The organism is Bacillus sp. JH7, assembly GCF_001563515.1.
In the GTDB taxonomy this organism is placed as follows: Bacteria; Bacillota; Bacilli; order Bacillales; family Bacillaceae_G; genus Bacillus_A; species Bacillus_A cereus.
The window spans coordinates 115,343-173,013 of the sequence record NZ_LPUS01000030.1 but is presented as its reverse complement, the minus strand read 5'-3'; the positions used below and the strand labels follow the sequence as shown (position 1 = coordinate 173,013).

The following is a 57,671-nucleotide window of genomic DNA, read 5'->3' as shown; positions in this document are numbered from 1 at the left end:
TTATGATGAGATTTCTAACGTCACAAGCGGAACAAGTGCAATTAATAGAATCGGCAAATATCTAATAGTTAAAATGTATGGATTATTAAATTTAAAAGACTATAAAAATGCAAAAGTACTTATTTACTTCCCTGAGTCACATAAAGATTTTGGTTTAGTATCTTACGCTTATCATGCAGAAATAGATGCTTTCGATTTCGGACTTGATATTAGTAATGTAACAAAATATCAAGCATTTATAGAACTTGCTAAAAATCATGCATAGTTCACGAAACTGTTAGAAGAAATAGTAAGAAAAAAAGACAAAAGTATTATAACTTTTGTCTTTTTATTTTAAGGTTATCCATTCGTAACTTTCCCATTCTTTAGGCTTCTTATCATACTTTAAACGGCCAGTCGTACAGAATGAAGCAATTATCCATTGAATAAAGTTCATCTTGGCATATGGATCTATACAATCTTCTAACTTCTTTAGCTGATAGCCTGTACTATTTTTCTGCCAAATTGTATATAAACGAAAATGAGTTGTCGTAACAAGTCTAGCTTTTGTTGTAACTTGCCATTTAGAAATTTTCGTTAAATCCTCTTTTACTTTTTTCTCATACTCTTGTTTTATCACTTTATAAGTCTTATCTTTATTAATTAATCCATTAGAGATTGTAAAAGGCATTTGATGCACCTCATAAACTGTTCCTTCTTCATCTCCTAAAATATTTGATTCTACTAGAAACATATTTCTTAGTTTTAACTGTTCTGTTAATTCTTTCCCACTCCGATAAAATGGCTTCTTTATCTTCTGCAACAAGATAACCTGCACAATTAATCCTATCAGTAAAGGATATGCTAATACAAACAATATATTAATAAACATGTTTAAAATAATAACGCCTATTAGCGCAAAAATTGTAAAATAAATATAGGTTTCTCTTTGATGAATGATTCTACTGTTCAAGCCAAGATACCTCCATTTTGATAGATAGTGAACGCAATATAAACCATCGCCCCTAGTAAAATAGAACAAGCCCCAGGAAAGCTCTGTATTAGCTTTATTTCTTTCTTAGGCAGTTTCACACCAAATATAGACGCAGCATGCTCCAATTGGTCTTTAATCGCTCCTACAAACCCTAAAATTTTAATTAATCGATAAATACTAGCAATCCAAAAGAATAGTAAATGGAAAGCTGTTAATGTAATTGCGGTAAGCATAGCCGATTCTTCTACTACATTGCTAACATATAAGGCTACCACCACCAGCATTTTCGTATCACCGGGTGAAGAAAATTTAAATGTCTCTAACAATAAGCCACATACTAAGGCCATAGTTAGTACAATTACAATCTCTTTTCCCGTTCGTATTCCTGCAAAATACGTAATACCTAAACCTACTATTAAAAAAATGAAATGCCATACATTTTTTGTTTTTCTATACTTTAAGTCAGTAAATACATTAAGTACCATATAACTTAGAAATAATCCCATGATATACAGGCTCATTTTCTTTACTCCCCTCTTAATTTCATATAAAAATACTATGTAAAAAAGGGAACCACTTTTAGAATAGCCCCCTCGTTTATTTTTATATTTATTTTTTATTCCAAGAATCTATATCTGCATTGCTTGATGCTTTTGTGAATCGAGCTAGAATTGTATCATAACCACCTTGGATTGCTTTCCATACAAATGGCCCAATTACTAGCACAATAATTACCGCTAAGGCGATTAACATTCCGTTTTCTGATGACAACTGTGAATCCTCATTTTTTAACCAATTCTTCATTTTTGCTAACATTGAATTTTATCTCCTTTATATATCAATTTTTAGAATTTACTAAAATAAGAACTTAACTATTTAAATCTTTTATTACTTATTCCAAGAATTTACGTCTGCATTACTTGATGCTTTTGTGAATCGTGCCAGAATCGTATCATAACCACCTTGGATTGCTTTCCATACAAACGGTCCAATTACTAATACGATAATGACCGCCAAGGCAATTAACATACCGTTTTCTGATGATAGTTGTGAATCCTCATTTTTTAACCAATTTTTCATTTTTGCTAACATGATTGAATCTCCCTTATCCATTTATTTGAGCTATACATAATAAACATCATGAACCTAAAACTTTTATTTCTTGTTCCAAGTATTCACATCTGCATTGCTTGATGCTTTTGTGAATCGAGCTAGAATTGTATCATAGCCACCTTGGATTGCTTTCCATACAAATGGTCCAATTACTAGCACAATAATTACCGCCAAGGCGATTAACATACCATTTTCTGATGATAATTGTGAGTCTTCATTTTTTAACCAATTCTTCATTTTCGTTAACATATATTTTGCTCCTTTACCTATTCCATTTTGAATAATGTTTTTCTATATACTTGCAAATCCTTGCATTAAGGATTGAATAACAATAACCATTGGATAAATCACAATACATCCAATAACCGCTACGTTAAATTTATTCATTTCCATTGGCTTATTTTGAATGAGACGGTTATAGTTCTCATGTTTTAACTCACGCATCATTTTAATCTGTGCATCCATAATACGAAGACTCTGTACCTTGTCCGTTTTTTGTGCTTGTTGCAATGCAATGGTAAAGGTATTTACTTCTGGACTATTTAGGGTTGCTGCAAAGTTTCGAAATGGTTGATCCGAACCCGCATACATTTCTAATTCCGCTGTAAGTGTAGATACATACGGTCGAAGATGTCTCCCAGCATATATTTGCGCTTTTTTTACCGCTTCTAATGTTGTATGTGTTTTTAACAATTGCAACATAGGAATTAAATACTCCGGTAATTCGAACTTCCTTGCTTCTATCGCCTGCTTGATTCTTCTCTTTAATAGATAATCGGGATATAAATAAAGCAGTGGTGAAATCAAAACGCCCACTTTAAATAAGTAGTAATCATGAAACACCGTACATATCAAGAAAACAGAAGTGAAAATGATGGGATACGCAACCTTCATTTTCAAATATTCTTCTGGTTTCGTATCCAAACCAGCTTCTTCTAATTTTTTTTGGATCTGCTCTTTCTTTTCTTCTGTCAGATACTTATGTGATAACGACTGGAAGGGAGCAAGCATCATTTGATTTAAATTCTTTTTTTCAATTCGTTTTGCATTTTCTACATAGTTTGTAAGTAGGCTACCGCTGTCTTTTTTACTTTGTAGAAAGGTAGAGAATACCCAGTACATGACAACGAATACCACTAAAGCTAAAATCGTAGCCACTTTATTCCCCTCTTTCTGTTGGATTATAATTTGCAATCTTTTCTACACGGGTTGCTAAGAAAAATACAATGAACATATTTACCGCTAATGCAATTTTCCCCATCATAGAACCTGCTAAAAATCCATATGCTTCTTTTGACATCAACATAATCACAATCGGCATGGCAATGACGATTAAGCAGTTCTGTACAAACGCGCGTTGTGCTTGTGACAAACTAGAACGTAATCTCGCCAGATATAGCTTTTGTTTTTCGAAATCTTCTGCAATATCTAATAAGACTTGTACTGAATTCGCCCCGCCTTCTCGACTACACACTTCCAACATTTCATGGAAGAAAACCAATTCTCTAAAATTAAACGTTTCATTGAATCCTTTAAATGCACGGTGCATTGTAGTTCCACCTTCTAATAAAAGAGAAACTTTTTCTATTTCTTCTTGAATGCTCTCATGCATCATTGGCTTTACTTGTACTAACACGCGTTTAGCGTTATTACTAATTTGAAGCGCATTCGCTACTGCCTTCATATAAATAGAAAGACGGTCAATGACAACCAAGTAGTAACGTTTTTTTCTTCGATAGAGAAGAAATCTCGGAACTAAAAATCCACATAAAGCAGAAATCAGTGTAAAAGGATCTCTTCCAAAGGAGAAGTAGAATATTGCCGCTATACTCATTCCGGAAAGAATCGTATATACCCAATACATGCTTTTCGTCAATTTCCACTCGTACTTTTGGGCTTCTTGGATAACAGATTGTGGCAGATACATTCGTATGCCTTTAATATTTCTTAATTCCAAGCGCCTTTCTTCTTTCTCATTTTCTTGTACAAATTGCGAAAGAGCAGAACCTTTAGATCTCGCAAAAAGTAAAACAAGCAATACTACACTAATAAAGATTAATAATATACATCCATAAGCTAACAAACTATGCATACTGCACCTCCTGTTGTGAAAGGAATGGTGCATAAAGAGCTGGTTTTACAGAAGAAGAACGGAATTTCCTCTCCATTTCGGCTGACATTCTTGCTGTAATTTTATGCTGGCCATGAATTTTTCCTACTCTTTCATTCATTTCATCATGTTCCTCGTATGTCGGAATAAACTGAGAAAGTTGATTAAATTGTATATCACCTTGATAATCCAATAATTCAATCATCTCTGTAATATAACGATTCCCATCATCTTTCTTTTCGAAAAAGACAATCACATCAAATGTCTGTGAAATTAATTCATATAAATACTGAGCACCAATATTCGCACCGCTTTGTAGACACATAAGCATTAAACGTCTTACTGCTTCTTTTGCACTTCTTGCATGGACTGAGGTAGAACCAGAGTGTCCCGTTTGGAAGAAGTTAATCATTTTCAGGGCTTCTCCCCCCCTCGATTCCCCTACAAGTAATCTCTTTAGTCCTTGACGTAAAGCATTTGTTAACAATCTATCAAAATCAATTGCATTTTCTTCAACTTCGGATGCCCTACATTGCATCGGAACAAAATGATGCTCTGGAAATATGCGATGTAAATAGAGTTCAGGATTATCTTCCACTACAAGAGTACGTTCATTCTTTGGTATATGAGAAGCAAGGTACTTCATAAACTCCGTTTTCCCTGTTCCTGTTGCTCCAGCAATTAAAATATTCATTTTGGCTTTCACAGCTGCTGCCAAAAAGTCCAACATCTCTTTCGATGCTTGATTTGTAGATAACATACGTTCTTCTGAGGCACGAAGATGATCTGCATTCTTACGAATAGTAATTGTTGTACCAAGTCCAGCAATCTCATCTAAGGCGATATTGATACGAATATAAGGGAACACGCAGTCGACAGATGGCTTTGCTGTATTAAGTGATTCTGACGTACTGTTTACCATCTTATAAGCTAAGGCTTTTACATCTTCTTCAGCTTCATATCGATACTTGTACTTGCATTCTCCCTCACCAATTTTTTCGTATATAATCTCTTTTACACCATTGATATAAATATCTGTTACATCCTTATCATCAATCAGAGGTTGAATAATTCCAAATCCCACAATATCGTCACACACCATGTTCAGTAACTGTTCAGAAGGTACTTCTGAAATGACGACTTGATTACTTAATAAAAAACTTTTGATGATTTGCTCTACAGCTGCTTTTTTTTCCTTATTCATAAAAGATTCACTTAAGATATCACGATGTTCTTTAACTAAAAATGCACGAATTTCATCTGTTATATCTTTAATTTGTTGAGCTGTAGTTGTTCCTAACTTTCGAGCTGATTTGGAACGAATCATATAACCAAAATGATATAAATCAACTCGATTTCGCTTTAAGGCGACTTGTTTTCCCTGTAAATAGCCCCACATACTACTGCCTCCCTTTTAATTTCGTAAACCAAAGAGACCCTTTTTCATAGAGGATGTATGCTGGGTTGGAATATCAAGACCAGCTGCTTCCATAATGTGATGGACCTTTGTATTAATTTGCGGGGAACCAAACTGCATCCCCCATTCATAACTCGTACGATCCCTGTCATACGGAATTGTCACCGCAATTTTTTGTGAAGAAAGCTTTTCAATATCTTCTACATAATCCTCATCTCCCATATTTAAAACATGAATCATACGAGGCAATGTTAGCTTTGCTTCTTCTAGTAGTTGTAATTCTCTTTTAATTGCTATTGCACCACGAGGGTTTCCGTTTAACACATGAACAACAAGGTCTGATTGGTATAGGATTGGATAACTCAGAACCTCAGATAATTCAGTTGGTACTGATAGAATGATAAAATCGTATTCTGTATCTACAAGTGCTTCTATAAATGTCGTTACAAACAGTTCTTTGTTTTGAATCTCTGGGAATTGAGTTAAGTTATAACCTGATGGAAACACCAGAAAATCCATCTTATCGTGCAATTTTTGCATCAACCTTGGATTCACTTTTTTCTCTAATAAATCTTGCTTGGTACAAATATACTGCGAGAGATTGGATTCATTTTCTTTTCTTACAAGCTCTAAGATGTTTTTACTATCGTGGCTAAGTCCAGTTCCAACTGCAAAGCTTGGTCTTACTTGGTCTGCTTCAACATAAAGTACCTTTTTCCCTAAATGAGCTAATTCATTTGCCATTGCAATACTTAATGTGCTTTTTCCTACATTTTCGTTTGTCGCATAAAAGGCAATGATTCTTACTTGCCGCTCCATCTTAATAACCCCTTTCTTACTTAGATTCATTCAGATACTGTGCTACATATTCTTTTACATTTTTAGAAATTGGATTAGTCGAATGCTTCTCTACATAGTCTAAAATGTTCTTTTGATCAGATATTTGTGAGAATCCTTCAGCTGGTTCTAATTCTTTCCCTGTTTGCTCCACCTTTTGTCCAACTGCAACAGGAATAACATCTCCAAGTGTTTTTGCACGATTTAAGTATTGAAGTTGTTCAGGTGAAACAGCCAATGTGTATAATCGCGTTACTTTAGGCTTTTGTTTTCCTTCTTGTTCCTCTTTTGATTCTTTCTTTTCCAGCACAAATGCATCTTCTGTATTGCTATCTTTTGCAGCCGTCACACGTACACGTTGGAACAGACCACCAAAGACAACTTTCTCATTGTCTCCTTCTTTCACAACTTGTTTGAAATACAAGTCCACATACGTATTTGGGATAATACTATTCCCTGAACTTGTTTCCAAATCAACGAGTAACGGGAAAGCAACTTCTCCATCTTTCAAATTTAAAATAGCAGAGTCTGGTAACTCCTCTTTCTTTACTACTTTATTTTTAAAGAGATAGCTATTTTCTGTAATGGGCTGCTCATCATTTGTCCACTTACCTACAACCTCTTTTTTATTTACACGTAATGCATTTGGGGGAATCGCATCACTAGGTAAAGTTCGTTCCACTAGCATGTCTTCTTTAATTTCTGTATGCGCAGGTATATCCTTTGCGGCTACAACAATCTTTGTTGGCTTTACAGCATTTTCTACTGCGAAATGATTGTATCCATAGATACCCGCTACTGTTGCAGCGGCTAGACCTACCGCAACAATCTGCTTCTTTTGAAACTTAGATGGCTTCAATGTTTGTATTCCTCCTTATGTAGCCTTTAAACGCAAAAAAGGACACACCTATGGCATAATGCGCCTTAGGTGTGTCCTTTTAGCTAATCTAAAGTCTATATGAAAATGTTGGATTTGGTTTCTTTAATATTACAATTTCAATATTATGATATATAGAGTTATATGTCAATCATTTCTAAAAAAAATATTATTTCAACTATTTCAAACCTCTAATTTCAATACTCAAAAACCCTTAAAAACATTGTCATATCAAGGTTTTCAAGCTATTAACCCACCCGTAAATATGGTATAATTAATATAACGTAACTGAATATTTCAGGGTGGTTGGTTGCTATCCTTTCTCTTTCATTTTGTGGAGAAAGGAGGTGATCGCATGGAAATACTTTTCACGATAGCAATTGAAATTTTAAAAGTAATTGCTAGAGAAGTCGCTGTTTTTTTTGCAAAATGAGTAGGTAAATACCTCTCAACGTCTTGGAAGAAAACACAAAAAAAGCGACGAAAAACGAAAAGAACCACCCACAATGCCTGCAAGCGTGTGAAGGGCGGTTCTAAGAAAAAATAAACTTTTTTTAGCAACTAGCCACCTTGCGGTAATAGTTACATAAGGCGAGATGTTGGAGCATCTCGTCTTCTTTAGTTTATGCAAAAACTATTTTTATAATACTTCTACACTTATTATAACATCAACTATTGTACATGTCATGCAGATTTATCCGCGATAGTTGATAAAAAAGACATTATTATTAAAACGAAATCAATTTTGTTCCTGTTTCAAAATACTTTGCAGGAGCATAACTTGTCCCATTTCAATCCTGAAATTCATTTCCAATATATAACGATACAATCATTGCGATTACTCCAAGCAAAATCACTCGTCTCACACGTTGCTTTTTCTTTTTATCCACTCAAATCTCCCCTTTCTATGAAAAAAGGCACACCCCATTAAGGGGTATGCCTTTGGTTTATCCATTCAGCTACTAGTACAAGAAGGATTATATACTTTTGTCGATTCAAGTCATTATACAATACTATTTAACTAATTTCTATTCTTCATATAGTACCAATTTGATAAATCAGTAATAATATGTTCCTTTCCAACCCAATTCCAACCTGGTGTTTGCACAGGGAATGGAAGATCCGCAAGCACCCTTCTCTTTTTAAAATCATCGTACGCAACACCTTTAATTTCCACTTCATTTGTCAGGCACAAACTCATTTCATTCACACCTGCTGGGTTTGTTTCAACATTGAACGAATATTTTCCATCTTTCGTTTTTAATGGCGCATACCATTTGCGTTGGCCATCAATAATTTTTTCCTTCCCATCCCAATATAAAGACTTAGTTGGTCTGTTACTATCAAAGACATGTCCTGTTACTTCAGATAAATACATATTTTTAGGTAGGAATTTTGATGTTAAGCCATTATTAGAAACACTCTCTAAATCATATGTTGGTTTTAATCCTTCATCTGCAAATGGATACTGTGCTGTTGCTTTTGTAAATACACCTGGATAATTTGTATTCCAATCATTTTTGTATTTTCCGTTAACTTCATAAGAAAAACCATACCCAGCATGGAGCTTAGATGGTGCTAAATTATCAATACTTCCACTTAATGTTTCATAGAACATTTCTCCCACTGTGTCCTCTTTTGACACACGTTCACTTACTGTTTCTACCACACCTTTTACACTCGTGACTCCGCACATCCCTTTTTCATGAGATGGTGCATAGATAGCTGTTTTAATAGGATTGTTTTTGTATGTGGTTTCTTCTATATCTAGACGGTTACCAGCAGGATTAATTTCTGCCTGAATTGTTCCTTTCCCCTTATGTTGCCAGCCAAGGTTCAAGGTTTTCTTTTCTCCCTCAGTTAACCTTACCTTTTGTGATGCTACTTGTTGTCCATTATGCTTGAGCACGACTACTGTTTCAGTATTTGCATACTTCGCTTCTAGCGCATCTAACTTTTTAATTTTGTTTTTCTCTTTTTCTAACTTCTGCCTTGCTGTATCTAACCTACTTGCTGCACTATCTAATCTATTTTCTTCCCAAGAGCAGTCTCTATCGTAATAGTGATGGTTCCCTTCTGCATCTACCTCATGAATTGGATTACGACGGCAATAACTAAGACTAGACTGCGCACTATCTCTATCGGATTCAGAACTATTTACCGCTTGCTTGGACTTATTAATATTGTTATTTACCTTTGCTCTATATTGGTCACGTTCTGGTTTAAAATTATCACGTGATACATCTATTCTTGTTTTTATATTCTTTCCTTCTCTTGCTGTTTCTCCTTCTATTCGGTCAGCAGAGAAATCGATTTTATATTTAAAATCATCTTCAGCACCTGGATCTGGATTAGGTGTTACTTCTGTACCACAGTTACCATTTATGTTGAAATCAACAGTTTTCTCATTTGATTCCCTTTGAACAGCATCAATGACTTTGATTTTTGCAGTATATCGGCCACACATTTGTGGCTGCCACTTTAGTTCTTCTGACTTAAATTGCCCTGCATCACCTTCATTTGGTTTTTGATTATCTTTTTGCGGAGTTGAACGTAGATAATTTTCTTGATGATACACGGTTTCGCCATCTTTTGTAATATCTAACATCCATTTAACTCGGTTCCGTTCTCCAGCAGCTTTTTGATAAGGGTTTATTGTTGTTCCATTAGGATCTCGGTCATTGTATCCTTTATTTTTACTTACATATTCAAAACCGTTAAATGTAAATTTTACGGGTATATCTTTTGGCCCACTAGTAGCTTTAAAATCTTTTATTTGAGGTTTACTTGTGCGTACATACCACAAACTATACCTATTCACATCATTTACACCACCAGCTCCTGCATATCCGCCAGAAAGATATGCAATGTCCCTAATCCAATAGAAATGTCCATATGATTCAAAGGATTCTTTATTTGTAATCTTATGTGGAATTAAATTTTCTAAAACAAACTGAGAGTTGCCCCAATATTTATCTGTAATTATGCTATTTGTAATTCTCTCCACTTCAGTTACCATTCTATCTCCCACTACAACTGAAGGGTTAATGTATCCGTCATTTGATATACGCACATAAGGATCTGAATGGTCTTCATTTTGGATTAGGTTTTCCCTTGGATTCCCCCAATTAAAAGAACCATTATAAACAGCAGGAAAATGTATATCGGCTTTATATGCGAACTCTTTTGGCTTATATCCACTTCCGGACCTAAGTAGTTTTCCCTTCAATTGTAATTCGTCTGACGCTAAAATCGTAGTTTCATTTCCATCATAAAATGGCACATCACTATTTCCTGCACTTGCTACAGATGGTAATAACAAAATTAAAGAAGTACAGGTTAATAATACTTTTTTACTCAGTTTCATAAAATCCCTCCTTTAAACATAAAAAAGGACACACCTGTACCTTGGGAGGTACGTAAGGTGTGTCCTTTACGTAAATAAATCAAATTTATTCATTAATTGTTATATTACATATTTCAATATATCAAATGAAATATTAAATTGCAATGATATTATACACGTACTTGAATGTACATCATGTGGTCAGCTGTAGAATGACCTACACGAATCTTATAAATTCCTTTTTCATAGTTATTAATTTCTTGAGCATCTACAGTTTCTTGAATTTCTTTATCTAGAACTAAATCAGAATTTAACATCGTAGTCCACTTTTTAGCTAATTCAATAGTTGCTTCGTTATTATCTAAGAAAATAATTTTAAAATCATTCTCACTAGTTGCATTAACGTAGACTTGTGCCCCAATTGTACCTTCTGGTAAATACATGTTTTTATCAATTATTCTAATAGTTCCATTTAAATCTGCATACTTAAGGTTAGTGCCATATTTAGCATTCACACTCTTGATAAGATTTTGCGCTTCTGTAGAAATAGATTTTTGAGCAATCGGGTTTTTCATAGCGTTTGGATTATACGTAACTTCCTCTGTAACTAAACCTTTATCTATACTTGATGGTAAATTTGTATCTGGTTTTTCCTCTGGTTTTGTTTCAGGTTTTGGATCTGGTTTCACTTCTGGTTTTTCCTCTGGTTTTGTTTCAGGTTTCGGATCTGGCTTCACTTCTGGTTTTTCCTCTGGTTTTGTTTCAGGTTTTGGGTCTGGCTTCACTTCTGGTTTTTCCTCTGGTTTTGTTTCAGGTTTTGGGTCTGGCTTCACTTCTGGTTTTTCCTCTGGTTTTGTTTCAGGTTTTGGATCTGGCTTCACTTCTGGTTTTTCCTCTGGCTTTGTTTCAGGTTTTGGATCTGGCTTCACTTCTGGCTTAGTCTCTTTTTCTACTGCATTAATAGAGTTATATAAGAACTGGCTATATTGTTCACGAGTTACATGTGCATATGGTGAATACATTTTACCTCCTGTACCAATAGTAACGCCATTTTCTTCTAATGCACTAATTGCTTTTAATGCCCATGAGTTTTTATCAATATCAGTAAAGGAAGTTGTCTTAGTAGCTTTGAACTTGAAAGCATTTGTAAGTACTTGCGCCATTTGTTCACGAGTTAAGACATCATCTGGACCGAATTTCCCTTCACCATAACCATTTACTAGACCTGCTTTAGCAAGTGCTCTAATTTCTTTTTCAAACATGTGTCCTCTAATATCTGTAAATGGATTTTTGAAGCTAGTATCTGCATCTGCTGGTTTAACGTACATATAAATCATACGAGCAACTTGCCCACGAGTTACGTTGTCACCAAAACCAAAGATATTATTTCCGTATCCTTGTACTACTTTACGATTTGTTAAATCATAAATTGCTTTTGTAGACCAGTGATTTGCTGGAACATCACTGAATTTTAATGAGTCTGTGTTATCAGCCTTAGCAGTAAATGCTCCTGCTCCTAGTAATGATGTACCCATAATTGTTAATGCTGTTGCTGTTTTTAAAAATTTGTTAGCCATTGTTTGTTCCTCCAAGCATATTAGTTTTTTTATAGATTCCTTTATTGTACCGAATTTAAATATAAAATCCAGATACTTTAACATATAAATTTATTAATTAGCGTTTTTTTATAACCGCTGTTCTATATGGAAAATATTACCATATTAAAATAGGCTTGTAAAGTATTTTTATATATTTATTTATAAATATTTATTTCTAGTAAAAAAACTACACTTTTCAGTATAGTTTTTACCTCTTTTTATACATATTGATTATTTTCAACGGAAATAGATTTGTCCCATTCCATCTTTATTAGCCCAAATTGGTGCTTTCACACTATCAATCCCTATCATTTTAAAAATAAAGAAGTGATGTTCAGCTATTATCTTAAAATTTAATGGCTGATTATGATCTACGCGCCCTTTAGTATATTCATATTTCCATCCATCCATATTCTGCTCTTTCATTTTCTTCTCTATATCAGGAATTAGATTTACGTTTTTCCCTTCATATGTGTACTGAAAACCACCTGTTTGTTCTGCTAACTCTACTGTACTAGAAGCAAAATCATGTGCCTTTACTAACTGCATTCCATACAGTACACCTTCTGGTATAAGGGTTATCAATAATAAAGAAAGCGTTAGAAAAAGCGCTGTTGTTACTGTATTTTGCATTTCTTACACACCTACTTTTTCTTATTTATTTCACGTTTCCTCCAGCTTTCTTGTTGTCAGAATCTGCTTCATAAATAAATATGTGTTTTGCGTTACTCTTAATGTTACCTTTTTTTTCATCAAATTGTTTCGTATAACTAGCAGCTTCCGCTTCTCCTTCAACCGCAATCATTGCAGGTTGCTCTTGTACAGCATGTACAGAAAACTCTCGTTTTGATGCAGGATCCTTAAATGTTGCATTTTGTTTATAAGACTTTTCAAATTCTTTCTTTGCGATACCTGGTTCAATAGCAATTTCTTCTTGTGCTCGTAAAACACCTACTTTTACGGCTTTATCCATTGCTGTACTTCCAGCGCGATCTGATGCAGACTTATTATCTGTGTGTGTTGTATCTCCAATAATCATATCTGTCATTAAGAATAAACAACCAACAAATAATAATATTGAAGCGGCCCCTATAATAAATTTTTGCATCTTTCTTCACCCCTCCTTAATTTTCAGACTTCCGAAATCGAAATCCACTTAAAATGGAACTTTTCTTTTGATTCAACAATTGGTTTGGCAGCAATAACTCTGCTATTTCCTTCATTATTCCTTCAAGCTCTTTATAATAGTTCCGACTAGATAGTAACGTACTACTTTTTAATTGAGATTCAAATACATCCTCTATCTCATATGGTGCTAAAGCAGTTAATACCTTATCGCCAAAACATTCTTCTACTACTTCATGCTTTAAAAGTGCAGGAGAAAACTTATTCCCAATAATTCTCGTTTTCTCTAAAACTAAGTAAGAAACAAGCTTTCTCTCCTTTTGTGTAAGAGGATGCGCTATCTTTAACAATTGATGCAGATCTGGTTCTGCTACAAAGAAAATAAAATCTGCCATTTCACATATTTCATGGTATAAATCTTTATCCCAATCGTACCCCGCATCAATAATAGATATAGGCGCTTCTTGGTTAGCCAATAATACCTTAATAAAATGGTCAAAGTCCTGCTCTGTTTCGTTTTTCAGCTCTTGGTCCACTATAGGATTCTTTACGATATAATTTATTCTTCCTTGCTTCCATTTTGGAATTGATAATATATCAGATTCCTTCTGTAGCATCTCTTTATATCGCTGCAACATAAATTCACTACGATAGTTTTCTGGTGCTTCTGTATATCCCTTTAATAAAGGATACGTATACCCATCATCATATAGACTCTCTATATAGTTCACATCAATCTGTAGTTCATTTAAGTAAGCAGCTAAAAGATGTGAAACAAAAGTTGCACCACTTCTTTTGTTCATACTGGCCACAACAATTGTTCTTCTCGGAATAGCAATACCAATTTGTTTTTCATATACCGGCTCAAAAGCCAGTTTATATTGTTTTTTTATAATAGGTGCTTTTGGCGTCTCATTTGGAACAGACTTACGCTTTTGCTTGTTTTTAAATAGTTTGTTGGAATTAGAGGTAGCTTCATTTTTGCCACCTTCCTCTAATTCACTTGATACTTCCTCTTCTTCCTCATCAACAGGAACTTCGGGCAACTTTGTTTGTTGTGGTGCCTGACTTGCTCCTACAATTTCCGCTACATTTTTAATATCCGACTCCTGTAGCAGCTGCGGGATAACTTTGTTATCAATATCAATTTTACGAGAGTTAAAAATGTCATAGATACCCAGATAAATCAGTTTCGCCAAAAACTCATCATCATTTTCACGCTCTGTAAATACCACAATACGAATATCTCGATTAAAACGAATATCTCTTAATTTCTGTAAGATAATCAATTCACGTTTCTCTTCATGTCCTGCATCAATATTTAATCGTTTGTCATTAATACATAGAATATCGGGCTGTTCTGTATCTAGAATTTCATCTAGATACTTGATATGCATCACATCACTATCAGCTACTTCAAATCCCGCACCAATAAAATCCTCACGTAAATATGCCGTATATACAGTATCGCTAATAGCTAAAACGATTTTTTTCACCATAGTTAACCTCCTACAAAATCTAACGTTGGATTAAAATCATGTTTTCAATTGGAATTTGTGCTTGAAGATGAACCTTCCCGATAATCTCATTCAGAATATACTCAATTTCAACTTGATCCATTGTACGTGGAGCTCCAAAATCAGAATTTAGTTTTACTCGTATTTCTAATCGATCTTGTATCTCATGTAAAGGTGTACCAAGATAAAGAATGCTGTAGTATAAAACACCATCTTCAATATTTTTTTGAATCATATCCTTTGTTTGATGAATAAATGTAACCTCAGCAAGCTCAACAAAAGGATTATCGATTGTTACTTTGCTATTCCAATTTAAATTCCAAATCTCGCAATGTTCTTCCGCATGTACAACAACTCCATTAACAGAAGGCGTAATAGCGAAAAGACGATCCACAGGAACTTCGGTTAACGAGGTACTATTACCTTTCTTTAATTCAAGTCCTTTCTCCAATCGCTCATGTTCAAAAGCATATTCAGCACCAGTGAATGCAACTTCGCAAAATACTTGTTCTAACAATGGACGAATCCCCTCATATGTTCGTATAGCAAACACACTAAATTCCTGTGTTTCATCTGTACGAATGATTTCGTACAATTCATATTCAGATGCATTTGCTAGGGCAAAAGGAATATCTTTTATAAAATTCGGATCAGTATATAGGTTCTCAGGAATTTGTGTTTCAGGATGATTTATAAACTCAAGGCATAATTGATATCCTTTTAAAAATGCATTCTTAACAGCTGCAGGGAATAGAGTTTCAAAACGTTTCACATTATTTTTAAACGTTTTTTCTTCAATTTCGTTATTAAATTCTCTTTCCTGTAAGATATTTGCCTTATTCCCTAGTAATAAAAAGTAGTGATTAATAATACGACTAATATCCTCTTCAAATGCTGCATTGTCCTCACAATACTTTGTAAATCGTTCTTTACTCATGTTCCCAATTTCGTTCATAGCTTCAAATTCTCCCTTTTTATTGTTATTTATACAAAAAAAAGACACACCGATGGCAGGTTATGTGCCTTCGGTGTGTCCGTTTAGCTAGAAATTAAATCTATTAATTTGTATATTTCTCTTAGTTAATTGTTGTTCACGTATAAGAATACCTCTATGAATTTTAAAAGTCAATAGATTAATTACCTCCTTGTTAACTTATATTTATTCCTTCTTTCTATTTTTCTATGTATTTAATCTAAAAAATACAAGTAATTAAATATAAATAATCACAAGTATTTTATATAAAACCAACAAGAAATATATATAACTAAACTCAATTATTAATTATAAAGAGATTCAGCAAACACCTCTAAAGCCTTGTATTACATACGTTGCTGGATATTAAGCTAAATTCACTATCGTAATATCCCCATTACATACAAGTTCTACATCATAGAAACCACAAATTAAGAAGTTAAATAACATATTACTCAGAATTCACAAGTTTTGAATAATATTACTAAGATAACCACAAGTATTGAATCGAATTATAAACATACCGAATCGTAACCAAACATAACGTAAATTGATTATATGCTTCCGGAAAAATGCTAATAGGTATATTTTCCTAAATAAAAAAGCATGTCTTCAAATTAAAGAACATGCCAAATAACCCTTGCTTTTAAGTGATTTTTTAACAAGGGCTGCCGTATATTTTTTAAAAAAATTAAATAAATTCCGGATAAACACCATTTTTCTTATGATAATTTATCATTGCATCGTGTCTTTCCCCTGGAGACAAGTTTTCTTCCTTAAAACTTCTCCAGGACTCTCTAAACTGTATACGCATAAATGCTGGAATAGAGAATATTTCTTGTTCTTTCAAACAACTTTCAACTTGATCTAATGCATAAGTCATTGCGTAAATTAATAATTCACTTTGTTTTTGTTTCGTCGGTAAATAGATTGCGATATCAACAATTTCTTGTCTAAATGCAGTCATTATATTTTCTTTATCTTTTTTACGTAACGCCTGTCCCATGTGTTTCAAACGAGACACCGCTTCTTTTCTGCACTTCGCTACTGGTCTATGTAATTCTTTTTTATCATTCTCAATTACGCAGTTTGAAGAAAATACAACGTTGAACTTCTCAATGATAATTTGTTTTACCTGTTTTCTTACACTTTTAATTCTTGCTTCATTAGATTTCTTCTCTTTAGAATCAATTGCAGTAAATTGCACAATGGGGTTAATAATTTCTATGTATTGTCTCACTTTCTTTGCATTACGATTTAATCTCTCTTTTAAGAAAGCCATCTTTCTTGTAATCTGAAACTCCTCAATTTTATGTTTATAATGTTCCATACCCACTTTTCTTGAAAAAGTATTGATTAAATCTAAAAGGAATATAATCCCTCTATTATCACGAGCCTTTACTAGACTACTCATTATCGTTGTTTGAATTAGGTGAAATGGAATACGGAAATACGATAGCGATATACCTCTCAAGTTTGCAGTTTCTGCAATAGTGTGGTTATACAACGCATAATCTACAATTTCATATACAGTACGATTTCCAACAGGTGTTTCTTTTACGAGTCTACGCTCCAAACAAACTTGAAACCCTGTATAAATCGTTGTGTAGGGAATCCCACTTTTCTTGGCAAGATCCATTATTTGAAATTCATGTGGTAGCATTCCTATATCATTGCATTCAAATTGAAGCAAGATGTAAGTAGCTAAAGCTGAAGATGGTAACTCTTTTCTTTCATTTTCTAGTTTTACGATGTTTAATAGTCCATCAAAAAATTTAACCCCATGAATATTAAGACTTTGTTCAGAAAAAATTAAGTGTGTATTCATAGTTTCCTTTTACTCCTCTCCAAAAAATAAAAAAGACACACCATTGGCAGGTTATGTGCCTTCGGTGTGTCCGTTTAGCAAGAATTTTAATTTCATTTATTCATATATAACCCTTTAGTAATTAATATTCATGTACAAGATTATCTTTATAAAAATTAAATGTCAATATCTCTTCACGTTTAAATTTCATAAAATTATCCCATAATTATTCTAAATAACAATTGGATTTGCACCATCGATAACTTTTATAATTAATAATATGCATTTAAGTTCTTCTCTCTTTCATTTAGATAACCCCTAGGATAACCGGAATTTTCAAAAACATAATATGTCTAGAAAGTTACTTACAGAAGATCCAGAGTTTTCACATGAAAATCTTACAATCATTATATACATTCGAATTCACATAACATTAATATATAATTCTCCATATTAATGTTATGTGAACAGCAAAAGTGCGTTTTATAAAATCGACTCACATTAATATATCAACTGACATTAACATGTAGTTAAAAACTTAACAGAAAATATCAATGTCATATCAATATTTTCTAAGCAGCAAGTACATACATTCACTCAATATCATTAACATCCTATTAAAAAATATAGATTCGCTTGAGAACCAGTAACTTGAAACTACAACGAATGAATTACTAAAAAAATATAAAACTTCTAATAAAATACAAAGTTCCATCTATAAAATAAACTTCTTAAAACATAACGTTAATATTTAATCCTTTCGGTTGATATGAAATTGACAATAGATATGATGGACTTGAAAAATATCAATCTTATGTTGACGATAACATTATAAGTCTTCTTAATGGCATCGTCTAATAGCTGGTAGATACATCAATTTCATACCCTTTATTCACACACACACAATATGCTAGGATACATATTATGAAACAAACAACAAATATAGCGGGACTAAACTGACACTTAGTTAACAAGACATCGATACCTGAATAAATTCATTTTCTTATTATGCTTTCTATGTCAATGTCGCATTTCATGTTAATGTCGGTGTTAAGTCAGAATTACCTCTAAACAGGAAGATGTTACTATAATATAGGGCATGTTGTTTGAAATTAGATAAACGATGTCTTTAGGTTGTTTAAAAAACAGCAGTATTACCGTAACCATATAAACGCATCTCAAGTATTCTATGCAGCATGGAGTGAGTATTGAATTTCATAGTTTATTTATGTGTTGATGGCGATCATATACTCTAAATATATTTGAGCTCATAACATACTACTAATTTAGCGTTATTATTACCTTTATTTCTAGCAATTATACACTATAATTTAAATTTCCTAGCTTAAGTCTACTTTTTTCCACACTATCAATGATTATCTCCTTATAACTTGTTTACAAATCAGCTATATTTCCTTATCATTAGTATTAAGTAACGTATTTTGTTAATCTCATAGCAACTATCATTGATCTCACTAATGTAAAAGGGCGAGGTTTTCATTGATAGCACATTACCATTTATATACTTGAAGTTAATAATAACACCAGCAAACCTAGCATATTCCGTATTTATAGTTAATGTTCTGTTAACAAAAACTTTCTCACATGTTAATTTCAGATTTCATGTGAGTCACTAGATGTGCAGGGGTTTATATGAATATCGCCGCATTACTGCCTAACATGTTAATTTCAGTTTACATGTTAATTTCAGTTTGGGTGTTCATGCATTGATTTTTTAAGGAGGTAGTTACAATGATTGATCAAAAAAACGAATCACAAGACCATCAAATTACTGATGATGATATATTAGATGATAATGTTTTTGAAAAAGCATGGCGAATAACTGAATTCTCTAAACTAGTTGGACGTCATCATAATACCGTTTATAATTGGTTCAACATTCTAGAGGAAAAGGGACTTCACGAAACGTTAAGAACCCAAAATACCAATGAAAAACTCTATAATACATTAGATCTTGAAATCGCTCTATTTATTAAGCTAAAAAGAGATGAGAAATGGTCTTTAGATGCAATTATTGACCTTTTACCACACCAATTTGATTTAAGACCTGTATCACCAGAGAATCAATCAAATGAGGTATCTACTGAATTAAACCTTCAGGCTACTGCAGAAATCATTGAAAAAATGGTATCTAAACAGTTAGAAGAGAGAATAAAACATATTGAGTCTCGTTATGAAGAGAGAGTGGAGAGTATACTTAAACAATTGCCACAACCAGAGGATGAAGAAACCCTAAAATTGCGTCAACGTCAAGATAGACTTGATAATTTTATCATTGAGCACAGAGCACGACAAGAATTAAGAAAACAAGCAGAAAATCTGTGGAATAGTAAACCTGAAGAAGAACGTACTAGAAAAGCTGGTTGGTTTAAAAAAGAGGAAGATTTGAGTAAAAAGCAATTCTTCATTGAGCAGTACATACAGGATAATATTATTGATTATATAAAATCTCTTATGAATGCTGTAGAATAATAAAAAAGTCTGGATGTTTATCCAGACTTTTTTATTATTTTGTAGTACCAAACATCTTATCTGGATCTAGAAAATCTGCTAATTCATCATCTTCATTTATCCCAGAATTTTCATCTTCTTCATCATTACCCATGTCAATAAAATCTCCAAACGCAAACCCTAAATCTTCATCTTCATCTATACTCTCTATTGTACTAATTTGGGACTTTGTATATTGAATTTGACTTTGTCTTTCCTTAAACTCATTAAATTCTTCTACTAATCCTTTAGATAACCTTGATGGTAACGCATCAGTTTTATAGAACGTATACACGCTTCCTAAGAAATCATTTTTGCTTATTAAATATCCATTAAATACGGTACCATTTATAGGTAGATTATTTGAAACTTCTACTTTAGCATCATCCATAAAGGAATCATCAATGTTTTTTTGCTCATCTAATATAGCCAACATACCAAAATGATGTACTTTTGATGCTTCAACAGAACCATCATTATTTTTTTTCATTAAATCAATTGGATGGTGGAATGAACTTCCTCTTAATGACTCCTGGAACATATCTATAATTGCATGGCTATTTTCTATTTGGTTCATATTACGTGAAACTTTATTAATTACTAAGCAGCCCGTTTTTTCAAGCAAAATACGTTTAAAGTCTTGAGAGTCAAGTATTACAGATGTACCAGAACCATTAGCAGCAGTGTTTAACTCATGAATAATCTCACTAATCCGTTGATTTGCATAGTCTCTTGAATTAGCAATACCTTTTTTCTCATTTTCATTTAATTCCTTAAATTCATCATAAAAGTGCTGGTTATCAGCAAATACTACAAATGCTACACCTTTAGATTTGTCATTTGCTAGTTTCCAAATCTCTTGTGAAAATTTATTTACTTGTCGCAGTACATCTGGTCCATCAGCTCGGACAGGAAGTGTCACCACAATTCCCATTTTAATAAAATCTTTACGCTCAACAGCATTTTCAAAGGCTATTCTTGCAAATTTTGCTTGATTTGCTTTAATTTCAGCCATTGGATATTGTTGTGCAACCTTTTGTAACTCTTTCCTAATTATCGGCTTGTTATGAAATGCCGAAAATTCTTCAATAGCCTTAATTATTGTAGAAGTTCCTGTTCCTCCACCTAATCCAGCAAAAAATAGAACAAGTTCATCCGATGGTCTTACACGTTCAGTGATAAAGTCTTTTAATCTTTCTTTTGCTTCCTCATTTGAATCTAGAACTTTAACCGCGCGCTCGGGGTTTTTACCTAATCCACCTAATTTAAGTGAAACCTGATTGCTTTTTGGTACATTTTTTAATTCAGCTAGATCTCCGTCATTACTATTTAGTGCTAAGCAGTTATATACTGCTGTCCCATCTGTATGCTTATACTCCGCAAATTTGTCTACCATTCTAGTACCAGCTTGACCAAAACCAACCATCGTCATTTTAACTGCCACTTCATTCTTCAAGAAGTTTTTTGCCATTATTTTATCTCTCCTTATTCACTTTTTTTTCTTTTCCCTAACTCTATAAGTACTTGTTGTCCTCTATAAGTTAAGATTAAAAATTTATATGGATGCATAGTCTTTTCATAAATTAAAGACATTGATGATAATGTACTTACACTTATTTCAGCTGAACGTCTTGATATATTTGTACGTTCAACCTCTAATGAATAAGATTTCCCTTTTGTTTTCTTTACTCGCCTGTCTATAACTACATTTTCCACTATTTCATTAATGGATATGCCCCTCATGTATTTTGTCTCTTGAAATTGTTTATTTACTATGTTTCCTATGTATAGAAATACACTATATAGTATCTCGTCTTGTTCAAGAATATCAGCAAACATGTTTACTACTTCATCTGTAAACTTAATTGTTTGATATTTTTCACTTAATATTTCGTTCAAGTTGTCCCCCCCTAAAACATTGGTTAATTATTCCTAGAAACATAGTACATCATTATACACCGTATATCAAGTCATTCTATATAAAACTTATATAGAAAGTGTATATATAAGTTTTATATATTATCTAATAGAAACAATCTATATTTTCCATAGGTTCTTATATGCGACGTATACATAAGGTGTACACATGATATGTCAATTTGACACTTCATGTAATTTACATTTTCGTAATGATGTTTTTATCATCATGATTACATGAAATAAAAACATAAAAAAAGATTTTATTTCATCATCAAGAAACTTGTATATTATCTAATTGTAATCTTATACACCTTATATATATAACTTATGTGTACATCGTATATGTAACACTACATGTTTCAACAACTATTACCTCCTTAACTGTAAATTTCATATAAACAAAATACAATAAAGTGTATATATAAAGCTTATATGCAAGTTTTATATATACACTTTATATAAGAATGGTGAAAAATTCCTGCATTTTAATAATTTGCACTACAATCATGTATTTATGTTGATTAAAGCTTCCATTTTCTTTTACACAGTTCACTTCTTGTTAAATCAGAGATTGTTAATGTTATGTTAATTGTGTTACTAATCCGCCTAAATATATGTGTAATGAAAAAGGGCGGTCTATATACAAACCTAATTTCTTATCAATTTCAGTAACTTTTAAAAGTTTATTAAGACCGATTGTTAATTTCATATCCACTAAATCACTAGGTTATTTAGTTAAAAACTTTACTTCGATTTTTCTAACATTCTTACTCTATCAATTTCATATAAACAAAAAACGTTCCCTCAGGATTGTTACATAGGGTTACAATTTAGTGAATGAGAATTCTATGGAACTCAGATTAATATACAAAACCTATGAATGTACTTGAAATATTCCGTCGATAAGGTAGAAATAACATTGACTTTCCTCTAACCAAATCGCCGTTTCGAAACGAGAGAGGATAACTAAAAAATTAGATTTTCAAGATAAGCCAGTATTAAAAATAAACATCCAATCAAATAATAAATAAAGAAAATCACCCTTGATTCCTAAAATCCTTTTATAAGTTTTGAATAATTTTAATCCATCAAAATTTAATATCCTAATCGGCTTCGTGTTAGGACGGCATAGCATCACTTTATTATTAATTTTTTTCTGAATAATTGTTAGTTACCTAGTAGTACTTCGCCCTAACAATCAGGGGAATCTAGTAAACCCCACGAGGCTAATGATTTACTATAGATTTTTAAAGATCATTACCACCCCAACTTTGGGGTACAAGAGTAGGTATCTCTAGAAAAGAAATTCTCAAATTCACTTTTTCTTATTTTACAATCAATATTTAGATGTAATAGTATATAAAATACTACTGATTTTGTTTAAATTTAATTAGAAATAAGAGGTGTATATAGTGCCGCAGAAAGTGTATAAATATAAAAGGTCAGGTACCCAGAAATATTTTCATCTAAAAGAAGCAGACATATTTGTTTTTACAGTTTTATATTACAAAAGAGCTCTTACAACAAGACAAATCACAACGTTATATAGTGCATTTGAGAGAAGAGAGTGTTCAGAAGCTAGCATATTCACAAAGTTAGATCGATACTCACAATACGGAGCTATCCTAACTAAAAAGATTGATAGAAGAGAGGATAGTATAACAAAACGAGCTTCATTCTCTTTAAAAGAAAAAACTATTGAATTCTTACAAAAAATAGGAAAGCTTCCACCAAACGTTTCTAAAAAAAGATATTCACGTGTAATTACACTTCATACTTTATGTGCACGTGAGGTTTTTGTACGTACTCTACTAGCTATTACTAAAAATACATTTAGTAATGAAATATTAAATGAGTTAGATATCCGTTCTTATTACCTAAAGAACAACATGACAATTCAAGAGACTCAGTTACCTTTGATTCCTGATGAACACATTTCATATCATAATAAAAATATTTATATTGAGATGGATATGTGTAAAGAAACTAATGCTACCTTAGTTGGAAAAGTAGGGAAGTACGTAGAGTACGCGCAAAAAACTGATGAGAATGTAACGGTTGTTTTTGTTTTTTATGACAAATCTATGTTTCTTGCAGAAGATGCAGAACCACCATACGTACGTATGAAAAATCTCTTATTTTCTATGCGAGAATATCATGAACATTTAATGAATCTACCAAACCTAAATATGCACATCTGCTCTTTGAAAGAAGCTGGAGATGTTATTTCAGATATTCTTCTAGGAATAGATGATAATCAAAACTTTGAACAAGATATTCTCTTACCTTTATCTCAACGTACAGTAGGAGATGCCGATTGGCGCTATGCATTTGTTGAAACAGTTCAAACGTTTAAAGAGAAAATAGATGGTGGTCTTAGACGAACTTATAAGAGAGATAAAGATGCAATGCAAGATTTCTTCTTTATTTTTGGGAATGAAAATGATTACCGAATGATTGCTAGATTAGACGATATTGTGTTTTCAAGAAGAGAAGGAGATGAAGGGGTGCCACTTGTTGTGATTTATCCAAAGCGCAAAAAGGCTAGAGATATACTTTTAATGGACACTTATGACAACCTATTACTGCTATCCCTCCAAAATGAAGATGTTACTATCGAGGCGGATGAAAAGATCATGGCTCGTACTGCAAATAACATACATCCGAAAAGACGCAAGCTTGTTGAATTATACTAATCGTTAATTTTTTATATACTTTTATACAATTTTATTGATTTTCATTATTTAAGGTGATAGAATTACGTTTGAACTAAACACAAAAAACTACAATCAAATCAGAACATATGAAATTAAGGCAAGCGACACACGCTGTTTTTACAGTGGGTGTCGCTTGCCTTTTTTTATATGGAGAAAGGTGGAAAATCAAAATGGATTTACAATATGCAACTACTACTACTGGGGGAGTGCTCTCTGCTAGAGAAGCATTTAAAAACCCGGAACTAGTCCTTAATCATATTACAGAAGAGGGGGCAACGTTTAGTGTGTCTCTACAAGATATCCAAATTCCAGGGAAACCAAATTTCTATTGGTACGATGTCATAATTGAAACGGCAACGGATAAAAAGATTGAGGTAAATATCGCGGTACTTTCTCAAGAAGAATACAATCAACTCTGTGAAAGAGAGAGTATTGATTTATATTTAAAACAAACTGAAGATGCAGCAAAATTCTTTCTCGAAAAATCAAAGGAACTATTCCAACCAGAATTCAATAATCGATTCCAGTTTAAACATAAAGCTCAACTATATCTGTAAGAAGTAGGTGAGCCTATATGGAGACATTTAAACAACGATTACCGTTATTTACTACAATCGGCTTAATTAGCGGATTTATTCTTTCATTTGGATTCGGTTTAGTAAACTACATCAAGTTACTCTACTATGCATTTGAACCACCGTCTTATCCTATAGAAATTACATATGTACCGCTTATTTTAATGTTCTTTTCTTTACTGTTAGGAGAATTTAGCTTTAGGTTTTACAGCCGTATTCCAGCTTTACATGTGAATAATGGGAAATTAATAATCCTGGTTGCTTCTCACTTTGCGGTTGATATTCAATTTTTATGGTTTGCAACTGCTCCGATCCATGCAAAGGTTATTCCTTATCTAACGGATAAATCAAAGCATCTTAATTTTGGTGAGTATGAAGCCTTAGGTCATGTCTTAACAGGCAATTTTCACACACTCACTATGATTTTGGTATTTTTACCAACAGTATTTATGATTTTGTTTACACTTTGGTATAGTGGGCATATTGTTCGTTACCGAGAAGAAATATTAAAGTGGGTACAAAAATACGAATATAAAAATCACAAATTACAAAAATGGTTTAATAGCCAAGAAGAACAAATATATCCTGATGTAGAAATTGGACCGCATATTGAACATAAAGAAATGGTCCGAATTAAAGGGAAAGATAGAACGTTAAATGGTATCATTATTGGGCCAATTGGTTCTGGTAAAACATCAAGTTTAATTATTCCTATGATAAATCAAGATTTACACTGGATGGTGCGCTTCATAAATAAGTTTGAAACTGCTTATAAAAAGAATGATTATGATACAGAAGAAGTAAAAGGAACATTTTTAAATGGTGTCACTGTTATTGAACCCAGTAATGATTTATGTCAAAAAGTATTTAAATTGGTACAAGCACATAAGATCCCAGCAAGCTCGGTTTATTACATTGATCCAACTAATCCTGATACCAAAAATATAAACATTCTGCGGGGACCAGTTGATAAAGTAGCAGAGGTTTTCGCAATGGTTATTCAAGGTTTGTCTGAATCTAACAATGCATTCTTTGAACAAGCTCAACGTAACCACCTTAAACAACATATCTATTTATTAAAGCTTCACAACCCGCAAAAAGATGTCACCTTCGACGATTTGATTGAGATGTATGACGATGTAGAACGTGTTCACCGTATGCATAAACTATTAAAAGTACAGGTCGAAAAGTTATATGATTTTGTTCAAAGTGGTGCTGCTTCACGTGACCAAAAAAATGAATATAAAATTATAAAAGGTATTGATGAATGGTTTGATAATACCATTCGTGAAAAAATGGATTTTCAAGGTGAACCAGCGGTTTATAAATCAGGGAAATACCGCGGACAACCAATGCATTATGACAGAGAAGAAGAATACGTAAAGGGTTTACGCAACATATTAAAAGATTTAGCTTCAAACGTTTTAATACGACGTGTTTTATTTGGAAAATCTGATTTTGATTTCGATGTCCATTTAGAGCAGGGTGGCATTCTACTTGTTAATACTGCAAAAGGGGAATTAGCAGACCTTTCTAACGTATTAGGAAAATTTGTATTGCTGAGTATGCAGAATGCGGTATTCCGTAGAGAACCAAACGTCTCACCTTACCATCACATAATTGTCGATGAGTTCCCGGATTATGTTGTGCGGCCGTTTAAAGAATTCCCTGCACAATCTCGTAAATATAAAGTAATTTTAACAATCGCTAGTCAAACGCTATCGCAATTAGCTCTCGACTTCACAGAACAATACATGTTTACTTTATTAGGTTCATTCCGTAACAAAATGATATTTGGAGATGTAACACCATATGATGCAAAAATTTTCTCTGACATGTTTGGTGAGAAAGAGGAATTTAAAGAGGCGGAATCCGAACAGGGCATTTCTCCTATGCAAGAGAATCCTGTTAGTCGATTAGGATCAACCTACCAGAAAACAAAAGAAGTTGTTATGTCGCCAGGAGATATCATGGCACAAGGTGCATTCATTTGTGCTGCTCGTATCGTACAAGATAATCATGTGCAACCTGTCCAACAAATTACAAGTAACTTTGTACCTAAACAAGAATTTGCTCAAGCTATTACACAGGTAGATGAAGATATGGGCCGATATTGGGAAAATGAACGTCTTCGTCTTATTAATGAATCTATTGCAAAAGCAAATCCTATGAAGCATGTAGACGCAGAGAACATGAAGAAAATACAACCTTTGTCATCTATGCAAGAGATTGCGATGGAACAAGATAGCTCTATAGACACAAATGAAGAGCAACAACACATTGTATCATTGGAAGATTATAAGGAAAACAAGTCTCAAAATGAAACTCTATCTAATGACCCTGCAGCTATGGATCAGCAGGGAGATGTTAATAGTGAAGCTGAAAATAAATTGTATGAAGATATTAAAGAATTTATTATCGAATCACAACAAGTCTCGCCATCTCTTCTGCAAAGAAAATTCAAGATTAGCTATATGAAATCTATACAATATATTGAGAAGTTAGAACAAAATCTAGTTGTAAGTTCTTACACAGGGGATGGTCCTCGTAAAGTATTAATTTCAAATAATAGTAGTACATCAGAAGAAACAAGTGTTATTACTACTCATTCATCTGACAATACTATTTCACCGGAAGTAGCAATTCCAATTGAAGGCGAAGGAATCGAACAAGAGGAAACTAGCTCCTTTAAGGATATTCTATACGACGATGTTTTAAGTTTTGTGAAGGGATCGGGAAGTATCTCTATATCTGTACTACAAGACACGTTTAAAATTAGTTATACACGTGCATCGAGATTAATAGAAGCCCTACAACGAAATGGTGAACTGCCTGTAATAGCAGAAGAAACACATGTAGAAAGTATAAGCTCTGAAATAAAAGAACCGGTCGTGAAAGAAGATATTAAAGAAACCATAGATATAGAATTACCTCCTATGGAAGAATGCTATGAAATTAACATGGAGGTAGCAGAACTAAACAAAGAATTATCTATTACTATGTTAGAGCAAGATTGGAATAAAGATTCCATTATTCATTCCGTGATTCCTGATGAGACCGAAACACTGTTTGAAGAATTCCCATCTGATGGACCTGCCGTTACAATGATAGGAACTGCAGAAACAAATAAAGAATCTACTTCAATTCCTGTTACAATAACAGAGCCAGAAGAAACACATGTAGAAATTAACGCGGTTCCATTTGAAGAAATGCTTAATCATACCGAAGAAAACAAGCTAGATGAAGATGTAGCAAAAGTTTACGAATCTATTAGTATTACGGTTCAAGAAAACTTAGAAAAAAATAGAGAAGATCATTCGAAAAATGATGAGAAGCAACCAGAATATAAACCTATGAGTTACAAAGAACGCCAAGAGCACTTAAAATCTCAGCAAAAAAATAAGAATAACACTTCGCAGTCGCTACTTAATAAAATTGAGAAACCTAAGCAAAAAACATCGAACGTAATGAGTAAGGAATTGAATAATTTCTTTGATTAATAGTTTGTAAACCTCAAATTAAATCTAGTATTGGTATAGTCAGCATTTCAGAAAAACCGCGCTAAGCCAAAAATAAAATAAGCTGCCCCTATAAGCAGCTTATTTTATTTTTGTTATAGGAAGTAAAAGCAAACTTTTTCTATCCAAAAGAGGCTTGTTTTTTAAGCAGTTTCTTAATTCGGATCAGTAATTGTACCTAAAAATAAAGGGGAAATCGCATGATAAAACATTTTTACATCTTAAAATCCCTTTATTATAAAGATATTTGGTAGTCTTTAATTAGCCTTTAACTTAACCTCAAATTTAAGGGAGATGTATAAATGAACATCGGTAAACAGATACAATACTTTCGTAAACGGGATAACATGTCCCAAGAAAAGTTAGCAGAAAAAATTCATGTTTCCAGACAATCTATTTCTAACTGGGAAAATGAAAGGAACTATCCAGATATTCAGAATGTACTAATGATGAGTATTCTCTTTAATGTCTCCCTGGATGATTTAGTTAAAGGAGATGTAAAGATCATGAAAGAAGAACTTCAAAAATCAACTTTTTTTAAGTGGAGTTACATCATGTTAGCATTAATGATTTTACTTCCTATTTCTATTGCACCTGTATTTTACTTCTTTGGTTATTATGGTCTTATAATACCTGTGGTACTTACGATTTTGTTTATGTTTTCATTACAACAAGTTGAAAACATAAAAAAAGAGCATAATTTAAAAACTTATCGTCAAATAGTTGATTTTATAGAGGGAAAACCTGTAAGTGAAGTAAAGCCTAATATAAAAGACAAATTATTAAAAATAGGTTTGATGCTTACAAGTGCTTTAATTAGTTATAGTTTAATTTATTTAGGATTGAGTGTATTTGGAAGATAACTTAGAAAACTATTAAAAGTCCTCCGGATTGTTTAACTGGAGGACTTTTGTGTTTACATAATTTTCGAAAACGGAAGTTAAAAGTATTGGTTTGAAACAAAGATATAAAGTTTCAATTCCTTTTTATTTCGCTCTTTATGTGATATATTTATAACATAAAGAGCGAAATATATCACAAAGGAGAATTTATATGAAAAATAAACTAGCTTACTTAGGATTTATTGGATTTCTAGGGTTTTTAGGTCCTCTTTCATTTTTAGGTGAAACTTCATTTACATATTACTTTTTCGCTTTCTTTTCTTTCTTTTTATATGCAAAAGTTATACCAGATGAACTTTTTATTCTACATGTTCGCATTGCTGCCACAAAAGCATTTTTTGTATCATTAGTATCAGGTGTTTTATTAATCTTAAGTATTGTTATTTTTGCAGATATACATGTAATTCGATTATTCGTTGCACTTGCAGTTGGAATACCATTAGTTACTTTTGTAATTAATTTAGAAATATTTGAACGTAGAGAAAAGAAAGGGATGCAGGATGACGTTGATTACTCGGATGAAAGAATATAGGGTAAAGTTAAATATGTCCCAAGGAGATTTAGCTAATAAGGTTGGAGTTAGAAGAGAAACAATTGGTAATCTCGAAAACGGAAAATATAACCCTTCATTAAAATTGGCTTACGATATTGCAAAAGTTTTAAAAGCACCGATTGAAGTGTTATTTTGGTTTGAAGACTAGTTTAATTCTAGTATAAGTGAATACAAGAGAAAAAATGATGAATGTTCTATTCATGCTCGGTTAACATAATGCATCATTATCGGTAGCAAGGAAACAGGAGAATCCTTAATCTCAGAAGGAATCCCCTGTTTTATTTTCTATAAAGCTATTCATCTTTTTATACATTCCTATTATGGCACGGTTTTAGGTTTCTCGTTTGTTACTTGATTACTCGAAAAATTGTATAAAATTTTGCATGCTCTTAGCGTGGTTTTTTCCAAAATACTAACGGTTCCCCTAGTAAGGCTGCATTCTTGATTTTGATTTAACCTATAGCAAACTTATGATTTTAAAATTATTCTTGCATTTGAATAGAAATACCATTATATTTGTATTAACAACTATATAAATAAAACATAACTTACGTGAAGGACACACCTTACGTACCATCCCAACGGTACAGGTGTGTCCTTTTTTACGTTCTAGGAGGAAAATATAATGGCAGAAGATAAGACAAACACTCAAACTGTAGAAGAACTTGAAATGGCTTTCGAAACAGAGAACCCACATGGTGACACGATGTTAGAAACAAACTTTGATCAATTTGAGCGAGTACGTGAACATGAACTAGAGGAATTAGCCCGTATGAAACGTGAGCGTACTGTAGGAAAAGGCTTGATTACAGTCGTATCCGAAAAGCTATTCCCAACTAAAAACGGAAAGTCTGAGCGTATACAAGTACTTACAATGCAAATTGGTACTCATACAACAGCATATTGCCCCATTACAGAGGCAGGTATAAATGTTCCTAAAAATCCTCAATGGCTAGTTGGTAGAACAAAGCCTTTAATCATTGAACACTTCCAGAAAACGGAGGAAGGCAACTTTGCTGTTGTATCTATCACAGCAGGGGAATTGGCACTTCAAAAAAGATTATATGAAGAAGTGACAGCGCAAGAGGGCAACAAGGTATACACAGGAACCGTTTCAGGACATATCCCATCTGCACAAACGGTCTTAGTTGAAGTGCATGGTGTAACAATAGGTGTAAGATACTCACACTGGTCCTATACATTTGTTCGTCCGGAGGATATTGTCATTGGTGATGTTGTTGAACTTATCATCGATAAAGTAGGGGAAAAGAATGGCCGTTATGAATTTAGAGGAAATAAAAAGAAACTAGAAACAGATCCAATTGAAAAATTGTTAGAACTAAAGAAACGCCGTGACCGATTTGTAGGTAAAATTGTAGGGGTAGACGCTATTGCGGGTATTTTCGTAGAGGTTGCACCAGGAATTCAGTTTAAAGGACTTAAGAGCCGTAATCTTGCCAATCCAACTGTAGAAGATGCGAAAAATCAAACGATTGTTACATGTGAGCTGCTTAATATCGACGCCAAAAATAGAAAAGGTACAGTGCGTATCCTAAATTATCCGCAGGGACAAAGTAAAAAAACTAATTCGTCAATTTTCCAATTTTAATGGATGACTATGCGTACAATAGAGAAACAATTGCCTACTTATGTCCCTTCTATTCCTCATTTATCAAGTGAGGATGTACAGGGACTTAAAATATATCGAATACATGAACTGGATAAAACCTATGTATTCCATTCTTTTGACGAATTGGTTAAGTTTAAGCAGCGTTTAACAGAAGAACAGTATACCGTACTTGCTTTCATTGGTGTTCATACATCTGTTCGATTTAATCATTTATTATATTTATTTAAGGATAAATATTCACGTAAGAAAATAAATGATGCACTTCAAGGATTACTTTACTACCGTCTAATTGAAAAATGGCAAGTGGAGAGTTTTGATATGGAGATCTTTGAAGAAACATATACGTTATCCGACAATGGTTACAAATTTTTAAAATACTGGCAGGGAAATATGTTCTTCTTTGCTCCAGAACGAATTGATAATCACGGTAAATATGTTCACCTACGTTATTGGCACGATATAGATTTAATCTGCCATCTACGTTATGCTCCATCGTTTTTAGGGCATATCATGCATCCATCTATTAGTAAAGGGGTTTTTACCCCTCCTTTAAGTTTTGCAGTGCAAGGCGGAGTAAATCATAAATTTAATTTTGTTGTATACTCCTCCCTATTAACAGATAAAAAGGATCGTTTAAAACGAATTATTGCTCGATGGAAAGATTTCGTAGAGTCAGGAAAAGATGTTATTATGCAAGATTTAGGAAACAATCCTACAGTCTTAGTTATATATGTTTCTACTGAAAACCAAGCAAAGCAAATTAATAATGAACTATTACTCGACCTGCTTCCTGGTAAAGTATTGTTATGTATAGGAGAAACCTTGCACATACAAGGATTACAACATGCATTTTATGAGCCCCTTGCAGAAGGGGAGATTAAACAATTAAATACAAAGTTATTCATAACAAACTAAGCCACCCCTGCACTCTTAAGGGGTGGCTAGTTTTCTCATATAAGCTTTAGAATTTCGTAATGTAGGCTAAACCTTTTTAAGTAGTTTTTCCATAAATTCATTATGTAACTGTATACCCTCGTCATATAGACTATTAAACTTATCTAGTGTATCTTCTTCTTCCATAGTAGGATCAAAATAAAGTATATCTGTAGCTTCCCATAATTTCGCCCCAGCTTTTCTAAATATTTTTTCTTCTTCTTCTAATTCTTTAGGCGGAATTGCAGTTAACACTTTATCAAGATGCTCCTGGGCTTGTCTCATAAGAGCTTGTACAGATTTTTTATCTTTCGCAAATGGTTTATCATCTTTAAAGCAAGCAAGAAATGCTTTTAATTCCTTAGAGACAATCGATATATATTCTTCTTTAGTAATACGTCTATAATCTCTATTTTTTTCATGAAGTTGGTTTCGTGCATTTTCACCTAATTTTTCCTCGAAGGAATTTGAGTAGTTAGACATTTCATCTAAATCTTTTTCGCTAGTGTTATCAAACATATTGGTTGATTTACTAGTTAATTCTGGCATTTTATTAATTTCATTAATTAACATTTTAGAGTATTTTTTATAGTCTTCATGTGCTTCTTTAAATTCAGAAGGAGCATTTATTTTTTGAATTTTATTAATGAGGGAAATAGCTTTTTCAGCATGTTCTTTTCTCTCATTAAATGATAGAGATTTGTCACTCGCCTTCTCCATCTCTTCACCAGATTCATGTCCTACCTTTGCTATTGCTTCAATATATTCTTCTTTAGATACTGAACACGCTGCTAATACTACAAAACACATAATAGCAGTAATAATTTTGTATAATTTCATAAATCCTCCTATATTTACATAAAATATTATTCAAATTCATTATTTTAACATATACAAATATAAAAAACAAACTTCATAATTACCATTTCAAATCGGTTGCAAACAATCTTCTCATTAAAAACAACTTAAGAAAATTAATTATCCTGTATCTGCCCCTATACAAATTACGGATTTTACGAAATAATATTCTTTGACACCTTTATGCAGAAAAACAATATATACAAATATAATCATTCGTGTAAAGGAATATATTTGAAAGGGGTAACACATTGCTACGTATACAACGAGGGTACATGTATGATCCAGATGATAATGAGGTCATTGTAAACGAAATTTTCTACAACGCTGCATCCGAACAAAAGTTAGGAAGCAAAATGGGTGTGTTTGCTGCAGAAAAACTCCCTACTTCCATTTTTAAAAAAGTTCAAGAAAACGAAAGTATGTCTTATATGGAAAGTATGGAAGTAGAAGAACAAACCATTCCAGAAATACTTTGTTATTTAGACCAAAATCAAAAACCAGAAAAACTCTATTTTGAAATGCAGTACATGAAGTAACAACAAGAACTGAAATAAGAGGGGATTTATAAACGTTGAAACAGGGGCATTATTATATAGTACATAAAACAACTATATATAAATTCCCTTCTTATTTATGTTCCCTTAAAACAATTGAATATGATATAAAAATAGATTAATATATAACTATATTTATTGTTTAATTGATTCCGTTTATTCCCACACCTTTTTTGTGTTGTGGTTGAGTTGTAGAAGCAAGTTGCGTCTTGTTTCATTTGTGAAAGGGCTTCTTTGAGCCGATTAGTGTATATATAGCTTATTTTGCTATGCACATTTTTAATCGACTTAAAGAAGCCCTTTTTGTGTTGTCTTTAAGTTAGGAAATACTTGTATTAGACCATTTAGGCTAAACGAATAATAAGAGTGACTAAAGCACAATTTTAAGGTGCTTTTTTCTATTTGGAGAGGGGAACTATTAATGAAATTTTATAAGGTTAGTTACGGGGAAAATCAAGCTATAGCACTTATTGCAGCCAATAGTCCATATGAAGCAGTAGGATTTTATTTAATGGAAGCGCAAAGTGATTATGGTGAAGTAGAGTACGTTAATATTAAACGATTAGATTTGCATGAGCGAGTAAAGGTAGATTATGGACATATAGCAATCTATGACACCGTAGAAGAAATCTATCATCGTCAAAAGATTGTACATTTCCCATGTGTTATAGCAAATTTACTACCATAAATTTAATAAAGTAGGTGTATATTATGAATGTTGAAAAAGAATTAAGAGAGATTTTATATTGTAAACAACTTATGAGGGATATGTTCTCTTTGTCAATTGAGAGAATCGAATATTTAGGTAAAGGGACAGTCTATATGTATTTTGCAGTAGTTTCAGAGCATGAACCGAATGTTTTCTATCGTATAGATAAAGATCTTGATACATTCAGGTTTGAAAAAGGCTCCTGGGCCTATGCTATTACACTGTAAAAAAGCTAATTTAGAGAATGTCGAATAATAAAAGCGGTAAGAAATTACAACCAAATCCAAGGGTTTATCATATCCTACTTTTGTTAAGAATTTCTGAACTCTCCGTTTTTAAGAACATTTCATAAAAGAGACATAGTACAGTAGATATAGAATGGAATGCAACTATAGAAAATATGGGATTTATATATAGGTAAGGAACTTGTTGCAATGCTAAAAGCACAAGGAATTAGAAAATGTAAACCTGAGAGGAGCACTACAATATGATTACAGTTAACCGAGGATATATGTATGATCCAGATGATAATGAGGTCCTAATTACCGAAATTTATTATGAAGCTGCTACAGATACTAAATTAGGAAGTAAAATGGATAGCTTATCTTACTCAGCCATTCCTAATGAGATTAAAGAAAAAATAGAAGCAGCTACTTCATTATCCTATGTGGAAAGCATTGAGATGTCTCAGCAATTAGCTGTCGTATATCAAAATGAAATTAACATGTATGGAAAACCAGAAAAATTATACTTTGAATTAACTAGTATATAAGAAGGAAAAAAGACATTGGACGTATTTGTTCAGTGTCTTTTTTATTAATTTATAGAGGAGATTATAAAATGAATAGTGTAACTGAAATAGAAACGAGTCTTTGGACAATTTGTGTAGGGGATATTTTTAGCAATGGTCGTATGCCGTACCATCTAAAAGTTGTAAAAATTGAAGTAGAAGATATGATGAAACCAGACGATGCGAAGATATATAGTATACCTGTTCACCCTAAAAATCATAGAAGGCGTATGAAAATAATGGATGTATCAGAACATATTTCTTATCGAGCTTGGTATTATAATGAATTTTGGAGCAAATAATATACTATGGATGAAAGAGTGATACGGTTGTCTCACTCTTTTTTACTTGCATTAAAAATAAAGATAGTTTAATATACAGATATATTTATTGTTTAATTGATTCCGTTTATTCCCACACCTTTTTTGTGTTGTGGTTGAGTTGTAGAAGCAAGTTGCGTCTTGTTTCATTTATGAAAGGGCTTCTTTGAGCCGATTAGTGTATTTATAGCTTATTTTGCTATGCACATTATTAATCGACTTGAAGAAGCCCTTTTTGTGTTGTCTTCAAGTTTGGAGTTATTGTATAGCCAGCACTTTAGGCAATTATTTTATTAATTAGGGGGAAACATCATGAATTTAGCCATGGAAAAATCACAAGGGAAATTACAAAATGATGCTCATTTACATGACATTATTGAAGAAATTAAAGAACTAGCTAATCCTTTATGGATCAGTTCTTTATCAATGTTGCAAGCGCACAATCAAAACTTCAATACGAAAGCTACGACATTTAAGGATATTACCATTTCTGATTTAAGAGATTTGAAAGTAAGTTTAAGTCTCATTAATGCAGCAAGGAATATCAGTTGTAAAAGTATAGAGGATTTGAATAAGCGTCTATCCATTCAATCAGGAAAAGATATTACTTCCTATGAGGATTGGTTGCTTCATGAAAACAGAGGAATTATATGTGAAATGATTGATGAATTTCGAAAGAAAGAGTGGAAACACCCAGATTCGAAATAACAAGTAATACAGGAGGATTATTATGACGAATATAATGGAAAGTTTACAAGCCGAATTTCCATTCGAACAATTAGGATGGAAGATTACAAATACATTTGAGAGCCAAGGTCGCTTTTTCGCGTATGTAGCTCCATTTGTTGACGCACGCGCCATTCAGGATCGATTTGATGAAGTATTCGGTATTGATAATTGGCAAGTGTCGTATGAAAAGTGGGGTGAGAAAGCAACGAAATGCACCATATCAGTGTTTTTGAATGAACGTTGGATATCAAAAGAGGATGGAAGTGAAGAATCTGACTATAGTTCTGTAAAAGGTGGCTTTTCAAATAGTTTAAAAAGAGCTGCTGTGCTTTGGGGCGTAGGAAGATACCTTTATAATATAAAACCTACTAAAGTAGAACTTTCTACACGTAGCAATGGCCCAAATAGTATCTATGTTTCTTATCAAAAGAAAGGATATTATTTTATACCACCTACTATGTTACAGCAAAAACATAAACAAGGAAGTTCAAAGAAGGAACCATCGAATGGCCAAGTAAGTCTAGGAGTATTAATTCAAAACATACAAGAGCTTGCAAAACCATTAAGTATTACATCCAGGGAGATTCTACTTGCCTATAATCACAATTATAACGCACAAGCGAGAACCTTTGAGGATACGACGATTGGTGGTTTAGAAGGAATGCTAACTAGTTTACAGTTGATTCACGAAGCGAAGAATATTCGTCCTGGAAATGAGAAACAGCTTAACCGGTGGTTATCAGCTCTTATTCCTGGTGATGTTACGTCCTTTAGAGAATGGTTACTTCATGATCATACAGAAGCCATTCATCAACTTATAGAACAGTTAAAAAAACAACAAAGCGCGTAAACCTTTGTTTTATAGCAGGAAAACGAATGAACAGGATATGAGGTCTGTTCTTTTTTTATTACTTTTTGGAGGGATTTGTTATGCAATTTACTATTAACCGTACATTATTTATCGAAAAATTAGAGAAAGCTAGTGCTACTGTAGACGTTAAAAACCCAATGCCGGCATTACAAGGTGTTTTATTGGATTGTAATTCAAAGGGAATGATTCTAATGGGTTCAGACGGTACAGAAACTGTAACATTAGTAACTCGCTTTAATGTAAACAGTGGGGATTGTACTGAACCGGGGAAGGTGCTTTTTGCAGCTGCTCCGGTACTTAAAACGATTAAGAAATTCAAAAGTGAATTCATCGGTCTTGAACATAAAAACAATGAGCTAAAAATTGTAGAAAGTAAGAAGAAACAATTTAGCTTTTGTACCATGGATCACGAAGAATATCCTGAAATTAAAATTGAAGCAGGGGAAGATTGGATTTTACTTTCACAAGACCAATTTGTATCAATGGCCAACGGAACATTACATGCTATTCCTGCAATGGATACACGTAAGATCCTAACAGGTGTGAACTTAAAATCAGTTGATAATAAGTTCTTTAGTATAGCAACTGATGCTCACCGTTTAGCCCGTTTACATTTTGATTGTACAAAGATCACTATCGCAAAAGATGGTGAAGTCGTGTTACCAATTAAGTCGCTTAAAACAGCTCTTAAGCTCTTTAATCGTGAAACAAATTTACAATTAAAGCTCATTAGTGATACACAGCTGTTGATCCGTGGTGAAAGTATTATCTATCAGTCTAGATTACTAGCTGGTACATATCCTGATACGGCACGTATGGTACCCGACGAATTTAAAAGTGAAATACAACTATCACGTGAAGAATTTAAAAACACGTTGGAGCAGCTTTCAGCATTTTCTTCCTTAATCGTGCTTACGTCAGAAGGAAAAGAAAGCATCCATCTTAAACCACAAAATTCTCAAGTAGGTACTGCAAGTGTAGAAATTCCATGTAATCAAGTAGAAGCATTTACATTGGCTTGTAATGTGGAATATCTGCTGCAAGCACTACAAACGATAACTTCTGAAACAATCGCGATAAAAATGATTAGTAATCAGAGACCTATCGTTGTAGTGGGAGCAGAGGATACAACTCACTCTAATCTGCAGTTAATTCTACCGGTTCGCGTGTAAGGGGGCATCCAAATGAGTATGAATCACAGTGACTTCTTTGACTTTTTACAGTCAAAAGAAGTCCTTCCTAATAATCAAGAACTTCGTCAATCCTTTGAATCGATTATAAATGGATTTATTGCGAACGAAATGCCTGATTTAGAAAACATACCATTAGAACATATAGATGAATTTGAAAAGCAATTTGAGCAGCTACGACATTATGTCACGTTTTATAGTGGTAATTCATTTCGTATAAATGGTCCAGATTGTGAATTAAAAGAAATGCTACATTTACATCTTTTCACTGAACAACTAGAAGATGTAGAAAAGCAGGGGCTAGAAGATGAGATATTTATTTAATCAAGGAAATGAGATGAAAGTATACATTCGGATAATACGTATACAAAAATTAATTCGCAAATATAACATCCCATTCTTAATCAATATCAATGATTTTCACAGGGACAAGTTGCATATCACAAGTGAACTATTATTCGAGTCGCTTGCGCGTTTTAACGAGCAAACACGTATATTTTGTCACTTTGCCTTTGGAACTGAAGAAGACCTGTTAGATGGGACGTTATTTAGCTCAGAAGACATGTATTCGAATTTTGCTTCAGATATTAGTTCTATGGCTGCGGAAGGATGTTACTTCGATACAGCTGGTTACTATTTATGTATAGGCTCGGAACATATAACACAATCTGATTTTCAATTCGTGTTACATGAATTTTCGTTTAACACCTATCAGAGTGAAGCGTATCCCAGTCATATTTTGATTGAATTTCTAGAGGATGGTTATGAACAGTACTCATTTGATGAATGGGTACTTTCTTATTATGAAATTATAATCCGTCTTGCAGCAATGATTCGAGAAAAGACGAAGGGGAACCAGGTATGAAATTATTATTTACATACAATCACCAGAAAGTAAGAAAGTATGTACTTTCGTTAAAAATACAAAAGAATGCTCACTTACTTCATGAATTACTTGAAGATAAGAAACATGAAGAAGAAATCTACATATTAGATTGTTTAGAGCACTCAAGAGAAATAGACTTCAGTAAGATTTCAGAACGATCCATTCAACAAGTAATGGCTTCTGTTTCTTATTTAGAGGAAGACTCCAATTTCCCAATTGGTTTAATTGATTCGAAAACTTTACTTGAAATAATCATGATTGCGGAAAAATCTTTAGATACTGATCTTTCCTGCTTCTATACATCGCAATTGTATCTTATGGAGATATTTATGCGTATGTATAGATTAGGTATTCCGGTAAAAGATTATTACCCAACTTATTTAGAACAAGATAATTTCGAAGAATACGATTGTGAGGAGTCATTTAAAAGCTGGGGTGATGACTTAATTCAAGATATGAAATTACATCACGAAGAGGTAGATAGCGACGATCAAGATACTCTAATCAAATATTCGGATCTATTTCATATATCCATGGATGAGATAAACCGCATTATTGAGAATGCATGGAGTCCAATTGGTGAAATGCTCTCTAATATCAAGATAGAGAATCAAAGTTTCTTTCATTCAATCCAGAATCAGTTTGATATACGTATGCTTTACCAAGCTGAAGAGGAAAAACTTTACCTTTTCTATGATGATGATACATATTTTCCAGCAATTAAACGAATTGAGATGTTACTTCGTATCTTTGAAGAGATACAGTTAACAAAAAATATAGCAAGTTAGTACAGAGGGCCTAAAAATGAAGAAATTATTTAGCTATTCATCTAATGTAGTGATGTCAAACTACTTACTATCACTTAAGTTAAACAAAACTTATAGCATCGTAAATTGGGAGCAAATTCAACAAAGATATCAAGAGGAAATATATATATTAGAAAGCCTTTCTAAAGATATAGAGATAGATTTTAACAAAATTTCTCATGGAGCAATTGGTAAAATCCAAACTTGTGTGGACTTTCTAGATGAAAACCAAACAATAAGGTGGGAGGACATAGAATCAACAGATACGATTGTCATCTTCTTACTTTCCATGAACCTATTAAACATAAATCTATCTAAATTTTATTCATGTCAATTTCATTTCTTACGTTACTTTAAAAGCATGCATGAGCTTTCGATTGATGTAACACAGTATTCTCCCTCGTATTTAGAACGAGAGAATATCTATGAATTAGACCATGAAGAAGGATTTAAAGAACTGGGTACGGACATGATCGAAGAGATGGGCTTAGAAGCTTTTCCAATTGATAAAGAAGAGTATGAAAAGCTCTCTATACTATTCGACATACCATTAAAGGAAATAAAGGAAGCAGCAGAGGACACATGGGGTGTTATAGCTGAAACAATAGACGGCATATCACCGAAGCATAAAGACAAAATTTCTAAATTACTAGATTGTTATCCAGTAAAGTATTCTTACCAAATTGATGAAGAATCTCTTTATCTCTATTATGGCGACGAACCATTATACGGACCATATAAATTTGAGATGTTACTAGATTTATTGGAAACAATATACGCAGGGGGAAATAACAAATGAAGACAGTAGCAATATTTGATGCTTTAGAGCCAAAAGGAATTGTAACCATTCAGCAATTTAACAACGAATTATCACGTGGAGAAACTGCCGTTACTTTTAAGGACTTTTATTTAGCTTTAAAAGAAGTTATGGAGCAGGGTACACAAGATAATACTCATTACTCTAGTGGCGTACTCCCAAAAGGTTGTATAAAACACGAGGTGTTATCTAAGAGTGGAGATAAACAAGCTGTTTGGATTGAAGTACCAAAGGCTCAGTGGGATATTCATTTTTTTGAACGACCGTTTCAACAAGTAGGCTTTCCACGTCTATTATTTCGTTATACGGTGTACCAAAAACGAGTTACGAATATCTCTGTCTTTGCTGTAAAAGAAGATATGGAGTTAGAAGAAGGAATGAAATTATATCAATTTCCATATTCTAATGTTCATCCTAGTGGATCTGTATGTACGGGTAGAGTTGTGATACCTGAATTCCGGACTTTAAAAGATTTAGAAACATTTCATGTTTTATTCTTTGCAAGTTCTTTTAATCACGACCTTACACATACTCATACGGAACCAGTTGGAGAGCTATTTAAACGATTTGAAAACCAAAGTTTTGATGATTCTATTTTAATGGAATCGGAAATGACTTTTTAATACACGCTCTTTAGAGTGATTGTTTATTAGAAGTAGGGGAATTTTTATTAAGAATAATAATTTTGTTGGAGTTTAGGTTAGAAACATTGGATCCAACATGCTTAGGAGGAAATACAGTGTATTTAGATTATGAAACACGAATGAGAATTGAGAGAGAAAGACAACGAATTATTAAGTTTTTAAACGAGAAGGGTATTACACAAAATTCAGATGGCAAAAGAGTCAATGATTTACCACTTTGGCCATTAACTTTAATGGAAAATAAGTTACTGGCAGATAGTAATTAGGTACATCGAATTTCTAAAATAGCAGGACTATATATAAGCAAAGATACTAGGAGGATTTTTTATTATGACAAACTTATTCGATTTTTTTGATATGGAAACACAAGTAGAGGAAACAACAGTACCAGTGAAAAAAGCTGCTTCAGAGCAAGCCACTGCTAAAAAGGAAGAAAAAAAGGAAAAAGCAAAAGGTAAGACAAAGAGTAGTAAGAAAGCTAAGGCTACAAAATCTACAGATTGTCTAGATAAAATCAATACAACAACGGTTGTTCGTCACGTAGTATTCGGAGATATACCGTTAGTAGATTGGTTTACAGAAGAAGAAATTGCACATGGAATCGCTGTTCAAAATGGAGATTCAACAGATGTAAGAAAAATAGAAGCAGAGGACATCCGCGTAAAATTAGAGCATCGTTATCCCTCATTTGTTAAAGGCTTAACTGTCATTAAATATGATGAGGATACAAATGCACTACTTCCGATTTTAACTGTCGGCGCAAAAGGAGCAAGTACTGTAGAGGGACAATCTATTTCAGATTGTCCTTTTTCTTTTCTTAGTATTTGGCGGGATCACTTTTTACCTGGGGATTTTATTCCGAGGATCTTATTAATGGACTTTATCATTATTGCACAGGCCATTTCTCGTAAACGTGATTGCGAATTACATGCTGATATCTATTTCAATAAGGAGCGTGGTTATTTTATGGACTTTCCACGCCAGCAGGTAGCAACTGAAATTGTAATCCCAGAAACGAATATAGAGATGCAGTCTATCGCTATGAAAGTTATGGAGATACACAGTCATCATCGTTTCTCTGCTGAACCAAGTGATTTAGATGATCAAAGTGAACGGGCTCCTATTCTTTATGCAATTGTTGGCAGAATAGAGGATGTTTTCCCTGAACTACGTGTACGCACTTGTATAAATGGGGAATTTCATTCTATTAATCCTAACTTTATATTTGCAGGAGAATATGCAACGAAAGGGATAAGCCAAGATTACGATTTAAGTAGGATCACACTTTTAAAATAAATACACAAGGGGGGCGTAAAAGAGACATATTTTTATGTCTCTTTCTTTATTATGACAACATTAAAAACAATTCGCGTTTCAATGTTTACAAAGATAAAGCACTACATGTTAGTTCTTACAAAGAATAAACAAGCAATAGAGGAATCGCATGATGACTATAAGCTATTTCAATTTATGTGCAAGTTAGAGATGAATCACATATATGAAGCATTAGAAGGACAGAGGAAGAATACTCATATTGATTTAGACATACATCAAGAATATGTAGATACGCTTGTTGTGCAGTTAAATTTACTTCAATATGTTGTAGGCATTGTGCAAGAGGAAGGAGTCATTTATGCTGCATCGATACTAGTGATGCATTCATTTGACTTGTATACCGTGCATAGGCTTACAAATTTATCGATTCCATTTCTACGAAATTTAGAGAATACACTATCAAAAGAAAAATAGGGGGCTATAAAAATGAGTATTGTTATTGATATTGCAGAAGGAAAGAAGATTGTACCACATATTGTATTAGTAGGTGCTGGAGGAAACGGAGGATTAATTTTACAACATATTGCTCAAATGATGAGTATTTTTCAATTGGATGGCGAAATTGTAGTTGCAGATCCAGACACGGTTGAAGAAAAAAAACTTGGAAATCAACTCTTTATTCGACCTGATGTTGGTAAATACAAAGCAGAAGTACTGGCTCGTCGATATAAAGTTGGCTATAACGTTCCTATCTCTTCCTTTACGTCACAGTACATAGAAGACATAGAAACAATGCAGCAGTTGTTTTGTAATAAATATGATTTATTAAAAAAACAACATAAAGACGACTACTTGTATCTGCCAATTGTAATTGGGGCAGTAGATAATATGTTTTCTCGTGAAGTCTTTCATCAATTCTTCCATCAATCGGATAATCTTCTTTACATCGATGTAGGGAATACAGCTGTAACCGTTCCTGATAATTGGAGAGAAGTAAATAAAAGACATTGGACACCTCAACAAATAGCTGATTATAAAAACAGTGGTTATAACGGACAAGCAGTATGTGGAGTTAAATTGAATGGCGAAGTCATTCTTTCACCGCTTGGTGATTTATTTCCGGATGCTTTTACGAAAAAAGAAACGGCTCCAAGTCAATTAAGTTGTTCCGAATTAGCTGCTTCAGAACCACAGCGCGTTATTACCAATAAGTTCGCTGCCATGACTGTTGCTCAATTCGTTAACGAACTCTTTGATGAAGGTACCGTATCGAATCACTATATCATTTTCCAGGCTCAAAAGGCTTTTATGAAAGCTGCACCAATTGAGGGGTAATGATATAGGAGGGGACAAGATGAGAGTGTATCAATTAGATTCCACTCAATTGCAACACAGTTTAACACCAACAAACATGTGTAATGGTGTTCTACAATACTACCAATATAAACAGTATACCGTTGTATCTGTACTGGATTTATCAAAGCAAGATTCCGAAATGATACCATTGCTTCTGGCTTGTTTAGCAGAGGCTTTGATTCATTTCAATCCGGATTCTTTTTTAGCGAAGGATGAATCTAGCATCTTATATTGGTGTAGAAAGAACTTTCAAGGATTTCATAGTATCTCTGACGATGGATTTTCACAAGATTTCAAGCAGATATACGAATGTTATCAAGCATTGCAGAACGTTGGGAAACAAGAGAAAAATATAAAAATAAATATGTAATAGCAAGGAGAAGGGAAACGTATGTATAATATACTTAAACGTCAATATAATTACTTTATCCGAGGAGTGATTCGGATTAACGAAGAAGTACAAAGGGAATTGGACCTATTGGTGCAAAAGATTCGTGAAACTGTATCTTCTGTCCAAAAAATTATCCTTTTTGGCTCTCATGCATATGGCACACCAAATGAAGACAGTGATTTTGATCTCTGTATTGTTGTGGAAGGTGTCGGGGAAAGAAAAAGAGAAGTCATTAATCGTATCAATTGGGGTATTTATGATGCTATGGAAACACCAGTTGATATTTTAGTGTATGGACCAGAAGAGTTTCAAGAACGCGCTAGCCGTACCGTTACTATGGAACATAAGATTGCACTAGAAGGGAAGGTCCTATATGAGAAATACTGAGGATCTAAAAGAGTGGGTATTTATTGCAAAATCTGATTTAGATTCTGCTGGTTACTTAACTCACATGAAGCCTTTCCCTACTGCAATTATTTGTTATCATAGTCAACAATGCGTGGAAAAACTTCTAAAAGGATTTCTTGCACTAAACGGTAAGACAGTTCCAAAAACTCATAACCTTTTAATGCTGCACAAATCGTGTCGGAAATTAGATGAGGAATTCTCATTGATTTTAGAACAGTGCGTGCAGCTAAATGGTTATGCTACAGACATTCGTTATCCGTATTTTGAAGCACTTACTGTTCAAGATGGATTAATCGCTATACAACATGCTCAAAAAGTAATGAGTTTTTATATGGAAAAGTTAAACAAGTTGAATATACATGAAATCACAGTTGATTAAAAATAGAGGATATACATAAAAGAGAGTGCCTATTAGATAGGGACTCTCTTTTTCTATCTAATAAAAAAGGAGGAATGCTCCATGGCAATATGAAATGATACTTTGCTATGGGGATAACAATATAACTATGAATATTTATTAAGAAATTAAAGAGGAATCACCAAGTAATAAAGTGGCAATGCAATGTTTCAAACGTGTAATATAAATTTAACTAGACTCAAAAACATGAGTTTAGTACTGTACTAAACCCATGTTCTAGAAGTTATTTACTTTTTATACTTATTCTATTTAATATTCTCGTAATCAGATACCCAAATGACACTGTCCTTAATTAAATATTCATTAGAAGTTTCATCTTCGTAGGAGGTAACCTTTCGGACCTCTAGTAAATTATTTAATAATAATTCTTTTTCTGTTGCAGATAGAGTATTTATTTCATCTTCTAGCCAAATAGAAACTAAATGATATGCCTGCCAGTTGAAAGCAATGTTATTTAAAAATAACGGCTTTTCCAATTGAGTTTGATATTCGACGAATTTATTTTTATACTCTACTATTTGTTCATCTAAAGCTATAATTAGCTGAGAATCTAATAAATCATTTTCATTTATCTGTAATCTTAAATAAAAGTGATCAAACTTAGATTCGGCGGCCGACTTCCAACTTTGAAAAACTTCAACTAATGCACAAATCACTTTCTTTTTATACCAAATTGGTAAATCCTGTGTATCTAGATAATTAAAAGTTTTTACATAATCAAAATGGTTAACCTCTAAAAATTTATTATCAAATTGACTATTCTCTACTTTCCATTCATTCAGCTTTCTTACTCTTCTTTTCCAACCTCTAATTTTTTTCAAGAAATAATACACCTCTGTTCAAACTATTATATTTTTATAGATCTACCTTTAACAGGACCTTTTATCATGTCACCAGTAAGTGGATCCATACTTCCTAGATGCTTACCTTTACTATCATAAACCTCAATGTCGTTATGAGTATGATCCCATTCATAGTATTTCTTTTTTGAACCTTTACCACTAGTTTTTGTTTTTCCTTTATGTGGTGATAGACCTTTCCACACTGGACTATTTGATTTTGTTAGTTGCTTAGAAACTTGTCTTAAAGCAGTTTTTCCCCATTTTTTTATAGCAGCTTGGATACCTGCTCTGGCTACTAAAGCTAATACCACTGGAACGGCTGGTATTACAGAAGCTTGAAGTTTTGTTGTATCATACTCATATATTTTACCAGTTTTTTGATTTCTAAAGTTGGCGATGAATACTTCTTCATTTGATTCAATGACTTCAACATCAAAATTTACTTTTATTTCTTCTCCATTTTCATCAATAAAGTTTCCATTAACCTGAATATCACCTGTTTCTTTATCTAAAGAAACATCCGTTGATGCGGTAAAATCTTCAGCATTTACTGCACTTTCTACTATAATTTCTGCACTATTATCTGTAACAACCTCAACGTTCAATCCTTCTGAAACGCTACTATCAACTTGTTGTTCTACATTTTGATCAATTAGGTCTGTTTCTTGTGTTGCAGCATTAGCTTCATGAACAACAATCCCTAAATTAGGAATTAAAGTAATAAATAAAGTCAATATCATTATTTTTATTAATAATTTTTGCATCTTTAGTCACTCCTAGTCATTTTTGTATTAAACCATAGCCAAATTCATTATCATAACCCGTACTTCCTAGATCTATTGAACGCTCAATTAAAATTTTTTTAATTTGGTCCAAGTTAAGCGTATTATCGCCCTCAGCTAATAATGCAGCTATAACACCAGTTGCAAATGCAGTTGCAAACGATGTTCCACTATATGTGGAATACCCTCCATCTTGATTAGTTGACAATATATCAACTCCAGGAGCTGCAAAATCTATTTTTCCTTTGGCAGATGAGCTAGCACGTTTAAATTCTTTATTTACTGATGATATAGATATAACATTTTCATACTTAGCGGGATAGTCTACACCCAATCCATAAGTATTACCGGCAGCAGCTACTACAATAATTCCAGAATCTACTGCTTCATCTATTGCTTTTTTTAATTCAGGACTTTCAGATTGTAACCCAAAGCTAATGTTTAATATATTAACTCGTTGTTCTATACACCAGCGTATACCTTTAATAAGATGGTCAACATCGCCTTTACCTTGCTTATCAAGGACTTTGACGTCATAGAGTTGAATGTTTGGCATTACACCTAAAATTCCTAAATTATTATTTTCAGCAGCTATGATTCCAGCAATAGCAGTTCCATGGCCAGTTTCATCAATAATAGGATTATTTAAATTAATAGTATTGAATTCTTTTACAACTTTACCTTTTAAATCTTCATGTTCTTTATATATACCATTATCCAAAATAGCAACCTTGATTTTATTTTGAATACCAGTAAATCTATCTTCTATTACAGCCTTTCTTCCCCAAGTTACAGATTGTTCTTCTTTTTTGTAGGGAATGTTAGATTTTGTTTTTGATAACGTAGACTCACTATAAAAAACAAAATAAAAAAGTGAACTACACAAAACTAGTACTGTTAGTATAATAATTAAAATCTTTTTAACCTTATTCACCTCTTTTCTACATGTTTTCAAGGTATGTATTGTAATTAATACTATTTAATCCAAATATAAAGATATCATTCGCGAAAACGCTTTATAAGTCTGCAAATTATTTCTTTTTTATGTTAATATTTACATATAGTAATTGCGATAATTAACGTGGTTTACTATACATGATATTAATGGTGAAGAAGATTTATTTGTCATAATGTCAATGAACGAAAAGCCCGAAATCTTTTTGTTATAAATAGATGTCACTGTAAAAAATGCATTAAAAAACATCTTGAACCAAATTAATTGAACTCGGGAGTTTTTTTAGTACCAAGATATATTCATTTTTAACGAATTCCAACTAGAATTCTCCTTCCTCTAAGCGCAACGTAGGTGGGGATGAATTACAAAATCAGCAAAAACTTAATAAAAAGATATGACATTTCCTGAAGAAGTTCCTTCACTAAGGTAATTCTTAATATAATGAGATTGGATTTAATACGTATAAAAATGTTCTTTAGGTACCACTACATGAATCCGAGGGAGTTTGGGATGTTCTAAAATCATTTCTACAAATTGAGATGTTATCTGTCTTTGAATTAGAGTAATACTTAAAAGTAAAAGCGAAGAGGAGATTATAATGGAATTTAAGGAACTTATGAAGTACATAGAAGAAAATAAAGAAAAGTACTTCGAGGAATTAATGAAGAGCAATAAAAATCTAATTAAAGAAATAGCTTTAAAAATAGAGGACGAAAAGTAAACTGACAAAAAAACAGCAAAGCAAATGGAGATTTGACGATTGTATAGAGGGGAAAGCAACTCAAATGAATGATTTAACAATACGGCTTAAAGACTTAGGAGTTAGTAGATGGAGATTTCTAAAACTAAACTTTAAAACAGTTGTACACCAAAAAACACTATGTCATTATAAAGAAACGATAACCAAGAATACTGTTACAATTTACAAAATGCATAATTAATATACCTGTATACGAAATAATTACCCCCCCTCTATTATGATTTAAAGCAGAGGGAGTTTATTGTTTAATAATAAATCCAATAGAGCCAATTAAGATATGAATCAAAGTGAAATATCACCAATAAACCCCTCAACACGATTATTTGATATAAATATTTTATATCAAATTCCTTTATATGACTTATAAATTCAAATATTGATAATATCTTTTCAACGATATTTTAGTCTTAAAACCAATTCTAGCAATTAATTCACTTTCAGAAAGTCCTTGCTTAATAAGGCGAAGAATAAATGTGTTTCTCATCTGTTGTGCAGAAATACGCCTATCTAATTCTGCTCGTTTCACCTCAAGTCGGATCATCTTTTGTATAGCAACCTCAGACAAAGCCTTTGGTGCATCATTTTCGTAAACCCATCGATAAGTACCTCGATTAAAATCAAATGCCACAAATAGGGGATTATCTGTGTGCTGTCGAGGTCTTACAGGTTCAGGGATAGTCAAATAATATTTGTAAAGCTGTTGTGTATCTTCGGATGTTAAGAAGATGGATCTAGTAACTCCGTTTTCTCCTGGAACAATTAAAGTGTTCCTAGCAAACTGTATATGGTTCATATTAAGCGATACAAGCTCTTGTAAAGACAAACCATAGTTTACTATTAAATTAATTATACAAGCGTTTCTATCCATGATTAGAGGACGGTATTTAGCTTGTCTCTCTGTTAATCCCTTAGTTGATAGAACGGTTTGTTTTAAAAGTGCTTCTTCCGATTCGGTTATAAAATCATTGTCATTTAGTGATTGATCCGGAATTAAAGAGAGATGAATATCATCTAATGGACTAACTATACCTAAAAACATGTGTAATTTTTTTAAAACCACCCAGATCCTGTGCCTTGTTTTAAGAGAATATTCTCGTTTGTTTTCTAACACTGAGAAATAAGCTTGATAAGCATCTACAGATATTTCATTCCATGATTTGATATGTAAAAGCAACTCATTTTCATTTAACCATCTATAAAAATCTTTAATATCGTATGTATAGCGTTGGATTGTAGAATGCTTTCGACTTTTTTCACTTAAATATGTAGAGAAAGCTTCTAAAGTTTCCTCTAAGCTAATTGTCTCGTTCAATATAATCACCTAATTTCTTTGGATATATTATAACAGAAAATAAGTGAAAGACCTGCTACCGCCCTTTGCTACGCACGGTTGCTGGCATATGTAAAAAGCAAACGGACAAACAACCCTTTGCTTTTTACATATGTTAATTATTATTTATATAGCCAAATAAATAGGGCGATCATAATACTCCAAAAAGGCGTTACAAAAATTAATCCCCAAAGAATTCCTTTAAAAATCCAATCTCGTTATAGGTGTTCATTTCAATGTAAGTCGTATCTTTTAGTACAGCCATACTTAATCCTCCAATATAAATTGTTTATTAAAATGAAAAAAGGACAAACCTAGTCCTGGTAGGGATACGTAGGTTGGTCCTTTTGTATGAGGGTAATGATCTGTTTAATTACCATTATTATAACGTAATTTACAAATATTTTCAATTAGGTCGGACATATTATTAACAAGCATATTAGCTGCATTAATAATCTATTATAAATATATATCTTATATATTAAAAAGAAATAAAGATAAAACTTTTATAGGTTATTCAAAATGGAGGATAGACTTACTCCCACAAGGGGGAATTTGATATAGGAACAGAAAAAATCATAAATTACAGAAAAAGTATCCGTAGATTCAAGGATTATTAAACTTTTTATTCTACAAAAAAGCAGAAAGAAAATACTATATTTCTACATGAAATCGTAAAGAATTTGATACCAATTACGTTATATATATTCATTCCTATAAACAAAAGTTATTTTACTTATTTTGTTAACTGAGTTAGTGCTAATCGTTTAATTATCCACATTTCATTCAGATTAGGCTTCTATTTGTTAACATTACTCAGTATTTACACATAACTCACATTATTATTGATGATTTTTATTAGATAAATACAACAACATTAGTCATTACAATGATTTCAGAAAGATTATATCCACATTGGATCATATTTGTCCTCATATCCACTATTTTTATAATTTTCCTTTTGATTTTTTGTAGGTATTATGAGGGAGATTTTAATACATTTGAAGAATACTCCGTAGTATTTTGTGGAGAGTTATGCATTAATAGAGTCGAATTTGTATAGAAGTGCATAAAAAAAGACTCCATTTCTCATGAAGTTCTTTCGATTTGATATTTATAAATAGAGTAGTAGGAGGGGATTACTACTCTAACAAACACGAATAGCCCTCCACTTTTGTTTTTTTTCAAAAATAGAGAGCTAGTTGCTATTATTTTATTTTATTTCCATTGCGGTTAGCACCTGATCTGGAGCTGTTATTGTTACACCAGCACGTACTAAACGTTCGAAGGTACGCATAAATTCTAGTAAATTAAACTGCTTTGGTAGCTCAATTACGCGCAGCTGCTCTTGCGGTAACTTATCAATTTCTTCAATAAACCACTCACGTACATCACTTGGAATTATGCGTTCTTTATGGCCGCGTGCTTTTAATTTTTCACGCATTTCAATTTCTAAAGCGATATATGCATGGAGATTCACACCCTGATCATATGCATATTTTCTAAATAACGTTTCTTCCTGGTATTTTAAATAATTTCGGTGATAAGATTCTTCCGTCACAGGCACCGCAAACTTCTGCTTTAGTAGTGCATGCACATTTTTAAACATCTTCTTAATATTATGAAGAGAGTACATAGAATAATGAAGACCGAAATTAAAGACAGCCTGCTCACGGTCACTATTTCTCTCTTTTGGTATATGCTGCGCAATAAGAGGGTAGATACCTTCTTTCGCTGCAGCATCAAGGATTTGATATTGAGATGTTTGATGTAATAGTTTTTTCAATGTATATACAATTTTTGTTGGATATCCTTCTTTTCTATCAATCATGTCACGAAGTCCGCGAATTACACTACGGATTTGACGATGACAAGTCTGCTTTAATACATGAATGAATTTATTCATGTCTGCAGACAGTTCACCAATATTCATCTCTTGTAGAACTGCTTCGATAAATTTCGCCTTACGAGCATAGGTAGCTTTTGGTGTAAATGGATCCCTGTATTGTTCTTCTCCAGCTTCTTTCGAGCATAAGAAGTCCGAATGGATAGATAAATATAAAGTTGTATATCGTTTTGTATGTTTTACCCCTTTTTGCATTTTGCAAATTTTGAATAGGGGATTCCCCGTACATGGTAATACCGTTGTTAATTCGTCGATAACGGCACGGATTTGATGCGGATATTTTTTATGTAAGAAACGATACATCCCACCGAAGTGAGTTTTGTTGCCTCTTTCGTCCTGCTTGTCCAATGAACGCTTTAATGTTGTTTCTGTATGTTGTTGCATGGCGATGTCTAAGAATAGTTTCTTAGCCGCTACAGATAGCTTAAAGAAAGCCTTTGTAAATACAACAGGGCTAATATATACGTATGGATTTGCTTTTTCTGTTTCCTCATTCATAAAATGAGTCAGCTTGATTGTATATCGGCCATCTACTCCGTTTTCAATGGAGATAATGTTATGTAAGCTTAATTTCTTTAATGCAATATAGAATTGAGAGTGTTGGATATAAGCAAATTCTTCTTTGTATTGCTTGTAATCTTCCCACATCATATGTATTGTTACATTTGGAATGACACCATTAGTAAAGCATTTCTTATGTAGGTATAAGAAAACTTCGAGATCAGCATTTGTAATGCCGTATAATTTATGTTTTCTTCCCGTTTTTTCTGCAATTGCAGACATTGCGCGACGTGAAAAAGATGGTTTGGCTTTTTCGACAAAGCCTTCTTCGTCAGCAATACGTTCTTCGTATGACATGTGCTGCAGGATATCTTCTAAATATGTATCTTTATAGCTGTAATACTTCTCTTCAAATGCCTCAACAAGCTTTTGCCAGGACTTTAGTGTCACTAACACGGCATTGGTTGTTTTCCCATGTAAGCTACGTTGATTACGTATCACAAATGATTTCCCCATCTTTTTCACCTCCATTCTACAAATTCAGAAATATATGCCAAAATACTATAAAATATACCAATTTTGATTATAGCAAAATGAAAAATGTTGAAACGTGCTCCTTTAAGAAGAAAAATAGCAACTTGCAACAGCTCACGAACCTATTTGTATCAAGGGGTAAGAGAATTTTATGAATTTTTTTTGTGTTAAGGATACCGCAAACGTGTTGCAAGTTGGATGATATGTATATAAGTAAGTGAAAAAGTACTTAAACCCTTGGTATATAAAGGATTAGATTGAAAATGGTAGGGAAGTTAGGGAAAGGATACCGCAAACGTGTTGCAAGTTGATTAGCAGGATCATTAATAATGAATTGCAATGATTATCCTTGATATAAAAGGTTTTTTTGCACTTGTAGATTGAAAATAGGGAAAGGATACCGCAAACAGTGTTGCATCTTGGGTGAAAAATAAGGGTATGAATACCGCAAACGTGTTGCAAGTTGGATGATATGTATATAAGTAAGTGAAAAAGTACTTAAACCCTTGGTATATAAAGGATTAGATAAAAAGTGGTAGGAAAGTTAGGGAAAGGATACCGCAAACATGTTGCATTTTATGTATGTAACTTACTCAAAATATAAGAAAAATAGCTTAAAAATTTTAAAATTACTAGGTTGAAAAATAAATTATACTGTTGCAAGTTGAAAGAAATAGGGAAAGGATACTGCAAACGTGTTGCAAGTTGATGAGTTAAGGAAAGCAAAGCGCAAAAGAAATGCAAGTAAAGAAGAAATAGGGAAGAGAAAAGGCAACCATGTTGCAAATTAAGGACTAAGGGAAAGCAAAGCGCAAAAAGAATGCAAGTAGAGAAGAAATAGGAAGAGAAAGAGCAACCATGTTGCAAATTGAGTACTAAGGGAAAGCAAAGCGCAAAAGGAATGCAAGTAGAGAAGAAATAGGGAAGAGAAAAGGCAACCATGTTGCAAATTAAGGACTAAGGGAAAGCAAAGCGCAAAAGGAATGCAAGTAGAGAAGAAATAGGAAGAGAAAGAGCAACCATGTTGCAAATTAAGGACTAAGGGAAAGCAAAGCGCAAAAGGAATGCAAGTAGAGAAGAAATAGGAAGAGAAAGAGCAACCATGTTGCAAATTGAGTACTAAGGGAAAGCAAAGCGCAAAAGGAATGCAAGTAGAGAAGAAATAGGAAGAGAAAGGGCAACCATGTTGCAAATTAAGGACTAAGGGAAAGCAAAGTGCAAAAGGAATGCAAGTAGAGAAGAAATAGGAAGGGAAAGAGAAAATATGTTGCAAGATGACGAGTTAGGGGAAGAAAGACGCAAAATCTTGTAAATATCTGTTACAATAAATTAAATATAATAGTAGTAAGGAATTTTATGATGAAAACTACTTTGTTATGATCCATGGTTTAGGGAGGAATATAAAGTGGATAATTTATTACAAATGTTTCGAGATGCATTGTTAATCTCTGAGCCAATTTATAAAACAAATGAGCTAGTATGGAATAAGTGGAATGCATACTTTAAAGATGTTGAAAACAATAATAATAAAGTATTAACCTCATCTCATGCATCTCCATCATTTACTGCATTAGTGTCTTGGTTAGAAAAAAAGCAAGAATCCGGTATTACATTAGTACAAATCTATGCGAAAATTGATTCCTATAAGGAAGAAATATATAAAGAAATTGAAGGATTTATAGAAAAAGAATTTCAAGATATAGCACTTTCAAGTTCCATAGTAGTAGAAAATGATCAAAATATAAATAAGACAAGCATAGTAAACCATGAGGATTATTATGAGGTAAATAACTCTGCTGTTTATTATAAGCTAAGAGATGGGATTGCAAAAAATCAATTTGAAGAAGATGAGTTAAGTAAGGTTTTACAATATCCTATTGAAACTAAATCTTCTAATGGTGTAGCTCAGCTTTCTTCACACAAAGATGAAGATTTAAGACTTACAAATATAGAAGAAGCTGCTCGGTGGAATACCCTTGTCGATGATGTAATGAGTAATATGGATGATTTAACAGCAGATTGTTTAGATGCAATTACAATACAATGGATAAACGAAGCAAAATCTCCAGACGAATTCATTGATTTTTCTTATGAGCAAGTTTTAGAGATGTGCAACATCCCAAAAACAGTAGTCAAAAATAAAGAATACTATAGAGCAGAAGATAAAATTAAAATAGCAAAGAGAATTGCGGCTTTAGCAAGCATTTTTATCTATTTAAATGATGATAATGAGGTAGTAGTATTAAATGACCGTGATGATGATGGAGAACGTTTAGAATTAAAACGTGAAGTAATCAAAAGGTTATTTGTATTAGATTCAGTTGTATTGTGGAGACATAGTGTTACTAATGAATACATGGGCATTGAATCTTGTCGTATTAAGCCAGGGAGCTTTTTAACCAATTACTTATACGGATCAAATAATACAACAGCGTTATTATCTAAAAAAGCACTTGAATACAATAGTTATAGGCACAAATATCATAAAAGGTTAATTCGATACTTAACATGGCAATGGAGAATTAGACAAATGTATTCATCATTGAAAAAGCCATATTCTATAGGTGGGGACAAAGGACTGCTAGCAGTAATGGATATCCCAAAAGATTGGAAGCCGAATCGCATTAGAGAACAGTTGGAAAATGTTCTAATGGATTTAGAAAATGAAAAAGTAATCTCTCATTGGGAGTATAGTGATCCACTTGATGAACAACAAATTGGGAAACGTAATTGGTTTAAAAACTATTACGCTAATTTAGGAATAACGATTTTACCGCCTGAGGAAATGCTGCAATCAATGGATAGGGTAATTGGAAAGAAGAGTATAGAAGAACCTCAGGAACAATTACCTGAAGTAACAGTTGTTAAAGAAATAAAGAAGACTGTGGAATCAGTTGAACAAATAGAGAAAAAAATCCGTGACCAAATACTGAAAGTACACAATGAAAAAAAAGTAAGCATACGTGAAATAGCAGATGAAATTAGTATTTCTCCGTCTACATTATCTAGGTTTTGTAATTATAAAACAAAACGTTTATCTAAAAAGGCATTAGAAAAGCTAACGAAATGGTGTGAAAGACAAGAAATATTAGAGAAGATGTAACATGAGCTAAAAATCTCTCTTAGAAAAAACACATACAATTTGTATGTGTTTTTTTCTAATAAAGAATAGTAACTACCTACTAAATATTAAAATTGTTATTAATATTGTTTTGTGAGAATGAATTCAATTAAGATATTAATTGAAAATATTAATTGGGAGGATGTTAGAGATGGAACTAAATAATTGGGATGGAATTAGTATTGAAAAAAGTATAAATGTTAACATGGAAGAAATGGAGTTGTTATTACTAGCTGACCCTTCAATAGAAGTAGTTAATGGATACCTAAAAAAGGGAGAATGCTTTGTTTTAAAAAAAGATACGGTTACTGTAGGTATTATGATTTTAATTCCTACTTGCCCTGAAACAATTGAGATTATAAATATAGCAGTTTCCGAAAAAGAGCAAGGAAAAGGATATGGGAAATATTTACTTGGATTTGCTATAGACTATGCTAAAAAAGAAGAATATAAAACTATAGAAATAGGCACGGGAAATTCTAGTTTAATGCAATTAGGCCTTTATCAAAAATGTGGTTTTAGAATAACCAGTGTGGATAAGGATTTTTTCTTACGAAATTACAATGAAGAAATATATGAAAATGGTATTCAATGTATGGATATGATTAGGTTAACGCAAAATTTATAAAAATTATTTGTACATAAAAATCGTAACACCCATTAAATATGGAGAGTTGCGATTTTTTTTTGATGTAATGCTTCATTATGATTTATGGATAGCATTAGTGAGTATATGTATTTAAGAATTGTTACAAAATCAACAAGTGTTAATATATTTATCTGTTATGTCAACAATTTGAATATATTTCAAATTGTTTTTTATAATTCAGATAGATCTTTTTCCATTAATTTTAATGAAAAGTAAAAAACATGAAATTTATCCATTTTAGTTATGGTTAAATGTTCATTTAAACAACCAACAAATAGAATTTATTGGATGATTGTATGCGCGATTTTTTCTTT

General features: G+C 32.8%; 58 protein-coding genes and 1 pseudogene (1 of these 59 cut by a window edge). 34 read left to right on the top strand and 25 right to left on the bottom strand.

Going from position 1 to position 57,671, the window contains the following annotated elements; translation table 11 throughout:
• Nucleotides 1-265, top strand: the 3' portion of a protein-coding gene (locus tag AU379_RS24370) for a hypothetical protein (protein WP_061139893.1). Its footprint begins 191 nt before the window's first position; 265 of the gene's 456 nt are visible here — the last part of the coding sequence; the start codon falls outside the window, past its left edge; the stop codon is at nucleotides 263-265.
• 63 nt (nucleotides 266-328) lie between these two features.
• On the opposite strand, the gene AU379_RS24365 is transcribed toward AU379_RS24370, so the two are convergent.
• From AU379_RS24365 to cpaB, 10 genes are all read right to left on the bottom strand, one after another.
• On the bottom strand, nucleotides 329-952 hold the full coding sequence (locus tag AU379_RS24365) for a hypothetical protein (RefSeq protein WP_061139892.1): 624 nt from the start codon (nucleotides 950-952) through the stop codon (nucleotides 329-331).
• Nucleotides 949-1,494: a hypothetical protein gene (locus AU379_RS24360; RefSeq protein WP_044306997.1), complete on the bottom strand. Its 546-nt coding sequence runs from the start codon at nucleotides 1,492-1,494 to the stop codon at nucleotides 949-951. Before AU379_RS24360 ends, AU379_RS24365 begins: the two co-directional genes overlap by 4 nt.
• Nucleotides 1,495-1,582: 88 nt before the next feature.
• Nucleotides 1,583-1,789, bottom strand: a complete 207-nt coding sequence (locus AU379_RS24355) for a hypothetical protein (RefSeq protein ID WP_000879952.1) — start codon at nucleotides 1,787-1,789, stop codon at nucleotides 1,583-1,585.
• 72 nt (nucleotides 1,790-1,861) lie between these two features.
• Nucleotides 1,862-2,065: a hypothetical protein gene (locus AU379_RS24350; RefSeq protein ID WP_000879955.1), complete on the bottom strand. Its 204-nt coding sequence runs from the start codon at nucleotides 2,063-2,065 to the stop codon at nucleotides 1,862-1,864.
• A 63-nt stretch (nucleotides 2,066-2,128) separates the two neighbouring features.
• On the bottom strand, nucleotides 2,129-2,335 hold the full coding sequence (locus tag AU379_RS24345) for a hypothetical protein (RefSeq protein WP_000956356.1): 207 nt from the start codon (nucleotides 2,333-2,335) through the stop codon (nucleotides 2,129-2,131).
• Between the two features lie 42 nt (nucleotides 2,336-2,377).
• Nucleotides 2,378-3,244, bottom strand: a complete 867-nt coding sequence (locus AU379_RS24340; protein WP_061139891.1) for a hypothetical protein — start codon at nucleotides 3,242-3,244, stop codon at nucleotides 2,378-2,380.
• A gap of 1 nt (nucleotide 3,245) precedes the next feature.
• A complete protein-coding gene (locus AU379_RS24335; RefSeq protein ID WP_061139890.1) occupies nucleotides 3,246-4,178 on the bottom strand; it encodes a hypothetical protein in 933 nt (310 codons plus the stop codon).
• Nucleotides 4,171-5,595: a CpaF/VirB11 family protein gene (locus AU379_RS24330; RefSeq protein ID WP_061139889.1), complete on the bottom strand. Its 1,425-nt coding sequence runs from the start codon at nucleotides 5,593-5,595 to the stop codon at nucleotides 4,171-4,173. The genes AU379_RS24335 and AU379_RS24330 overlap by 8 nt, the downstream gene beginning before the upstream one ends.
• 15 nt (nucleotides 5,596-5,610) lie before the next feature.
• On the bottom strand, nucleotides 5,611-6,432 hold the full coding sequence (locus AU379_RS24325; protein ID WP_044307155.1) for an AAA family ATPase: 822 nt from the start codon (nucleotides 6,430-6,432) through the stop codon (nucleotides 5,611-5,613).
• A 16-nt stretch (nucleotides 6,433-6,448) separates the two neighbouring features.
• Nucleotides 6,449-7,309 carry a Flp pilus assembly protein CpaB gene (cpaB, locus tag AU379_RS24320; protein WP_061139888.1) on the bottom strand — a complete coding sequence of 287 codons (861 nt, stop codon included), beginning with the start codon at nucleotides 7,307-7,309 and terminating at the stop codon, nucleotides 6,449-6,451.
• 373 nt (nucleotides 7,310-7,682) lie between these two features.
• Between cpaB and AU379_RS24315 the strand changes: the two are divergent.
• Nucleotides 7,683-7,874: pseudogene (locus AU379_RS24315) on the top strand (hypothetical protein).
• 474 nt (nucleotides 7,875-8,348) lie between these two features.
• Here AU379_RS24315 and AU379_RS24310 read toward each other — a convergent pair.
• The 7 genes from AU379_RS24310 to AU379_RS24280 form a co-directional block, all read right to left on the bottom strand.
• The gene (locus AU379_RS24310) at nucleotides 8,349-10,694 is read right to left on the bottom strand and encodes a hypothetical protein (protein ID WP_061139887.1); all 2,346 of its coding nucleotides are present in this window, start codon (nucleotides 10,692-10,694) and stop codon (nucleotides 8,349-8,351) included.
• Nucleotides 10,695-10,843: 149 nt separating this feature from the next.
• Entirely contained in the window at nucleotides 10,844-12,250 is a 1,407-nt protein-coding gene (locus AU379_RS24305; RefSeq protein WP_061139886.1) for an S-layer homology domain-containing protein, read from the bottom strand.
• A gap of 258 nt (nucleotides 12,251-12,508) precedes the next feature.
• Nucleotides 12,509-12,904 carry a DUF4320 family protein gene (locus tag AU379_RS24300; RefSeq protein WP_061139885.1) on the bottom strand — a complete coding sequence of 132 codons (396 nt, stop codon included), beginning with the start codon at nucleotides 12,902-12,904 and terminating at the stop codon, nucleotides 12,509-12,511.
• A gap of 25 nt (nucleotides 12,905-12,929) precedes the next feature.
• Entirely contained in the window at nucleotides 12,930-13,379 is a 450-nt protein-coding gene (locus AU379_RS24295) for a hypothetical protein (protein ID WP_061139884.1), read from the bottom strand.
• Nucleotides 13,380-13,395: 16 nt separating this feature from the next.
• Entirely contained in the window at nucleotides 13,396-14,895 is a 1,500-nt protein-coding gene (locus AU379_RS24290) for a hypothetical protein (protein WP_061139883.1), read from the bottom strand.
• Between the two features lie 19 nt (nucleotides 14,896-14,914).
• Nucleotides 14,915-15,868, bottom strand: a complete 954-nt coding sequence (locus tag AU379_RS24285) for a hypothetical protein (RefSeq protein ID WP_061139882.1) — start codon at nucleotides 15,866-15,868, stop codon at nucleotides 14,915-14,917.
• A gap of 709 nt (nucleotides 15,869-16,577) precedes the next feature.
• Nucleotides 16,578-17,714 (bottom strand): hypothetical protein, encoded by a 1,137-nt coding sequence (locus AU379_RS24280; RefSeq protein WP_061139881.1) that lies wholly within the window; start codon nucleotides 17,712-17,714, stop codon nucleotides 16,578-16,580.
• A gap of 1,731 nt (nucleotides 17,715-19,445) precedes the next feature.
• Here AU379_RS24280 and AU379_RS24275 point away from each other — a divergent pair.
• The gene (locus tag AU379_RS24275; protein ID WP_061139880.1) at nucleotides 19,446-20,186 is read left to right on the top strand and encodes a hypothetical protein; all 741 of its coding nucleotides are present in this window, start codon (nucleotides 19,446-19,448) and stop codon (nucleotides 20,184-20,186) included.
• Between the two features lie 34 nt (nucleotides 20,187-20,220).
• On the opposite strand, the gene AU379_RS24270 is transcribed toward AU379_RS24275, so the two are convergent.
• Together AU379_RS24270 and AU379_RS24265 are read right to left on the bottom strand one after the other, a co-directional pair.
• On the bottom strand, nucleotides 20,221-21,675 hold the full coding sequence (locus tag AU379_RS24270; RefSeq protein ID WP_061139879.1) for a cell division protein FtsZ: 1,455 nt from the start codon (nucleotides 21,673-21,675) through the stop codon (nucleotides 20,221-20,223).
• A gap of 14 nt (nucleotides 21,676-21,689) precedes the next feature.
• Entirely contained in the window at nucleotides 21,690-22,103 is a 414-nt protein-coding gene (locus AU379_RS24265) for a hypothetical protein (protein WP_061139878.1), read from the bottom strand.
• Nucleotides 22,104-23,536: 1,433 nt separating this feature from the next.
• Here AU379_RS24265 and AU379_RS24260 point away from each other — a divergent pair.
• From AU379_RS24260 to AU379_RS24225, 8 genes are all read left to right on the top strand, one after another.
• Nucleotides 23,537-24,820, top strand: a complete 1,284-nt coding sequence (locus tag AU379_RS24260; RefSeq protein ID WP_061139877.1) for a replication-relaxation family protein — start codon at nucleotides 23,537-23,539, stop codon at nucleotides 24,818-24,820.
• Between the two features lie 191 nt (nucleotides 24,821-25,011).
• Nucleotides 25,012-25,398 (top strand): hypothetical protein, encoded by a 387-nt coding sequence (locus AU379_RS24255; protein ID WP_000365750.1) that lies wholly within the window; start codon nucleotides 25,012-25,014, stop codon nucleotides 25,396-25,398.
• A 17-nt stretch (nucleotides 25,399-25,415) separates the two neighbouring features.
• Nucleotides 25,416-28,916, top strand: coding sequence for a DNA translocase FtsK (locus AU379_RS24250; protein ID WP_061139876.1), 3,501 nt, complete (start codon nucleotides 25,416-25,418; stop codon nucleotides 28,914-28,916).
• Nucleotides 28,917-29,236: 320 nt separating this feature from the next.
• On the top strand, nucleotides 29,237-29,797 hold the full coding sequence (locus tag AU379_RS24245) for a helix-turn-helix transcriptional regulator (RefSeq protein ID WP_061139875.1): 561 nt from the start codon (nucleotides 29,237-29,239) through the stop codon (nucleotides 29,795-29,797).
• A gap of 190 nt (nucleotides 29,798-29,987) precedes the next feature.
• On the top strand, nucleotides 29,988-30,368 hold the full coding sequence (locus tag AU379_RS24240; RefSeq protein WP_000791543.1) for a DUF3796 domain-containing protein: 381 nt from the start codon (nucleotides 29,988-29,990) through the stop codon (nucleotides 30,366-30,368).
• Nucleotides 30,337-30,537, top strand: a complete 201-nt coding sequence (locus tag AU379_RS24235; RefSeq protein ID WP_000172689.1) for a helix-turn-helix transcriptional regulator — start codon at nucleotides 30,337-30,339, stop codon at nucleotides 30,535-30,537. Before AU379_RS24240 ends, AU379_RS24235 begins: the two co-directional genes overlap by 32 nt.
• Nucleotides 30,538-31,014: 477 nt before the next feature.
• Nucleotides 31,015-31,998, top strand: coding sequence for a hypothetical protein (locus AU379_RS24230; protein WP_061139874.1), 984 nt, complete (start codon nucleotides 31,015-31,017; stop codon nucleotides 31,996-31,998).
• A 9-nt stretch (nucleotides 31,999-32,007) separates the two neighbouring features.
• Nucleotides 32,008-32,934, top strand: coding sequence for a hypothetical protein (locus AU379_RS24225; protein WP_061139873.1), 927 nt, complete (start codon nucleotides 32,008-32,010; stop codon nucleotides 32,932-32,934).
• Between the two features lie 66 nt (nucleotides 32,935-33,000).
• Here the strand turns inward: AU379_RS24225 and AU379_RS24220 are convergent, their stop codons facing one another.
• Nucleotides 33,001-33,792, bottom strand: a complete 792-nt coding sequence (locus AU379_RS24220; RefSeq protein ID WP_046647683.1) for a hypothetical protein — start codon at nucleotides 33,790-33,792, stop codon at nucleotides 33,001-33,003.
• Between the two features lie 293 nt (nucleotides 33,793-34,085).
• On the opposite strand from AU379_RS24220, the gene AU379_RS24215 reads away from it, so the two are divergent.
• The 20 genes from AU379_RS24215 to AU379_RS24125 all read left to right on the top strand — a co-directional run bounded on the left by AU379_RS24215 (nucleotide 34,086) and on the right by AU379_RS24125 (nucleotide 45,938).
• Nucleotides 34,086-34,349, top strand: a complete 264-nt coding sequence (locus AU379_RS24215) for a hypothetical protein (protein WP_001996246.1) — start codon at nucleotides 34,086-34,088, stop codon at nucleotides 34,347-34,349.
• Nucleotides 34,350-34,788: 439 nt separating this feature from the next.
• Nucleotides 34,789-35,055, top strand: a complete 267-nt coding sequence (locus AU379_RS24210) for a hypothetical protein (protein WP_061139872.1) — start codon at nucleotides 34,789-34,791, stop codon at nucleotides 35,053-35,055.
• 23 nt (nucleotides 35,056-35,078) lie between these two features.
• Entirely contained in the window at nucleotides 35,079-35,303 is a 225-nt protein-coding gene (locus AU379_RS24205; protein ID WP_046647679.1) for a hypothetical protein, read from the top strand.
• A 260-nt stretch (nucleotides 35,304-35,563) separates the two neighbouring features.
• Complete coding sequence (locus tag AU379_RS24200) at nucleotides 35,564-35,848, top strand: hypothetical protein (RefSeq protein WP_061139871.1); 285 nt, start codon at nucleotides 35,564-35,566, stop codon at nucleotides 35,846-35,848.
• 68 nt (nucleotides 35,849-35,916) lie between these two features.
• Entirely contained in the window at nucleotides 35,917-36,168 is a 252-nt protein-coding gene (locus AU379_RS24195) for a hypothetical protein (protein ID WP_001089681.1), read from the top strand.
• Nucleotides 36,169-36,498: 330 nt separating this feature from the next.
• Nucleotides 36,499-36,894, top strand: coding sequence for a hypothetical protein (locus AU379_RS24190; protein ID WP_061139870.1), 396 nt, complete (start codon nucleotides 36,499-36,501; stop codon nucleotides 36,892-36,894).
• A gap of 22 nt (nucleotides 36,895-36,916) precedes the next feature.
• Nucleotides 36,917-37,765, top strand: coding sequence for a Rad52/Rad22 family DNA repair protein (locus AU379_RS24185; protein ID WP_000181839.1), 849 nt, complete (start codon nucleotides 36,917-36,919; stop codon nucleotides 37,763-37,765).
• Between the two features lie 80 nt (nucleotides 37,766-37,845).
• Nucleotides 37,846-38,958, top strand: a complete 1,113-nt coding sequence (gene dnaN / locus AU379_RS24180; RefSeq protein WP_061139869.1) for a DNA polymerase III subunit beta — start codon at nucleotides 37,846-37,848, stop codon at nucleotides 38,956-38,958.
• 12 nt (nucleotides 38,959-38,970) lie between these two features.
• A complete protein-coding gene (locus AU379_RS24175; RefSeq protein ID WP_000062338.1) occupies nucleotides 38,971-39,300 on the top strand; it encodes a hypothetical protein in 330 nt (109 codons plus the stop codon).
• A complete protein-coding gene (locus tag AU379_RS24170; protein WP_061139868.1) occupies nucleotides 39,284-39,841 on the top strand; it encodes a hypothetical protein in 558 nt (185 codons plus the stop codon). The genes AU379_RS24175 and AU379_RS24170 overlap by 17 nt, the downstream gene beginning before the upstream one ends.
• Nucleotides 39,838-40,650: a hypothetical protein gene (locus AU379_RS24165; protein WP_061139867.1), complete on the top strand. Its 813-nt coding sequence runs from the start codon at nucleotides 39,838-39,840 to the stop codon at nucleotides 40,648-40,650. The genes AU379_RS24170 and AU379_RS24165 overlap by 4 nt, the downstream gene beginning before the upstream one ends.
• A gap of 16 nt (nucleotides 40,651-40,666) precedes the next feature.
• On the top strand, nucleotides 40,667-41,467 hold the full coding sequence (locus tag AU379_RS24160) for a hypothetical protein (protein WP_061139866.1): 801 nt from the start codon (nucleotides 40,667-40,669) through the stop codon (nucleotides 41,465-41,467).
• Nucleotides 41,464-42,108 carry a hypothetical protein gene (locus AU379_RS24155; protein ID WP_000859312.1) on the top strand — a complete coding sequence of 215 codons (645 nt, stop codon included), beginning with the start codon at nucleotides 41,464-41,466 and terminating at the stop codon, nucleotides 42,106-42,108. The genes AU379_RS24160 and AU379_RS24155 overlap by 4 nt, the downstream gene beginning before the upstream one ends.
• Before the next feature lie 116 nt (nucleotides 42,109-42,224).
• The gene (locus AU379_RS30735) at nucleotides 42,225-42,395 is read left to right on the top strand and encodes a hypothetical protein (protein WP_000280379.1); all 171 of its coding nucleotides are present in this window, start codon (nucleotides 42,225-42,227) and stop codon (nucleotides 42,393-42,395) included.
• A gap of 64 nt (nucleotides 42,396-42,459) precedes the next feature.
• The gene (locus AU379_RS24150) at nucleotides 42,460-43,425 is read left to right on the top strand and encodes a hypothetical protein (protein WP_061139865.1); all 966 of its coding nucleotides are present in this window, start codon (nucleotides 42,460-42,462) and stop codon (nucleotides 43,423-43,425) included.
• Nucleotides 43,426-43,476: 51 nt separating this feature from the next.
• Nucleotides 43,477-43,878 carry a hypothetical protein gene (locus AU379_RS24145; RefSeq protein WP_061139864.1) on the top strand — a complete coding sequence of 134 codons (402 nt, stop codon included), beginning with the start codon at nucleotides 43,477-43,479 and terminating at the stop codon, nucleotides 43,876-43,878.
• 12 nt (nucleotides 43,879-43,890) lie between these two features.
• Complete coding sequence (locus AU379_RS24140) at nucleotides 43,891-44,739, top strand: ThiF family adenylyltransferase (protein ID WP_061139863.1); 849 nt, start codon at nucleotides 43,891-43,893, stop codon at nucleotides 44,737-44,739.
• A 19-nt stretch (nucleotides 44,740-44,758) separates the two neighbouring features.
• Nucleotides 44,759-45,130, top strand: coding sequence for a hypothetical protein (locus AU379_RS24135; protein ID WP_061139862.1), 372 nt, complete (start codon nucleotides 44,759-44,761; stop codon nucleotides 45,128-45,130).
• 21 nt (nucleotides 45,131-45,151) lie between these two features.
• On the top strand, nucleotides 45,152-45,538 hold the full coding sequence (locus tag AU379_RS24130) for a nucleotidyltransferase domain-containing protein (RefSeq protein ID WP_061139861.1): 387 nt from the start codon (nucleotides 45,152-45,154) through the stop codon (nucleotides 45,536-45,538).
• A complete protein-coding gene (locus tag AU379_RS24125; RefSeq protein ID WP_061139860.1) occupies nucleotides 45,525-45,938 on the top strand; it encodes a HEPN domain-containing protein in 414 nt (137 codons plus the stop codon). Before AU379_RS24130 ends, AU379_RS24125 begins: the two co-directional genes overlap by 14 nt.
• Nucleotides 45,939-46,222: 284 nt before the next feature.
• Here AU379_RS24125 and AU379_RS24120 read toward each other — a convergent pair whose 3' ends face one another.
• Genes AU379_RS24120 through AU379_RS24110 form a run of 3 tightly spaced genes read right to left on the bottom strand, consistent with a single transcriptional unit; the run spans nucleotide 46,223 to nucleotide 48,535 of the window.
• Complete coding sequence (locus AU379_RS24120) at nucleotides 46,223-46,798, bottom strand: hypothetical protein (RefSeq protein WP_061139859.1); 576 nt, start codon at nucleotides 46,796-46,798, stop codon at nucleotides 46,223-46,225.
• A gap of 26 nt (nucleotides 46,799-46,824) precedes the next feature.
• The gene (locus AU379_RS24115; protein WP_061139858.1) at nucleotides 46,825-47,583 is read right to left on the bottom strand and encodes an SAR2788 family putative toxin; all 759 of its coding nucleotides are present in this window, start codon (nucleotides 47,581-47,583) and stop codon (nucleotides 46,825-46,827) included.
• A 16-nt stretch (nucleotides 47,584-47,599) separates the two neighbouring features.
• A complete protein-coding gene (locus AU379_RS24110; protein WP_046647649.1) occupies nucleotides 47,600-48,535 on the bottom strand; it encodes a S8 family peptidase in 936 nt (311 codons plus the stop codon).
• A gap of 619 nt (nucleotides 48,536-49,154) precedes the next feature.
• Between AU379_RS24110 and AU379_RS31165 the strand changes: the two genes are divergently transcribed.
• Nucleotides 49,155-49,277: a hypothetical protein gene (locus AU379_RS31165; protein WP_269769373.1), complete on the top strand. Its 123-nt coding sequence runs from the start codon at nucleotides 49,155-49,157 to the stop codon at nucleotides 49,275-49,277.
• Between the two features lie 400 nt (nucleotides 49,278-49,677).
• On the opposite strand, the gene AU379_RS24105 is transcribed toward AU379_RS31165, so the two are convergent.
• On the bottom strand, nucleotides 49,678-50,637 hold the full coding sequence (locus AU379_RS24105; protein WP_061139857.1) for a site-specific integrase: 960 nt from the start codon (nucleotides 50,635-50,637) through the stop codon (nucleotides 49,678-49,680).
• A 1,222-nt stretch (nucleotides 50,638-51,859) separates the two neighbouring features.
• The gene (locus tag AU379_RS24100) at nucleotides 51,860-53,569 is read right to left on the bottom strand and encodes a hypothetical protein (protein WP_061139856.1); all 1,710 of its coding nucleotides are present in this window, start codon (nucleotides 53,567-53,569) and stop codon (nucleotides 51,860-51,862) included.
• 1,423 nt (nucleotides 53,570-54,992) lie between these two features.
• Between AU379_RS24100 and AU379_RS24095 the strand changes: the two genes are divergently transcribed.
• On the top strand, nucleotides 54,993-56,690 hold the full coding sequence (locus tag AU379_RS24095; protein ID WP_061139855.1) for a hypothetical protein: 1,698 nt from the start codon (nucleotides 54,993-54,995) through the stop codon (nucleotides 56,688-56,690).
• 169 nt (nucleotides 56,691-56,859) lie between these two features.
• Complete coding sequence (locus AU379_RS24090) at nucleotides 56,860-57,336, top strand: GNAT family N-acetyltransferase (protein ID WP_078403941.1); 477 nt, start codon at nucleotides 56,860-56,862, stop codon at nucleotides 57,334-57,336.
• Nucleotides 57,337-57,671 lie beyond the last annotated feature (335 nt).

Excerpts from the sequence above, each read along its gene's own strand:
- AU379_RS24215 (WP_001996246.1), top strand. The coding sequence starts at position 34,086 with ATGTATGATCCAGATGATAATGAGGTCATTGTAAACGAAATTTTCTAC.
- AU379_RS24115 (WP_061139858.1), bottom strand. The coding sequence starts at position 47,583 with ATGCAAAAATTATTAATAAAAATAATGATATTGACTTTATTTATTACT.
- AU379_RS24135 (WP_061139862.1), top strand. The coding sequence starts at position 44,759 with ATGAGAGTGTATCAATTAGATTCCACTCAATTGCAACACAGTTTAACA.
- AU379_RS24285 (WP_061139882.1), bottom strand. The coding sequence starts at position 15,868 with ATGAACGAAATTGGGAACATGAGTAAAGAACGATTTACAAAGTATTGT.
- AU379_RS24240 (WP_000791543.1), top strand. The coding sequence starts at position 29,988 with ATGAAAAATAAACTAGCTTACTTAGGATTTATTGGATTTCTAGGGTTT.
- AU379_RS24140 (WP_061139863.1), top strand. The coding sequence starts at position 43,891 with ATGAGTATTGTTATTGATATTGCAGAAGGAAAGAAGATTGTACCACAT.
- AU379_RS24335 (WP_061139890.1), bottom strand. The coding sequence starts at position 4,178 with ATGCATAGTTTGTTAGCTTATGGATGTATATTATTAATCTTTATTAGT.
- AU379_RS24220 (WP_046647683.1), bottom strand. The coding sequence starts at position 33,792 with ATGAAATTATACAAAATTATTACTGCTATTATGTGTTTTGTAGTATTA.
- AU379_RS24245 (WP_061139875.1), top strand. The coding sequence starts at position 29,237 with ATGAACATCGGTAAACAGATACAATACTTTCGTAAACGGGATAACATG.
- AU379_RS24330 (WP_061139889.1), bottom strand. The coding sequence starts at position 5,595 with ATGTGGGGCTATTTACAGGGAAAACAAGTCGCCTTAAAGCGAAATCGA.
- AU379_RS24200 (WP_061139871.1), top strand. The coding sequence starts at position 35,564 with ATGATTACAGTTAACCGAGGATATATGTATGATCCAGATGATAATGAG.
- AU379_RS24175 (WP_000062338.1), top strand. The coding sequence starts at position 38,971 with ATGAGTATGAATCACAGTGACTTCTTTGACTTTTTACAGTCAAAAGAA.
- AU379_RS24250 (WP_061139876.1), top strand. The coding sequence starts at position 25,416 with ATGGAGACATTTAAACAACGATTACCGTTATTTACTACAATCGGCTTA.
- AU379_RS24295 (WP_061139884.1), bottom strand. The coding sequence starts at position 13,379 with ATGCAAAAATTTATTATAGGGGCCGCTTCAATATTATTATTTGTTGGT.
- AU379_RS24125 (WP_061139860.1), top strand. The coding sequence starts at position 45,525 with ATGAGAAATACTGAGGATCTAAAAGAGTGGGTATTTATTGCAAAATCT.
- AU379_RS24360 (WP_044306997.1), bottom strand. The coding sequence starts at position 1,494 with ATGAGCCTGTATATCATGGGATTATTTCTAAGTTATATGGTACTTAAT.
- AU379_RS24090 (WP_078403941.1), top strand. The coding sequence starts at position 56,860 with ATGGAACTAAATAATTGGGATGGAATTAGTATTGAAAAAAGTATAAAT.
- AU379_RS24310 (WP_061139887.1), bottom strand. The coding sequence starts at position 10,694 with ATGAAACTGAGTAAAAAAGTATTATTAACCTGTACTTCTTTAATTTTG.
- AU379_RS24280 (WP_061139881.1), bottom strand. The coding sequence starts at position 17,714 with ATGAATACACACTTAATTTTTTCTGAACAAAGTCTTAATATTCATGGG.
- AU379_RS24155 (WP_000859312.1), top strand. The coding sequence starts at position 41,464 with ATGAAGACAGTAGCAATATTTGATGCTTTAGAGCCAAAAGGAATTGTA.
- AU379_RS24160 (WP_061139866.1), top strand. The coding sequence starts at position 40,667 with ATGAAGAAATTATTTAGCTATTCATCTAATGTAGTGATGTCAAACTAC.
- AU379_RS24130 (WP_061139861.1), top strand. The coding sequence starts at position 45,152 with ATGTATAATATACTTAAACGTCAATATAATTACTTTATCCGAGGAGTG.
- AU379_RS24305 (WP_061139886.1), bottom strand. The coding sequence starts at position 12,250 with ATGGCTAACAAATTTTTAAAAACAGCAACAGCATTAACAATTATGGGT.
- AU379_RS24350 (WP_000879955.1), bottom strand. The coding sequence starts at position 2,065 with ATGTTAGCAAAAATGAAAAATTGGTTAAAAAATGAGGATTCACAACTA.
- AU379_RS24170 (WP_061139868.1), top strand. The coding sequence starts at position 39,284 with ATGAGATATTTATTTAATCAAGGAAATGAGATGAAAGTATACATTCGG.
- AU379_RS24165 (WP_061139867.1), top strand. The coding sequence starts at position 39,838 with ATGAAATTATTATTTACATACAATCACCAGAAAGTAAGAAAGTATGTA.
- AU379_RS24210 (WP_061139872.1), top strand. The coding sequence starts at position 34,789 with ATGAAATTTTATAAGGTTAGTTACGGGGAAAATCAAGCTATAGCACTT.
- AU379_RS24275 (WP_061139880.1), top strand. The coding sequence starts at position 19,446 with ATGATTGATCAAAAAAACGAATCACAAGACCATCAAATTACTGATGAT.
- AU379_RS24195 (WP_001089681.1), top strand. The coding sequence starts at position 35,917 with ATGAATAGTGTAACTGAAATAGAAACGAGTCTTTGGACAATTTGTGTA.
- AU379_RS24100 (WP_061139856.1), bottom strand. The coding sequence starts at position 53,569 with ATGGGGAAATCATTTGTGATACGTAATCAACGTAGCTTACATGGGAAA.
- AU379_RS24325 (WP_044307155.1), bottom strand. The coding sequence starts at position 6,432 with ATGGAGCGGCAAGTAAGAATCATTGCCTTTTATGCGACAAACGAAAAT.
- AU379_RS31165 (WP_269769373.1), top strand. The coding sequence starts at position 49,155 with ATGGAATTTAAGGAACTTATGAAGTACATAGAAGAAAATAAAGAAAAG.
- AU379_RS24255 (WP_000365750.1), top strand. The coding sequence starts at position 25,012 with ATGGATTTACAATATGCAACTACTACTACTGGGGGAGTGCTCTCTGCT.
- AU379_RS24190 (WP_061139870.1), top strand. The coding sequence starts at position 36,499 with ATGAATTTAGCCATGGAAAAATCACAAGGGAAATTACAAAATGATGCT.
- AU379_RS24150 (WP_061139865.1), top strand. The coding sequence starts at position 42,460 with ATGACAAACTTATTCGATTTTTTTGATATGGAAACACAAGTAGAGGAA.
- AU379_RS24145 (WP_061139864.1), top strand. The coding sequence starts at position 43,477 with ATGACAACATTAAAAACAATTCGCGTTTCAATGTTTACAAAGATAAAG.
- AU379_RS24235 (WP_000172689.1), top strand. The coding sequence starts at position 30,337 with ATGACGTTGATTACTCGGATGAAAGAATATAGGGTAAAGTTAAATATG.
- AU379_RS24300 (WP_061139885.1), bottom strand. The coding sequence starts at position 12,904 with ATGCAAAATACAGTAACAACAGCGCTTTTTCTAACGCTTTCTTTATTA.
- AU379_RS24345 (WP_000956356.1), bottom strand. The coding sequence starts at position 2,335 with ATGTTAACGAAAATGAAGAATTGGTTAAAAAATGAAGACTCACAATTA.
- AU379_RS24205 (WP_046647679.1), top strand. The coding sequence starts at position 35,079 with ATGAATGTTGAAAAAGAATTAAGAGAGATTTTATATTGTAAACAACTT.
- AU379_RS24270 (WP_061139879.1), bottom strand. The coding sequence starts at position 21,675 with ATGGCAAAAAACTTCTTGAAGAATGAAGTGGCAGTTAAAATGACGATG.
- dnaN (WP_061139869.1), top strand. The coding sequence starts at position 37,846 with ATGCAATTTACTATTAACCGTACATTATTTATCGAAAAATTAGAGAAA.
- AU379_RS24355 (WP_000879952.1), bottom strand. The coding sequence starts at position 1,789 with ATGTTAGCAAAAATGAAGAATTGGTTAAAAAATGAGGATTCACAGTTG.
- AU379_RS24230 (WP_061139874.1), top strand. The coding sequence starts at position 31,015 with ATGGCAGAAGATAAGACAAACACTCAAACTGTAGAAGAACTTGAAATG.
- AU379_RS24225 (WP_061139873.1), top strand. The coding sequence starts at position 32,008 with ATGCGTACAATAGAGAAACAATTGCCTACTTATGTCCCTTCTATTCCT.
- AU379_RS24290 (WP_061139883.1), bottom strand. The coding sequence starts at position 14,895 with ATGGTGAAAAAAATCGTTTTAGCTATTAGCGATACTGTATATACGGCA.
- AU379_RS24185 (WP_000181839.1), top strand. The coding sequence starts at position 36,917 with ATGACGAATATAATGGAAAGTTTACAAGCCGAATTTCCATTCGAACAA.